Here is a 54,328-nt window from a genome sequence, read left to right on the forward strand (position 1 = left end):
GAATCCGGTCCACGGGCCCCCCTTCTCGCTCCGTACGGGTCGGTCAGGGCTTGCGGGCCACGGCGGCCCACCCCGGGATGGGGTCGTCGCCCTGGACCGGGACGGGCTCGCCCAGCTCCGGGTGCCACTCGGCGGTGAGCGAGACTCCGGGCTCGACGAACTCCAGGCCCTCGAAGAAGGCGGCCAGCTCGTCGCGCGAGCGGGGCCGCAGGGTCAGCCCGCGCGCCTTGTACATGGCGCTCGCCTTCGCCGCGCCCTCGGGGTCGAAGTCCCCGGTGACGTGCGAGAGGACGAGGTAGCTGCCCGGCGCGAGCTTCTCGACGATCTTGGAGACCAGCTCGTAGGCACCGTCCTCGTCCCCGACGAAGTGCAGCAGGGCAAGCATCGACAGTGCGATGGGCTGATCGAAATCAAGGACCTTTCCGGCCCTTTCGAGGATGACCTCGGGCTCGCGGGCGTCCGCCTGGATGTACTCGGTGGCCCCTTCCGGGGTCGAGCGCAGCAGGGCGGCCGCGTGCGCGAGCACGATCGGGTCGTTGTCGCAGTAGACGATGCGGGACTCCGGCGCGGCCTCCTGCGCGATCTGGTGCAGGTTGGGCTCGGTCGGGATGCCCGTGCCGACGTCCAGGTACTGCCGGACGCCGTGGGCGCTGAGCCAGCGGATGGCGCGGTGCATGAAGGCCCGGTTGACGCGGGCCATGTCCCGGCCCCGGGCGTCGACGGTGAGCAGCTGGCGTGCCATCGCCTCGTCGACCGGGTAGTTGTCCTTGCCGCCCAGGAACCAGTCGTACATCCGCGCCGGGTGGGGCTTGCTGGTGTCGATCCGGACGGATGCGGGGTCCTGGGTCATCGGCTCTCTCCTGGTCGGGATGAACGGCTGGCACTACAGCAAGAGTTACGCGATGGTAGCGGTGGGACGGAAGGGTTCAGGTGAGCAGAAAGTCAGCCTGACCGGATTTGGCGCCCTGGATGAAAGCGGCGATCTCCCCGTGGGTGTAGATGAGCGCTGGTCCTTCAGGGTCTGCGGACTGTCGCACGGCGACTCTGCCGTCGGCCAGCTTCATGGCCTCCACGCAGTTGCCCCCGTTCCCACCGCTCCAGGGCTTGTGCCATCCTTCGGCACCGAGCTCGGCGGCGGGCATGCCGTTGTATATGCGATCCATTCACAGCTCCTTGCGGAGGTTCCGGAGAACCTCCTTCGTGCGTTGTGCAGTCGCGGCCTGCGCCGCCATGCGGTCCATGACCTCCAGGTGGGATGCCACCTCGGGGCGCGCGTCGAGGTAGACGGCGCCGGTCAGGTACTCGCTGTAGACCATGTCCGGCAGTTCGGGCATGGCGAAGCGGAAGAGGACGAACGGTCCGTAGGTGCCGGGATGGTGGCCGGACGCGAACTCCGCGATCTGCAGGGTGATGTTCGGCGACTCGGACGCTTCGAGCAGCCGGTCGAGCTGGTCGCGCATCACCTCGGGCCCGTCGCCGACCGGTCGGCGGAACACCGTCTCGTCCATGATCACCCAGAACTTCGGGGCGTCCTCCCTGGTCAGCAGGGACTGGCGCTCCATCCGTAGGGCTACATGACGCTCGGCGTCCTCGTCCTTGGCGGCGTCGCTGCCGCCACCGACCGCCCCGCTGCGCAGAATGGCACGGGCGTACGCCTCGGTCTGCAGGAGACCGGGGATGAACTGGGGTTCGTACGCCCGGATGAGGCTCGCGGCCCCCTCCAGGCTCACGTACATGGAGAACCAGCCGGGCAGCACGTCGTGGAACCGCTGCCACCAGCCGGGGAGGTTGGCCTCCTCCGCGAGGGCGATGAAACCCTCGGCCTCGGAGTCCGTGATCCCGTACTCCTTCAACAGGAGTTGGACGTACGGGATCTTCAGCGCGACCTCGGCGGTCTCCATGCGCCGGACGGTGGCCGGGGCCACCCGGAGGATCTTCGCGGCCTCTTCCCTCTTCAGGCCGGCCCGCTCCCGCAGATCCTGCAGGCGCCTGCCGAGAACGACCTGTCCCACCGTGGGGGCGGACCGCGGCTCGCTCACTCTCAGACCTCCCCGACGCACTGTTTCGACGAGTGTGCCACGAAGCCGGGCCAGTGAGAACAAGGCACTCTGCAATTTTCAGAGTGCCACTTGCCAAGTGTCCGACTCAGGAGGACAGTGTTCCGGTGAACCAGTACACGCTGCCGCCGTGCGCCACCAGGCCACGGCGACAGCGCCGTACGGCAGTCCTGCCCACTGTTGTGAGGAACCGGTCGTGGCTTCTGGTAACGCGCAGCCCTCAGGTCTCTTGAGCCCGCGAGCTCCCCTGGTCATGGCCCAGCGCCCACAGCAGCACACCGATACCGTCCGCCGCTTCGCCTTCGAGCTCCCGGCCCTCACCTCGTCCGTCGCACGCGCCCGCCGGCTCTCCGAGGAGCGGCTCATCCTCTGGGGCTGCGGCCCCGAGATACGCGACACGGTCGCCCTCGTCGTCTCCGAACTCGTCACGAACGCCGTCGTGCACACCGCGAGCGACCGGGTGATCTGCGAACTCCGCGAGGGCGAGGACACCCTGCGGATAGCCGTGCGCGACGAGGGCGGCCCGGCGGACCCCCGGATACGCGACTGCGGCGAGGACGAACGCGGCCGCGGACTCCTCATCGTCGACGCGCTCTGCACCGCCTGGGGCGCCGACCGCACCGGCCACGGCACGGCACAGATCGTCTGGGCGGAGCTCGCCCACGGCACGGGGGAACCATGCTGAGGTCGATGGCCACCCTGCTGACCCCCCGGTCGGTCCGCAAGCCGCCGGAGACCCCCGCCGTCCCGCGCCAGCGCGGCGCCGCCGACTCCCGCGCCCCGCAGCCCAGGCGCCTCGGCTCGACCTCGCCCGGCTCCCGGACGCTCGACTCCGCGGAACTCGACGCCACCCGCCTCGCCGTCCCCGTCGGCCTCCACACCGGCCTCGGCTGCGACGCCGTCGGCGTCCCCGCCCGCTTCGGCTTCAAGATCCTCTCGCGCCTCCCCGCCAAGGGCTGCGTCTACGCGGACGCGGAATGGTGGTGGTGGCTGGTCCCCGCCGGCTCCGACCACGACCTCACCTGGCCGCTGCCCGCCTGCTACGCCCCCGGCGCCGAGATCCCCGACCGCGGACCGCGCCTCATCCACCACCCCGACGGCACCTCCCCCTACACCCCGCCGATCCCGCTCTACCTCCTCGTCTGCCAGCTGACGGGCATCGCCCCGGCATGGCCGGCACCCCCGGTCGGCAGCGCGCTCTGACGCGCGGGGCCGGTCACGGCATAGGGTCGGGGACATGTTCACCCCGCAGGGCCCCAGCCTCCGCGAGCTGACCGTCCAGGCCCTCTCCTCCGTCGAGCACGGCTACGACCTGCTCGCGGGCAAGTTCGACGCGACCCCGTTCCGCACCTCCGACCGCCTCCTCGGCGCGGTGGCCCGCACCCTGGAGGCCCTGGGCCCGTTCGACTCGGGACTCGACGTCTGCTGCGGCACCGGCGCCGGGCTCGACGTGCTCCGCTCGGTCTGCGCGGGCCGCGTCACGGGCGTCGACTTCAGTACGGGCATGCTGGCCCGGGCCAGGGCCGCGCACCCCGCCACCGACCTGGTCCGCGCCGACGCGCTGGCCCTCCCCTTCGCCCCGGTCTTCGACCTGGCCGTCAGCTTCGGCGCCTTCGGCCACTTCCTCCCCGCCGAGCAGCGCACCCTGTTCGCCCAGGTCCACGCGTCCCTCCGACCCGGCGGCACCTTCGCCTTCCCGGTCGCGGCCCCGCCGCCCGTCGGCTCCCGCCTCTACTGGGTCCTGTGGGGCTTCGACGCCGTCATGCGCGTCAGGAACGCCATCTGGCGTCCCCCCTTCGTCATGTACTACCGGACCTTCCGCCTCGCCGACGTCCACTCCCGTCTCCGGGACGCGGGCTTCGAGGTCTCCCTCGTTCCGGTCGAGAGCCTCGGCCGCCGGGACGACGGCAGTCCGGTCTGCCGCCTCGTGGTGGCGCGCAAACCCGCCGCGTGACGGCGCGGGCATACGCGAAAGTGCCAGTCGATTCGAGATCGACCGGCACTTTCGTGTGGTGTCCGAGGGGGGACTTGAACCCCCACGCCCGATAAAGGGCACTAGCACCTCAAGCTAGCGCGTCTGCCATTCCGCCACCCGGACTAGGTGTTTGTCGCTTTGTGGTTTCCCTCGCGGCGACAGATGTAACTCTACCAGGGGTTTGAGGTGCCTTTCACCAGCGTTTTCCGTGGTCAGTGCGGTGCGGGGGGCACTTCGCTCGCGATTGAGATGATTTGCCCGATCGTGTGCGCGTTCTGTGGTCGATCACGAGCGCGCCGTACGGAAGGGAGGGCGGGAGCCCGGCGCCCCCCGACGCCGGCTCCGTGGGGGTCACAGTGGCGAGCGCGGGGCGGTCCGGGCCACGGAGGCGACGGGAGTCCGTCAGGTCGGGGAGGTCAGCGGACCTCGACGAGGCGGGCCGAGACGACCACGTTGCCGGTGTAGCCGCTCTCCTCCGTGAACGCGCCGCCGCAGGTGATGAGGCGCAGCTCGGGGCGGCCCGAGTCGCCGTAGACGCGTGCGGCGGGGAAGGCGTCCTTGGGGACGACCTCGACGCCGTACACGGAGAAGACGGCGGTCCGGCCGTCGCGGCGGGCGATCTCGACGCGGTGTCCCTTGGCGACGGCGCCGAGGTCGTAGAAGACGGCGCGGCCGTTCGGGGTGTCGACGTGGCCGACGACGACGGCGGTGCCGCGCTCACCGGGGGTGACCGCGCCGGTGAACCAGCCGGCGACCCGGTCGTCCTCGGGCGGCGGGGCCTCGATCCAGCCGTCGTCGTCCAGTCCGACGTCCGTGACGGGGGCGTCGATGCGGACGGCCGGGACGCGGACCCGGACGGGGGTCGAAGGGGGCAGCGGATCGGGTACGGAGACGAGGGCGGACGCGGAGGCGTCGGCGCGGGCGCCGTCGGGGGCAGCCGCGGAGGCGCGGGCGCCGTCGGGGGCGGCCGCGGAGGCGCGGGCGCCGTCGGGGGCGGCCGCGGCGAGGGGCTGGGGCGGGCCGTCGGCGCCGCCCATGCCGCCGCGCACCAGGTGCACCCCGACGAGGAGGACGACGGCGACGACGCCCCAGGCGCCGCGCCGCCCGTGGCCGTCGAGCGCCCGGGCACCGCCCGGCCTCGCTGCGCCTTCCGACCGCCCCCGTCCCGAGGCGCGGTCCCGTCCGGCGCCGTCCGGCCGTGCCGTGGCCTGCGCGTGCACGGCGCTGTCCGCCACTCCTCCGGTACCGCGCGACCACCCCACGTCCGCCCTCCTCGGCAGCGTCCCCACACCGTTTGGCGCCCCTCCGTCCCGGACCTCGTCACACCGGGGCGGAGGGGCCGTTTCTCAGGCCCTGCCGGGCCGGGCCGTCAGGCGCCGCCGCCGACGTCGCGGCGGCGGGTCAGGACGACGGCGGCGCCGAGGGCGCCGACGATGAGCAGGACGCCCGTGACGGCTTCGATGGTGCCGAGGCCGTCGGCGTCGGAGCTCGCGGCGCCGGTGCCGAAGCCGGCCTTCACGCCCTTGTGGGCTGCGGGGGTCAGGCCGTTGTCGTCGCCGTCGTCGGGGGTCGGGCGGGGCTCGCCCTGGGCGATGGTCAGGGTGGTGGTGCCGCGCTCGCCCTTGCAGTCGAAGGTGATCTCGTACTGGGTGCCGGCCTTGGCGTCGAAGTCCACGGTCGCGCTGCCCGCGCGGCCCTCGGTGAGGGTCACGGTGTCGAACACGCCGGAGGTGACGGTCACGGACGGCACTTCGCAGCCGTCGGAGGTGAGGGTGACGGTGCCGCCGGGGGCGACCGTCGCGGGGGTGACGGAGAAGCCGAACGACGTGACGTTCCGGTCGCCCTCGTCCGCCAGGGCGATCGGCGCGGCCGCGACCACGGCGACGGCGCTGAGCAGGGCGGCGGAAGCGGCACGTATCGCGCGCATGGGCGGTCCTCCGGTTCACGCGAGGGGTCGGACACGGAGCGATTCCGTACCCGGGACGAAACGACCCTCACCGCGATCGAAGCTAGGTCCGCCCCCGTCGCGCCGCCACCGGGCTCCGCCGAACGGAGCACGGCGGGAACGGGCGGGCGCCGGGGGCGCCGGAGGAAGGACAGGCCCTAGGGAACGCGGACGACCTGGCCCGCGTACGAGAGGTTGCCGCCGAAGCCGAAGAGCAGGACCGGGGCGCCGGAGGGCAGTTCGCCGCGCTCGACCAGCTTGGCGAGGGCGAGCGGGATGGAGGCGGCCGACGTGTTGCCGGAGTCGACGACGTCGCGGGCGACGATCGCGTTGACGGCGCCGATCTTCGCGGCGAGCGGTTCGATGATCCGCAGGTTGGCCTGGTGCAGGACGACACCGGCGAGGTCCTCCGGGGCGATGCCGGAGCGCTCGCAGGTCTTCCGGGCGAGCGCCGGCAGCGACTGGGTGGCCCAGCGGTAGACCGACTGGCCCTCCTGCGCGAAGACGGGCGGGGTGCCCTCGATGCGGACGGCGTGGCCCATCTCGGGGACCGATCCCCACAGCACCGGTCCGATGCCGGGCTCGTCGCCGGCGTCGGCGTCCTCGACGGCCTCGACGATCGCGGCGCCCGCGCCGTCGCCGGTGAGGACGCAGGTGGTGCGGTCGGTCCAGTCCGTCACCGCGGTCATCTTGTCGGCGCCGATCACCAGGACCCGGCGGGCCCCGCCGGCCCGCACGGCGTGGTCGGCGGTGGCGAGGGCGTGCGTGAAGCCGGCGCAGACCACGTTCAGGTCCATGGTGGCGGGCGACGTCATGCCGAGACGGGCAGCGACGCGGGCGGCCGTGTTCGGCGAGCGGTCGATCGCGGTGGAGGTGGCGACGAGGACGAGGTCGATGTCGTCGGCGGTGAGGCCGGCCGTGGCGAGGGCCTTGCCCGCGGCGTGCGCGGCGAGCTCGTCGACCGGCTCGTCGGGCCCGGCGACGTGCCGCGTGCGGATGCCGACCCGGCTGGTGATCCACGCGTCGTCGGTGTCGACGAGTTCGGCGAGGTCGTGGTTGGTCAGCACCTTGGCGGGCTGGTAGTGCCCGAGCGCGGCGATGCGAGTGCCCGTCATACCAGGGACCCCCTAGGTGGTTCGTTCGTCCGGCAGGATCCCCCAGTCTTGCCAGCGACTGATGGGTAACAGGTGACGTAAACCACCAAGATTCACCCGTACCGCTTGGCCGACCGTGACAAGGGCCGTGGCGGGGCAGGGCTTCCGCGCCGCCCCGGACCCGGATGTCGTCCCCGTACCCGTGGAGGAGAATGGCCCGGGCCGGGGCCTCCCGGTCTTCCCCGCGCAGAGAAACGAGAACGGTCACGATGGGTCGGGTCACCGAGCGACGACGTGTCCTGCGGATCCGTGGCGGTGCCGTCAACACACGGCCCGACACCCTGGTGGCCGAGGAGCCGCTGGAGATCCGGCTGAACGGGCGCCCGATCGCGATCACCATGCGCACCCCGGGTGACGACTTCGCGCTCGCTGCCGGCTTCCTGGTGAGCGAGGGGGTCCTCGCGGCCGCCTCCGACGTGCGCAACATCGTGTACTGCGCGGGCGCCACGGACGACGGCTCCAACACGTACAACGTGGTGGACGTGCAGCTCGCGCCCGGAGTCGCGGTACCGGACATCAGTCTGGAACGGAACGTCTACACGACGTCGTCCTGCGGTCTGTGCGGCAAGGCCAGCCTCGACGCCGTCCGCACCACGGCGCGCTTCCCGATCGCCGACACCCCCCCGGTCCGGCTCGCGCCCGCCCTGTTGTCCGCCCTGCCCGACCGGCTGCGGGCGGCCCAGCGGGTCTTCGACAGCACCGGCGGGCTGCACGCGGCGGCCCTCTTCACCGAGGACGGCGAGCTGCTCGACGTCAAGGAGGACGTCGGCCGGCACAACGCCGTGGACAAACTCGTCGGGCGGGCCCTCAGGGAGGGGCTGCTGCCGCTGGAGCGAGCCGTGCTGCTCGTGTCGGGGCGCGCCTCGTTCGAGCTCGCGCAGAAGGCCGTCATGGCCGGCATCCCGGTCCTCGCGGCCGTCTCCGCCCCGTCCTCGCTCGCCGTCGACCTGGCCGCCGAGACGGGCCTGACGCTGGTGGGCTTCCTGCGCGGACCGGACATGAACGTGTACGCGGGAGAGCACCGGATCGCGGTCTGATCCGAGCCCGGACGGGTCGGGGTGGGCCGAGGGCGGGCCGGGCAGGGCCGGGCAGGGCCGGGGGCGGACCCTGCCGAGCCGGATCTGCCCCCGCCGGACCTCGCCGGGCCGGGCCTGGTCGAGCCAGGTCTGCCCCGGCAGACCTCGCCGGGCCGGGCCTGGCCGGACCCGGTCGACCGCCGTCCGACGCGGCCCGGATCCGGCCGGGGGTCAGTTCTTCGGCGGGTCGATCATCTGGAGGGCGAGGGTGGCCGGGGGCGGGGCGATGCCGGGGCCGCCGGCCGCCGTCCAGGCGAGGATGTCGTCGAGGCAGTCCTCGTCCAGGGTGAAGCCGACCCAGGCGGCCCGGCCGCCGCGCCGCCGGCCCTCGGTGGAGGGCTGGACGACGACTATGTTGGCCTGGGCGCAGGGGCCGAGGCAGTCGCTGGTGCGGACGGCGAGCCGGCCGCCGGAGGCCGCGGCGGCCTCGCGGAGCCGGGCGAGCTGGCCCGCGTGGTCGGTGCCGGGGTTCTTGCGGCCGTCGCCGCAGCAGCAGCCGCGGCAGACGACGAGCGAGCAGGGGCGGGCCCCGTAACGTATCGGTACGGGGGTCACCGCGGTCCGTCCAGCGTGATGGCGGCGACCGGTGCGACCGTGCCGAGGCGGGGGAAGTCGAGGTCGACGGAGGCGCGGTGCTCGTCGGCGGTGAGGGCCGACATGGCGTCCTCCGCGAAGACGAGGTCGTAGCCGAGGTCGCCGGCGGCGCGGGCGGTGGACTCGACGCCCAGGTTGGTGGCGATGCCGCCGAAGACCAGGGTGGTAGCGCCGAACCCCGAGAGCAGCTCGTGCAGTCCGGTGTCCTGGAAGCCTCCGATGGTCCGCTTGACGACGACGGGCTCGCCGTCCCTGACCAGGTCGGGGACGAGCTCGCTGCCGGGAGGCTGGTTCTCGACGTTCGGCCGCTCGACGCGGAGGTGGACGACGGGCGCGCCGGCGTCCCGGAAGGTGTCGGCGAGCCGGGCGGACGCGGCGAGGACGTCGGTGCCGGGGCGGGGGGCGAGGGGCAGCGCGACGATGCGTTCCATCAGGTCGACGAGGACGAGCGCGGTGCGGCCGGGATCGAGTGCGGGCATGGGAGCACCGTAGCGGCCCGGATGATCATCCCGGCGCCGCCGGGGGTGTGATCCGGCCGCCGGAGGGGGTGCACGGGGTCACGTACGCGCCGTGACCCCGGGTACGGGCTCGGCGGTCCCGGAGGTCCCGGCGGCGGGTGTCTGCGTGCCGTCCGTCTCCGCGTCGTGCGAGCGGCGCTTGGCGATGACCGCGCAGACCATGAGCTGCATCTGGTGGAAGAGCATCAGCGGGAGCACGGCGAGGGAGGCGTGCGGGCCGAAGAGGACGCTGGCCATGGGCAGCCCGGCGGCCAGGCTCTTCTTCGAGCCGGCGAACTGGACGGCGATCCGGTCGGCCCGGTCGAAGCCGAGGCGGCCGGCCCCGTACCAGGTCAGGGCCAGCATCGCGGCGAGGAGGACGGCTTCGACGGCGAGCAGCAGGCCGAGCCGGGCCGGGGTCACGAGGTGCCAGACGCCGGCGACCATGCCCTGGCTGAAGGCGGTGTAGACGACGAGGAGGATCGAGCCCCGGTCGACGTACCCGAGGACCTTCTTGCGGCGGACGAGGAATCCACCGACCCAGCGGCGCAGGAACTGGCCGGCGAGGAACGGCACGAGGAGCTGGAGCACGATCCTCAGGAGCCCGTCGGCGGAGAGGCCGCCCGTGCTGCCGCCGAGGAGCAGGGCCGCGAGGAGCGGGGTGAGGACGATGCCGGCGAGCGACGAGAACGAGCCGGCGCAGATCGCGGCGGGCACGTTGCCGCGGGCGATCGAGGTGAAGGCGATGGAGGACTGGATGGTGGACGGCACCAGGCAGAGGAAGAGGAGCCCGCCGTAGAGCTGGGGGGTGAGGACGGTCGGCACCAGGCCCCGCGCGGCGAGCCCGAGGAGCGGGAAGAGCAGGAAGGTGCAGCCGAGGACGGTGAGGTGGAGCCGCCAGTGCTTGAGGCCGTCGAGGGCCTCGCGGGTGGAGAGCCGGGCGCCGTAGAGGAAGAAGAGCAGGGCCACGGCCCCCGTCGAAGCGCCCTCGGCGACGTCCGCGGCCGCCCCGGAGGCGGGCAGGAGCGCGGCGAGGCCGACCGTGCCGAGCAGCGCGAGGACGTACGCGTCGACGGGCGGCCGGGACGGCAGGCGAAGGGCACGGCGGGGGGTGTGGCGGGTCATGGGCTCCACTGCTCTGTCCTGCGGGGGCCGCGCGTACCGCGCGGGCTCGGGGCGCGCCCGTACGGCGACGGGGTGGCGCGCGGGTCCATCGTGCGCCACCGGCCGGTGATCGGGAATCCCGTACAGCGCTCTGACTGTCATCGCCTCTCGTGATGACGGCCGCCGCGGTAACGTCGTGCCGTGTACGAGCCCTCCCAGCTGCGCACCTTCCTCGCCGTGGCCCAGACGCTGAGCTTCACACGGGCGGCCGACCGGCTCGGGCTGCGCCAGTCGACCGTCAGCCAGCACGTGCGGCGCCTGGAGGAGGCGACGGGCAGGCCGCTGTTCACCCGGGACACCCACCGGGTGGAGCTGACGGAGGACGGCGAGGCGATGCTCGGCTTCGCCCGCACGATCCTCCAGGCCCACGAGCGGGCGGCGGCGTTCTTCGGCGGGACCCGGTTGCGGGGGCGGCTGCGGTTCGGCGCGTCGGAGGACTTCGTGACGACGCGGCTGCCGGAGATCCTTGAGTCGTTCCGGCGCGAGCATCCGGAGGTCGACCTGGAGCTGACGGTCGAGCTGTCCGGGACGCTCCAGGCCCGGCTGGCGGCCGGTCGGCTCGATCTGATCCTGGCCAAGCGGCGCGGGGCCGAGAGTGGTGGCCGGCTCGTCTGGGAGGACTCCCTGATCTGGATCGGGGCACCGGGGCTGCGGCTCGACCCGGACCGGCCCGTGCCGCTGATCCTCTACCCGCCGCCGGGGATCACCCGGGCGCGCGCCCTGGAGGCGCTGGAGGCGCAGGGCAGGGCCTGGCGGATCGCGTGTACGAGTTCCAGCCTCAGCGCGAACGTCGCGGCGGCCCGCGCCGGTCTCGGCGTGATGGCGCACACCCGGGGCCTGGTGCCGCCGGGTCTCGTGCCCGTGCCGGCCCGCGCCGGGCTCCCGGAGCTCGGCGAGGTGGGCTTCGTCCTGCGGTCGGGGCGCCGGGGAGGGGCGGTGCAGGAGGCGGCCGACGCGCTGGCGGACGCGATCCTCGCGGGCGGCGACCGGCTGCACCGGCCCCGCTGAGGCGGTCGGCGCGCGGCCGTGCGGCGACCCCCCGGGGGTCGCCGCGTGAGCGGTCGGTACAGATTCGGTGGAGATTCACGTCCGGTGGACGTACCGTCCGGTCGGTAACAGCCCGGGAGCCGTCGCGACTTGGTCACCTCACCAGCCCTGACCTGTGGGAACACGGAATGTCCCGGCTTGGTGAAGGCCCTCCCGCCGGGCAGGCGGGTGGGGTACCGTCACCCGCGCCGAACGGAGTGCGACAAGAGGCTTTCCAGCCATCGAGCCGTCGAGGAGCAGGTCAGTGCGCGAGTTCACCGTGCCGCCCGTCGAGGCGGCGCCTCAGGTCGGCGGTCTGGCGGACGCCGTGTTCGAACGTGCCGCGACCGAGCCCGAGCGGATCGTGCTGGGCCGCAAGGGCGCCGACGGCGCGTGGCGGGACGTGACCGCCGCCGGCTTCCGGGACGAGGTGCTCGGCCTCGCCAAGGGGCTGATCGCGGAGGGGGTGCGGTTCGGCGACCGGGTCGCGATCATGGCCCGCACCCGCTACGAGTGGACGCTGTTCGACTTCGCGCTGTGGGCGGTGGGCGCGCAGCCCGTGCCGGTCTATCCGACCTCCTCCAACGAGCAGGTCTTCTGGATGCTGTACGACTCCGAGGTCACGGCGTGCGTGGTGGAGCACGAGGACCACGCGATGACGATCGGCTCGGTGATCGACCGGCTGCCCCGGCTCCAGCGGCTCTGGCAGCTCGACGCGGGCGCGGTGGCGGAGCTGACGGCGGCGGGCACGGACATCGACGAGGAGGTCGTGCACCGGCACCGGCGGGCCGTGACCCCGGAGACGGTGGCGACGGTCGTCTACACGTCGGGGACGACCGGCCGCCCGAAGGGCTGCGTGATCACCCACGCGAACCTCATGTTCGAGACGGACATGCTGATGGGCCGCTGGGAGCCGGTGTTCCGGTCCCGGCCGGGGGAACAGGCGTCGACGCTGCTGTTCCTGCCGCTCGCGCACGTCTTCGGGCGGATGGTGGAGGTCGCGGCGGTCCGAGGCGGGGTGAAGCTGGGGCACCAGCCGGTGATGGCCGCCTCCGAGCTGCTTCCCGACCTGGCGGCGTTCCGGCCGAGTTTCGTACTGGCCGTTCCGTACGTGTTCGAGAAGGTCTTCCACGCGGCCCGGCGCAAGGCGGAGAGCGAGGGGAAGGCCGGCCCGTTCGACAAGGCCGTGGAGGTGGCCGTCGGGTACGCGGAGGCCCTGGAGCAGAAGGCGTTCGGGACCGGCCCCGGCCCGTCGGCGGCGCTGCGGGTGCAGCACCAGTTCTTCGAGAAGACGGTGTACGGGAAGGTCCGGGCCGCCCTCGGCGGGCGGGTCCGGTACGCGATGTCGGGCGGTTCCGCGATGGACCGCCGGCAGGGCCTGTTCTTCGCGGGCGCCGGAATCACGGTCTTCGAGGGGTACGGGCTGACCGAGTCGTCGGCGGCCGCCACCGCGAACCCACCCGAGCGGACCAAGTACGGCACGGTCGGACAGCCCGTGCCCGGCACGACGGTGCACATCGCGGAGGACGGCGAGGTGTGGCTGCACGGCGGCCAGGTCTTCTCGGGCTACCTCAACAACCCGGAGGCGACCGCCGCCGTCCTCAACGACGGCTGGCTGGCCACCGGGGACCTCGGCGCACTCGACGACGACGGCTATCTGACCATCACCGGGCGGAAGAAGGAGATCCTGGTGACGTCGGGCGGCAAGAGCGTCGCGCCCGCCGGACTGGAGGAGCGGGTGCGCGCGCATCCGCTGATCGCCCAGTGCATCGTCGTCGGCAACGACCGGCCGTACGTCGCCGCCCTGGTCACCGTCGACCAGGAGGCGGTGGAGCACTGGCTCGCGATGCAGGGCCGGGCGCCGCTCGCCCCGTCCGAGCTGGTGCGCGATCCCGCGCTGGAGACGGAGATCCGGCGGGGCGTGGTGGCGGCGAACACGCTGGTCTCGCAGGCCGAGTCGATCCGCACCTTCCGGATCCTGGCCCATCCCTTCAGCGAGGAGCACGGGCTGCTCACCCCGTCGCTGAAGCTGAAGCGGAAGGCGATCGAGCGGGCCTACGCGGCGGAGGTCGAGGCGCTGTACGGCTGACCGGCGGGCCGGAATGCGGAACGTTCCGCGGTCGTTGACGCTGGGAGTACCTCCGTACAGCCAGCGACGACGACGTAAGGATCCTTCCCACGTGAGCACGGACAACAGCGTTCCCTCGGTCACCCTCAACAACGGCGTCCTGATGCCGCAGCTGGGCTACGGCGTCTGGCAGGTGCCGGACGACGAGGCGGCGACGGCCGTGGCGACCGCCCTGGAGGCCGGCTACCGCTCGATCGACACCGCCGCGATCTACCAGAACGAGGAGGGCACGGGCCGTGCCGTCGCCGCCTCGGGGATCCCCCGCGAGGAACTGTTCGTCACCACCAAGCTGTGGAACAGCGAGCAGGGCTACGACACGACGCTGAAGGCCTTCGACGCCTCGCTCGACAAGCTGGGCCTCGACTACGTCGACCTGTACCTGATCCACTGGCCGGTGCCGGTGAAGGACGCGTACGTGGACACGTACCGCGCGTTCGAGAAGATCCTCGCGGACGGGCGCGCCAAGGCGATCGGCGTCTCCAACTTCCTTCCGGAGCACCTGGAGCGGCTGATCGGCGAGACCTCGGTCGTGCCCGCCGTCAACCAGATCGAGCTCCACCCGCAGCTCCCGCAGGAGGCGTCCCGCGAGGTGCACGCCCGGCTCGGCATCGCCACCGAGGCCTGGTCGCCGCTCGGCCAGGGCCGCGGCCTCCTGGAGGTCCCGGCGATCGTCGCCATCGCCCGCAAGCACGGGCGGACGCCGGCCCAGGTGGTGCTGCGCTGGCACCTCCAGCTGGGGAACGTGGTGATCCCGAAGTCGGTCACCCCGTCGCGCATCCGCGAGAACATCGACGTCTTCGGCTTCGAGCTGGACGCCGAGGACCTGGCCGCCGTCGCCGCCCTCGACGAGAACCGCCGACTCGGCCCGAACCCGGCCGAGTTCAACATCGGCGCCTGAAGGACACGGAGGAGCCTGCCGCACCGCGCCGCCTCGGCGGTGCGGTGGCGCCTCGGGCACGGACGACGGGCCCGGTGACCGTGGGCGGCGAGCCCGGTGACCGTGGCCACCGGGCCGGGTGACCCTGGGCGCCGGGCCCGGCACCGGCCTACGGCGGGCCCGGTGGTCCGTCCCCGGGCTCAGTAGCCGTCGACGCCCAACTCGGTGATCGAGGCGAAGAGGTGCTCCCACACCTCCGCGCCGGGCGCGTCCTCGGCCAGCGCCCCGGCGTCCACCTCCGCCATGGCGCGGAGGAACGCCTTCACGCCGTCCTCCCCTTCGTACGGATCCCAGCACGCGCCCATGTACCGGCGGACGCCCTCCAGGAACCGGACGAAGGAGTCCAGGTCGCGGACGAGCGGGAAGACGGCGTCGCCGCCGGGGCCGTGGCTGCCGTCCGGCTGCCGCATGCCGACCGCGCCGGTGACCGGGTCCAGGAACACCTCCCCGTCGTCGCAGTAGCCGAGGTCGAACGAGCCGACGCTCAGCAGGCCCTCCGGGCCGGGTTCCAGGAAGGCGGCCGCCGTCGCGAACGACGTGACGCCCGCCGCCCAGTGGCGCGGCAGGCCGACCTCGGCCAGCAGGACGCGGGTGGGCCCGTGGACGAGTGCCGCGGGCAGGTCGTCCGCCGCGACACGGACGACCCCGGCGGCTCCGAGCACCGCGTCGAGCCGGGCCGCGGTGAGGGGGCCCGCGGTGTCCCGCGTGCCGGGACGGAACCACGGTCCGCCGTCCGGCGGTGTCCGCTCCGAGGCGTCGGCGCCGCCCGTCGGCCAGTCGGCGAGGGCCACGGCGTTCCGCTCGACGACGACCACCCCGCGCGCGTCCAGGAAGACGTAGCGGCCGTCCTCCAGCGGGATCGGCTCCTCCCAGCCGTCGGGGGCGTGCAGGGCCCAGGACTCCTCGTCGGTGTCGAACAGCCAGGGCCCGTCCGGCTCCACGTCGTCCCGGGGCTCGGCGCCGCCGGCGGGGGCGGGGAGGACCCGTCCGGTCGCCGGGTCGAACCAGGTGTCCGGGCACCACAGCGCCCAGACCTTGAGCAGCGGCCGCCCGTCGGCCTCGTACATCTCGGCGGAGCGGTCGCCGCTGAGGTTCGGCTCGGCCTCGTAAGCGCCCACCGGCCGCCACCACGCCCACACCGTGCGCCACGGCAGACCCGGTGCGGCGGCGGCGATCCGGTCGGCGTACGCGTGGTGGCCGAGGACGGTCGCCGCGAAGTGCAGCCACGAGGCGAACTCGGCGGCGGTCACGGGAGCGGCGCCGAAGACGGCCTCTGCCTGGGTGAACACCTCGCGGCCCACCCCGCCGTCGCCCTCCGGCAGGGCGTCGAGGCGGGTACGGAGCTCGGCGCGGTCGTGGCGCAGGACCCGCGCGGGGTCGTCGAGCAGGGAACGGAGATCGGGATCGGTCACCGGCCCCATGGTGTCAGGCCCGGCCCGTTGTCGTACCCGCGACGTAGAGTCGGTGACGGCCCGGCGGGGGCCGCCCCGCGGCCCGCGCGCCGCGCGTCCAACAGCCTGGCGAAGTGAAGGAGTCGGTACGGTGAGCGGTGCTCCGGAGCCCGTGGAGGAGGGCCTCTACCGGGTGCGGAACGTGGCGAGCGGGCTGCTCCTGGAGGTGTACCAGGGGTCGAAGCGCAGCGGCGCCAACGTGCAGCAGGGCACCGGGAACGGAACTCCCGGGCAGCACTGGCACATCGCGCCCGTGCCGAACGGCGGCGGACTGCACCACCTGGTGAACGCGGCGAGCGGGAAGCGCCTCGACGTCGCGAACGCGTCCACGGAGAACGGCGCGAACATCCAGCAGTGGACGGCGAACAACTTCGGCGCTCAGGAGTGGATCATCGAGCAGGACCTCCAGTCGCCGGGGACGGTGGCCCTGGTGAGCTTCGTCAGCGGGCTGTTCCTGGAGGTCGCCGACGGGTCGATGGAGGACGGCGGCGACGTCCGGCAGTGGGAGGACACCGACTCCCCGTTCCAGTGGTGGCGGCTGGAGCCGGTGTCCTGACCCGTCGCGTCAGGACCGTCAGCCCTTGCGGGCGGTGTGGACCGTGCGGGCCGTGAGGTGGAACAGGTCGCCGCGGTGGTGCAGCGACGCCTGGTCGGCCGGGTCCAGGAGCCGGTCGAGCGTGGCCTTGTCGTCCGCGTCGAGCCGGGCGCCGAAGCCGTCCCGCAGACGCGTGTAGTGGGAGACCGCCAGCTCCCGTACGACCGGGGACACCGGCGCGGGGATGTCGGTGAGGAAGGTGCGGGTGCCGGCCGGGGTGAGCCCGGCGCCGGCGAGGAGGGCCCGCCAGTCGTCCGGCTCGTCCTTCGCCCCGGGAAGATCGGCGCGCATCTCGCCGAACCAGTCCGCGTTGGCGGCGTCGAGCCGGGCCTCCAGGCCCGGCCGGCCGATCCCGATGTGCCAGGGCAGGTGGCGCAGGGGCAGACCGCCCTCGACGAGGACCATCAGGCCGCCCGGGTTGAGCAGTTCGGCGAACGCCGCGAGCGCGGCCCCCTGATCTCCCATGTGGTGCATGGAGTTGCCCGCCCAGATGATGTCGGCGCTCCCCAAAGAGCCGATGCCCTCCGGGAGTTCGGCGTGCAGGGTCGAGACCCGGGCGCCGAGCCCGCGGGCCTCGGCGTAGGAGCGGGCGCGGGCGAGGAGTTCGGGGCTGCCGTCGACGGCCACCGCCTCGGCGCCCGGGAACGCCTGCGCGAGCAGGCTCGTGACGACGCCCGGGCCGCTGCCGACGTCGAGGATCCGGCGGACGCCCGGTGCCGGGGCGAGCGTGCCGAGCCATGCGGCCGCGTCCGCGTACGCGGGGCCCGCGACCTCGGCCTGCCGCTCCAGGAGCGGGGCCAGCTCGGCCCAGTCGAGGTGGGTGCTGTCGTGGTGGTGGCCGCCGTGGCCGTGCCGGTGGCCGCCGGAGTGCCCGGCGCCGTGCGGGTCGGCGGCGTCGGTGTGCGCCTCGGTGCCGTCGACGTGCGTCTCGGTGTGCTGGGTGCCGTGGCCCTCGCCGTGCGAGTGGCCGGAGTGGGATCCGCGATGCTGGCTCATGCGCCCAGGGTGCGTCGGGGCCGCGCGGAGCGCGAGAAATGTTGCCGGTCCGGCAAACGGCACCCGGCGGTGTCCGTCACTCCCTGGCGGTCCGGTGCTCCTGCGGGCTGATCCCCCGCACCCGCTTGAAGGCGGCGCTCAGGGCGAACGCGCCGCTGTAGCCCACCCGCCGGGCGACGGACTCGACCGTGGCGTCCGGCTCGCGCAGCAGGTCGGCGGCGAGCGCGATCCGCCAGCCGGTGAGGTACGCCATCGGGGGCTCGCCGACGAGGGTCGTGAAGCGGCGGGCGAGCGCGGCCCGGGACACGCCCGCCTTCGCGGCGAGCGAGGCGACGGTCCACGGATGGGCGGGGTCGTTCTGGAGGAGCCGGAGCGCCCGGCCGACGACCGGGTCGCCCATGGCGCGGTACCAGGCGGGCGCCTCCGCGCCGGGCCGGGCGAACCAGGCGCGGACGGCGGCGATGAGCAGCAGGTCGAGGACCCGGTCGAGGACGACGGACTGACCGGGCTCGTCGCGGGAGATCTCCTCGTCGAGGAACGGCATGAGGGGGCAGTTCCACACGTCGGCGGGCAGGTGCACGAGGCCCGGCAGGGCGTCGAGCAGCCGGCGGCCGACCTCGCCGTCCATCAGGTACGTGCCGACGAGGACCGTCGTGCTGCCGTCCGGCGCGTTGCCCCACGTGCGGACACCGAGCCGCATGCTCTGGGAGAGCGGCTCGCCGCTGAGGGTGGTGCAGGTGCCGTCGGGTCCGATCCGGGCGCGCGGCGGCGCGTCGGGGGTGTCGGCGACCGTGTACGGCTCCGGGCCGCGGGCGATGGCGATGTCCCCGGGGCGCAGGAGGACGGGAGCGCCGGCGTCGGGGACGATCCAGGCCTCGCCGTCGGTGACGCACATGAGGCAGATCGGGGCCTCGTCCTCGATGCGCACGGACCACGGCGGTTCCATGATCATGCGCAGCAGGAAGGCGCCCTTGGCGCGTGGACCGTCGAGGAGTCCGGCGAGTGCGTCCATGGTGGGCAAGGGTAGAGCGTGCGCGCGGGTGAGACGCAGGCGTAGGCCCGTGAGACGGCGGAGCATGGGCTGCGGGGGCCGCGGGCGGGAGTCTTGAGCCATGACGACGAACACGCAGCAGACGCAGCCCGCATCGACCACCCGCGCCACGACGGTCCTGGTGACCAGCGCCACCGGCAAGACCGGGCGGCGCGTGGCCGAACGCCTCGCGGCACGCGGCGCCACGGTCCGCGCCGGGTCCCGCACCGGGGCGACGCCCTTCGACTGGGAGGCCCCGGACACCTGGGCCGCCGCGCTCCGGGGCGCGGACGCCGCCTACGTGGCCTACTACCCCGACCTGGCCGCCCCCGGCGCGGTCGAGGCGATGGAGACCTTCGGCCGGCTGGCCGTGGAGAACGGCGTACGGCGGCTCACGCTCCTGTCCGGGCGCGGGGAGCCGGAGGCGGTCCTGGCGGAGGAGTCCCTCCGCGCGGCGGCCTCCGGCGCCGAACTGACCGTCGTACGGGCCTCGTTCTTCGCGCAGAACTTCTCGGAGGGGCTGCTCGCGGAGGGCGTCGCCGAAGGCGCGGTCGTCTTCCCCGCCGGGGACACCGCCGAGCCCTTCATCGACGCGGACGACCTCGCGGACGTCGTCGTCGAGACCCTGACGGCGGACGGCCACGCCGGGCGCGTGCACGAGGTGACCGGCCCCCGGCCCGTGCCCTTCGCCGAGGTCGCCGCGGAGATCTCCCGCGCCTCCGGCCGCCCGGTGGTCTACGCGCCGGCGTCCGAGGCCGACTACGCCGGGATGCTCGCCGGGTTCGGCCTCCCGGCCCCCGAGGCGGAGTGGCTCGCGGCCCTGTTCGCCACCCTCCTCGACGGCCACAACGCCCACGCGACGGACGGCGTCAAGCGGATCCTGGGCCGCGAGCCGCGCTCCTTCGCCGACTTCGCGACGGAGGCGTGGGGCGGGCCGACCGCCTGAGACGACGGGCCGGGGGCGGGGACGGGGCAGGCCGGGGGCGGGGGCCGGGCGGGCGGGGCGGAGCTCCCCTCAGCCGTATCGCTCCGCCAGCGTCCGTACGGTCGCGGCGATGCTGTCGCGGAGGTCCTCCGGAGCGAGGACCTCCACGTCCGCGCCGAGCCCCAGGAAGGTGTCGTGCGCGTGCCGCGGCGACTCCACGGGGAGGGTGGCGCGGGTCCAACCGTCCGGTTCGGGGGTGCCGGTGGCGGCGAGGGCACGGGCGGCGGCGCCGGTGAGCCGGGCGGCGCCGCGCGCGGAGATCCGTACGACGGCCTCGCCCTGGTGGAGCCGCCGGTGGAAGTCGGTCCGGCTCGCCCGCCAGTGCGCGGCGAGGTCGAAGTCCGCCGGGATCACGGCCTCGTCGTCGGTGACGGTGAGCGCGAGGACCTGGTCGACGCGGTAGGTGCGCGGCCCGGGTCCGGCGATCAGGTACCAGCGGCCGGCCTTCAGCACGAGACCGTACGGTTCCAGGCGCCGGTCGACGTCGGTCGGCTCCTTCCAGCGCCGGTAGCGGACCTCGAGGACGCGGCCGGCGCGGACGGCGTCGGCGACCTCCGGCAGGAACGGGGTCTCGTCCCCCTCGTCGTACCAGCCGGGGGCGTCGATGAGGAAGCGGGCCCGCAGCCGGTCGACGTGCTCGCGCAGCGCCGCCGGGAGGGCCGCGCGCAGCTTCAACTGGGCGTCGGCGAAGTGCGGTCCGAGCCCGAGCCCCTCGGCGGCCCCTGGCATGCCGGCCAGGACCAGCGCCTCCGCCTCGGGCGCGAAGAGGCCGGTGAGACGGGTGCGGTGTCCCGGCAGGAGCCGGTAGCCGCCGCGGTGCCCGGCGTCCCCGTACAGCGGGACGCCGGCGGCGTGCAGCGCCTCGACGTCCCGGTAGACGGTGCGGACGGACACCCCGAGCTCCTCGGCGAGCCGGGCGGCGGTCATCGGGCCGCCGGTCTGGAGCAGCAGGAGGATCGAGAGGAGACGGCTGGACTTCACTGACACAAGGTGTCAGTGAAGGGCTCGTACGGTCCAGCCATGGCTTTCGCAGAGAAGAACCTCCTCACCCTGCCGCCGGTCGAGATCGCCGGGCGCCGGCTCAAGCGCTACCACGTCACCTCCGATCCCGCGGGCATCGAACCCGAGGTGGAGCGGGCCGCGTACGCCCTCCTGCCGGAGCTGCTCCCGGAGCCGGACGGCACTCCGGCCGCGGGCTTCGTCGTGCTGCACCGCGGCGGCGACACCGGCGCCTACCTCAACACGTACAGCTGGGTCTGGGACAACGTGCTCCACTTCCGCGGCGCGGCCGCCGGCCAGCCCGCCCTCGACTGCCCCGACACCGACCCCGCGCACTTCGTCCCGACCGAACGCCCCTGGATCGGCTGCGTCTGGGAACTGGCACCGCTCGGCCACGAACGGGACGCCTGGATACGGCACATGCTCGCGCCGGACACCCCCGACCTCGCCGCCTACCTCGGGGACGCGCTCCCCTCCGGCACGACGGACACGGGAGCGGGCTCGTGACGCACGGCGGCTTCGACTTCCTCGACGGGGCGTGGACGGTCCGCAACCGGCGCCTCGCCGACTTCCTCGACCCGGACAGCGGCTGGGAGGAGTTCGACGGGCACACCACGGGCCGGCTGTTCTGGGACGGGCGCGCCCATGTCGACGAGATCGCCTTCCCGTCGAAGGGGTTCAGCGGCCTGACGCTGCGTCTGTACGAGCCGGAGACCGGCGAGTGGACTCTGAACTGGTCCGACACCCGTACGGGAACGCTCTACCCGCCGGTCAGGGGTCGGTTCGCCGAGGACGGGACGGGTGTCTTCGAGGGGACGGACAGCTACGCGGGACGTCCGGTCCGGGTGCGGTTCCGCTGGTCCGGGATCGGCCCGGACACGGCCCGCTGGGAGCAGGCGTTCGCGCCGGACGGCCCCGGGGACGGGGCCCGGTGGGTGACGAACTGGGTGATGGAGTTCGACCGCGCCGACGGATGAGGGCTCGGCCGCGCCGACGGGTGACGGCTCGGCCCCGCCGGCGCGTGACGGCTCAGCCGCGCCTGACGAAGGACGCCAGGCGGTAGCGGGGGGCGGGGCGGCGGCGGTCCTGGTCCGGGAGGGCGCCGAGGGCGGCGGCGAGGTTCTCGGTGGTCGCGGGGTCTCCGCCGAACCAGGAGGCGAAGTAGCCGGCGCGCAGCTTCCGCACGGTGTCGCGCGGGGTGGCGCCCTGGCCGTGACCGGTGAAGTGGGCACCCGACGCGGGGGCGAGACCGTGGGCGGCGGCGTGCGCGGTGACGAGGTCGGTGCGGTCGGAGGCCGGTGCGGCCGAGCGGAGCGGGCGGAGGACCTCGTCGATGTCGCTGCCGACGTCGTGGGCGGCGTCCTTGTCGACGGTGGCGACGAGGACGCCGCCGGGCCTCAGCACGCGGGCCGCCTCGGCGACGATGTCCGGTGCGAAGGGGACGAGGTGCAGCAGCCAGACGGCGGAGACCGCGTCCACCGAGGCGTCGGGCAGCGGCAGCCGCCGGGCGTCGGCCCGCACGGTCCGGCCGGGGACCCGTCCGGCGGCGGCCCGCAGCATCGCCTGGGCGGCGTCCGCCCCGTACACGCTCAGGCCGGGCCTGGCGAGCCGCTCGGTGACGAGGCCGGTGCCGCAGGCCAGGTCGAGCAGGGTGCGGGCACCGGCCGGCACCAGGGACAGGACGGCCCGCGCCGCGGCCTCGGCCCGGGGCACGCCGCCCCGGGTCCGGTCGTAGTGCGCTGCCTCTGCCTCGTAGTCGAGCACGGTCTCAGCCATGCGGATGATCTTACGAGCGCCGGGGCGCGGGAGGGTCAGTTCGCGCCGTGGCCCGGGGCGATCCCCTCGACGCGCTCGGCGAGTTCGAAGTCCTTCTCGGTGACGGCACCGCCCGCGGAATGCGTGTTCACGGAGAGGGCGACCGTGTTGTAGCCGAGCGTGAGGTCGGAGTGGTGGTCCAGCTCCTGCTGGATCTGCGCCACGTGCACGACGAGGGCCGTCGCGGCGAAGTGGTCCCCGAGCCGGTAGGTCCGGGTGAGCCGGTCGTCGGCGACGGACCAGCCGGGGAGCTCCCGCAGTCGGTCCTCGATCTCCTTCTGCGACAGCGGCTGTGTGGCCACGGCGGTGCTCCCTCCGGTCGGGCGGTGCGGGTGACGGGGTGACGGACAGGGGCCCCGGAAGAAACCTACCCGGGTCCCCCTCTGAGATACCGTCTGACCATGACAACCGTCGTGAGCGACACGGGCGTAGGGCCACTGCTGCGCGGGTGGCGCGAGCAGCGCAGACTCAGCCAGCTGGAGCTGGCGCTGCGCGCGGACTCCTCGGCTCGGCACATCTCCTTCGTCGAGACCGGCCGCTCCCGGCCGAGCGAGGAGATGGTCCTCAAGCTCGCCGAGCACCTGGACGTGCCGATGCGGGAGCGCAACGCCCTGCTGCTCGCCGCCGGATACGCCCCCCGCTACGCGGAGTCGCCGCTCGACGCCCCGCGCCTGGAGGCACTGCGGGAGGGCATCGAGCGGCTGCTCCAGGGCTACGACCCGTATCCGGCGCTCGTGGTGGACGGCTCGTACACGGTCGTGGCGGCCAACCAGGGCATCGGCCTGCTCCTCGCCGGGCTCCCCGAGCACCTGCTCGCTCCCCCGCTGAACGCCATGCGGATCACCCTCCACCCGGAGGGCCTGGCCCCCCGGATCCTCAACCTGCGCGAATGGCGGCACCACCTGCTCGCCCAGATGGAGCGTCAGATCGGCCTGGCGCGATCCGAGTCGCTGCGCGCGCTGTACGAGGAGGTGGCCGCTTACCCGCTGCCGCCCGGCGCCGAGGCCGACGACTCCCCGGAGGAGGAGCCGTACCCCTACTTCGCGCTGCCGATGCGGATCGCGCACGACGGGCGGGTGCTGTCCTTCGTGTCGTCGATCTCCACGTTCAACACCCCGATGGACGTGACCGTCGCCGAGCTGGCCATCGAGACCTTCCTCCCGGCCGACGCGGAAACGGTCGCGTACCTCCAGTCGCTCAGCGACTAGCCGCCCGCAGCGCCGCCCACTGCAGCCCGGCGAACCCGGCGACGGTGGCCGCCTGCATCGGCGTCCACAGCAGCCCCGCCGTCGTCGGCTCCAGCCAGGCCACCAGGGCGACGACGCTCAGCAGCGCCCACACCACGTTGGCGTCCACGACCGCCTTCACCGCGAGCGCCGCCGGCCGCCGCCTGCTCGCCAGCCACGCCACCCCCGCGGCGAACGCCGTCAGGAACAACCCGAGTTTGAACAGCAGCCCCGCGTCGACCCCCAGGAGCTCCCCCAGCGGACCGGACGCGGCCACGTACGCGATCCCGTTCGCCCCCGTCACCACCGCGTCGAGCGCCAGGAAGCGGCGCACCGCCACCTCGGGTCGGGTCGTGCGAGCGAGACCGGCGAGCAGAGCCTGGGACATGGCGGATCACCCTCCATGGGGGACGTTCGTGCTGGTAGTGGTCCCGAAGCCCGAGCGGAGTGCGCCGCCCGGGTTCCGGTGACCACGAGCATGCCGCCCGGCACGGAGGGCGTCGATTACGTCGGAGGTAATGCCGGAGGCAATACGGGACGCGATGCGGGATGCAAAGCGGGATGCCATGCGGGGGGTAATGCCTTCAGCGGTGCCGGAGTTCGGACGGCGCGCCGGCGGGGCGGGGGCGTGGGTATTGTTCGCGCCGGGGTGGCCGAGAGAGGTCGCTTCGGAGGGGGATGAAGAGATGGCGTGGAACAGGGAACGGGCCCGGATGGTGGCCACCGCTGACGATCACAAGGTGACGCCGGCGGAGCTCTTCTTCGACCTGGTGTTCGTGTACGCGATCACCCAGGTCACGGCGCTGATGGCGGCGGCGCCGTCGCCGGTGCGGGTGGTCGGCGGGATGGTGGTGCTCGCGCTGCTGTGGTGGTGCTGGTGCTGCTTCGCGTGGCTGGGGAACGTCGTACGGGCCGACTCCGGGGCGCTGTTCGCGGTGGTCGTGACCGTGATGGCCGTCGTGCTGATCGTCTCGCTCGCCGTGCCCGAGGTCTTCACGCACGCGCCCGGCGGATTGCCGGCGCCGCTGCTGTTCGTGCTCTGCTACGGGTCCGTGCGGTTGCTGCACCTCGCGTCGTACTGGGTCTCCAGCCCCGGCGACCGCGCGCTGCGCGCCACCCTGCGCCGTACGGCGCTGGTGTCGGTCGCTCCCCCGCTGGTGCTGCTGCTGATCGGGAGCGCGTACAGCGGCCGGGTCCAACTCCTGCTGTGGCTGGGCGCGGTGGTCGTCGACTACGGCGGCATCTACGTCACCGGCTCGTCCGGCTGGCGGGTCAACTCACCCGGGCACTTCGCCGAGCGCCACGGCCTGATCGTCATCATCGCCCTCGGCGAGTCCATCGTCGCGATGGGCGTCGGCGTCGGCGACTTCCCCCTCACCTACGCCGTGCTCGGCGCCTCGGCCGCCGGGCTGCTCCTCTCCGCCGGGCTGTGGCGGCTGTACTTCCGGCAGCTCGGCGAGGCCGCCGAGCACCGCCTCACGTCCCTCGACGGCGACGACCGCACCCGCTTCGCCCGTGACGTGTACACCTTCCTGCACCTGCCGCTCGTCGCCGGTGTCGTCCTCTGCGCCCTCGGCATGAAGAAGGTCCTGCAGCAGGTCGCCGACACCGGCCACTACGGTCTCGCCGAGCCCCTCCACGGCGTCGTCGCCTGGTCCCTCACCGGCGGCGTCGGCGTCTTCCTCCTCGGCTCGGCCGCCATCGTCCTCCGCACCTCGGGCCGCCGCCCCACCGCCCTCGCCACCGGCGGCGTCTGCTGCCTCGCCGCCGGACCCCTCGTCGGTCTCGTCCCCGCCCTCCTCGCCCTCACCCTCCTCGCCGTCGCCGCCGCCGGCCTCGTCGGCCTGCACGGCCGCCGCACCCCGACGCCGGTCGGCGCGGCGGAACCCGCCTGAGACACGAGCAAGGCCGGGCGACGACGGATGACGGCCGCCCGGCCGGGCACTGAGCCGCAGGATCAGCGGCCGGGCTCTTCCCGCGACGGGCGCGGATCGGGCCCCGGGGCGGGCGTCCGGGTGGCGGCTGACCGCGTGGCGGTCGACCGGGGGGCGGTCGACCGGGGGGCGGCCGTCCCCGTGGCGGGTTCGGGTGCCGAGCTGTCGGCGCGCTGTGCGCGGGACGCCTCGGCGCGCAGCAAGGCCTGGAGGACGGCGTACGGGTCGACGGGCATGACGAAGCTCCTCGTGGTGCGGGGGTGATGTCAGGACGAACTGCCGGGAGGTCCTCCGGGCCTCTCAGCAGCGCATCACCACGCACCGAAGGGCGTCACCGCGCGGGGCGGGTACGGGAGTCGGGGCGGAAGCGCGGAAGGGCCTACGGGCTCCGCGAGGGCGCCGCCTGCCGGAAGCCGGCCGGACTCCCCTGCGGTGCCGTCGCGCCCGACCGGGCAGCCAGACCCCACCGGCCGCCGGTTCGTGCGTCTCCCCGCCGACGTCGGACGCCGGGGCCGCCGCGGCGGGCCGGAGTTCACCCCCGCCGCCGAGCGCCCCCGCCGCACCGGCGCCGAACAGCGCGCCGAGGACGATGAGCAGCACGATCCACCGGTGCCGAGCCGATCCCGGACGCACCGGCCGACCCGCCGCACGGGCGGGCCCACGGGTCGTCCGTCGCACGGGGCTCACGGTGAACCGTCCTGCCCCGCGAGCACCTCAAGGAGGCGCGCCGAACGCCAGATCCGCCCGAGCGGCGTAAGGACTTTCCCTCGGCTCCACGGGAGGCACACCCGCGGAAGACAGGTCCGCGGGAGAGCCGTCTCGGCGTGCCCTCAGGCGATGGTCACCGTGTGGTGGGACTGGAAGAGCCCGTCGGGGAAGGGCTCCGTGTAGACCGTGCCGGGGTTCATCGTGGCCAGGTTGGTGATGAGCTGTCCCGCCGCGTCCGTCCTGCGCGCCGCGTTGCCCGCATACTTGTGCGACCAGTGCCCCTCGGCGTGCCAGCGGTAGAAGTGGAAGTCCCGCATGCCCTGCGGAAAGGCGGGCGTGGGTGCGAAGCGGCCCGTGTACAGGGCCACGATGAGCCGCATGCTCCCGGTGCGGCAGGGGTAGCCGTACAGCGAAAGCCCGTCTTTGTAGAGCCCGACGGCGACCTGGTAGCCGTACACGGTCGCCAGGGGAATCTCGTATCCGTGCGCACGGCCCGGCCGTGCGAACCTGTTGACCGGAAGGCCGACCGCGTACGCGTAGCAGTTGTTGTACGGCTCGACCGTCGGCTGGTTCCAGAACGCCGGGTCGAAGGGCGCGCTGTCATAGGGACAGGACACCGCTCTCTCACGGAGGACGCTCAGCTGCTCCAGCAGCTTCTCGCTCAGGCCCGTGCTCGCCGTCTCTCCGGGCGGCGCGTGCTGCGTCGCCGTGTCCGGCCCGTTGCCGATGGCTCGCGCGATCTCCGCCTGCGCGGTCTCCCGGACCCCGTCCGCGTACTCCGTCGATCCCACCGCGACCCCGCCTCCCTCCCCGAGGTCGTACGGGATCGTCCCGAGGAGCCGGTCGGCCAGTTCCGCTCCGCCGAGCGCGTCCTTGGCCCCGCCTCCTCCGAGTTTGAAGCTCCGGGGAAGGTCCCCGAGTGCGACGCCCTCGGTGCCGAGGCCGTCGACCAGGTCCACCCGCAGACCGCGGAAGCCGAGGCCGGTGTGGCCGCTGTCCAGCTCGGCGAGGGCGTCGCGCTCTGCACCCAGGAGGGCCACCAGCTCGCGCACCCGGTCGGGATCGGTGACCTCCCAGGTGGGATTCGGCCGCCCCGAGAACATGTCCACTGTCAACCGCAGACCCATGATGTCGACTCCTTCGTCCCTGCTATCCCGTAGCGGGGGTCAGACAGAGGTCCTGCGTCGTGCCCTCCATGGTCGACCTGACCAGCACGACGTACAGGTTGAGGTATCCCTCGCGCATGATGCGGACGCCGTACCCCTCCCATCCGCCGGGGACGACGGCGTGGAACTGGGCGTCCCAGCCGAACAGGTAGGTGTTGATCCCGTCGGTGATCCAGGACCACGGCAGCGGCGCACCGGTCACGCAGTCCCCCAGCCGGAGCGTGACGAGCCAGTCCGAGAACCCGCCCTCTTCCGTGACCTGCGCGGACTCGCCGCCGAGGATCGTGCCGTCGCCGAAGTACCCGGCGCTGCTCTCGGCACCGGCGATCCTGGCGGCCGTGCGGGCGAGCTCCGTGCGGACCGGGTCGGCGCGGAGCGCGTTCCCCCGGCCGGGCGTCCCGGCCTCCCGCAGCGCGGTGTGGACGGCCGCGGTGAGCTTGACGGCGAGATCGCCCTCATCGGTCACCGGGAACAGCTGCTCCGGTACGTAGGGCCTGAGGGAGCTCACATCCAGGTGTTCCCCGCCGATGGTCAGACGCCCGCCGTCCACCTTCTTCTCCAGGTCGTCGAGGCTGGCGAGAGGCAGCAACTCCTTGAGCTGGAGGCCGATTTCATGCGTCAGAGCGGCCTCGGGACTGGCTTGCAGCAGCAGCGTCTCGAAGGACGCGTAAGGGTCACGGGCATTCTGGTTCACCGTCATCAGCTCCTGGCTCCGGTCACCCCGGGTGATGAATGCGACCGTGGCGCGAACGCAGAGTGCCTACGGGAGGGGAGCTGGGACCGAGAGGCCCGGAGGCGTGTCCTGGGCTCGGTACCAGACGGCGCGCCGCGCCTACCTCATCAGTCTGTTCCCGGCAAAAGCGGGTCGCAAGTCGGCGCTTCGGCCCGTGCGTCGGGGCGTGAGAGCGTGTCCGGTGTCGTGGACGAGGCGGGGGCGACCGGCGAACGGGCTCTGGAATCAAGGGGTTTTGTCCGGCGTGACCGACTCGTCGACCGGCAGAGCCCCTTCCCCTTCCCGCGCGGAGGAGGAAATCTCCAGCGGCACCTGCGGACCCGACGACTCGCGCAGCCAGCGCCGCAGGACACGGTGCACACGTTCCGCGCCGACCAGCTCCTCCCCCGCGCCGACGGGTGGCGAGAGGTCGGGAGGGGAGAGGAGGAAGGGGTGGGACTGCTCGCCGCCGAGGCCGCCGTGGGAGCCGATCTGTTCCTCGAAGGCGTGGACAGCGCCGGTCGCGGGGTCGTACATCGAGTTGACCATGATGTCGGCGACGTGGGGGAAACCGTCGGTGCGCCGGACGGCGTCGGCCGCGCCGCGGCCGAACACGGCGAGGGGGCCCGTGTCGGTCAGCTCCGCGACGGGCACTTCGGCGCCGTCGCGGGAGAGCACGACCGAACCGTGCTCGGCGCTCGCGACGAGGAGGAAGCCGACGCCGGGGTGGTGGGCGAGGGTGCGGAGGAGCGCGGGGTGGCGCCGGTCGATCTCCTCGCGGGTCATGCGGTGGGGCACGTCGGGGAAGGAGACGAGGCCGAGGTTGCCGGAGGCGAGGACGAGCGGCTCCGAGAGCTTGGCGGGCAGTTCGCGGGCCTCCTCGCCCGAGTCGTCGACCGGCCGGTGGAGCGCGCTGCGCAGCGCGTCCCTGGCGGCGTCCCGCGCCTCCGAACCGCTGCGGGTGCGGCGCACCCGGCGCGACACCGGAAGCCCGCACCCGGCCCGTACGAGGTCCTTGAGGGTCAGCCCGTACGCCCCTTCGAAGGTCTCGCCGGGGCTCTGGCCGTGGTCGGAGAGGAGGACGATGCGGTACGGCCGCGGGGCGTGCTCGGCGACGGTGGCGATGAGCCCGATGGCGCGGTCGAGGCGGCGCAGGACCTGGTCGGTGTCGCGGCCGTGCGGGCCCGAGTGGTGCGCCACCTCGTCGTAGGCGACGAGGTCGGCGTAGACGGCGGTCCGCCCGGCCAGCATGTCGCCCATCACGGCGGAGACGACGACGTCCCGCTCGACGACCGTCGCGAAGGCGCGGACGAAGGGGTACGTGCCGCCGCGCGAGACGCGCGGGGTCTCGCGGCGCAGCCGGGCCCGGGTCGACTGGAACATCTCGCGGACGCACTCGGTGACGAGCGATCCGGCGGTGCGGACGGCGTTGGCCGGGTCGGCGAAGTAGGCGAAGTAGCCGGCCCGGGAGCGGTTGCGCCGACCGCGCCGGGCGGCCATCGAGAGGACGAGCGCGAGCTGGTCGGCGCCGCCGCTGAAGAGGTTGCCGCGGGACGCGCCGTCGACGGTGAGCAGCCCGCCGTCGCCGGTGCGGCGCACGGCCCGGCGCTGGAGCTCCACGGCACTGGCCGGCCGGTTCGACACCATGACGCGGCCGGTGTCCTTCTCGTACCAGCGGAAGGCGGGCACGTCCTCGTTGCTGCCGTGCAGGATGCCGAGCTGGCTGGCACCGGTCTGGCTCGACCAGTCGGTGCGCCAGGGGGTGAGCCGGTGGCCGGTGTCCAACCAGCCCGCGACGGTCGGCATGAGGCCGTCGGCGACGGCGCCGCGCAGCACGTGGTGGCCGACGCCGTCGAGCTGGAGGAAGACCGTCCCGGGGACGGCCTCCGGGGCGTCGCCGGGGTCGCGGGGCCGGGTGCGGCCGGTGAGCCGGTACAGGCGGCGGCTGTAGGCGTCGTCGTCGCGCACGGCCAGGGCCGTGGCCGTGGCGGAGGCGACGGCGGACATGACGGCGGCGACCACGACGGCGGTCTCGGGGTCGGCGGCGCCGCGCCCGTCGGGGATCAGCCACAGCGCGACGATCAGCAGCGAGCCGTTGAGGAAGAAGACGAGCAGGCCGAGGACGAGGGCCGGGACGAGCAGCAGGGCCCGGACGAGCAGCGGCCAGACCAGCGCCCCGAGCAGACCGAACGCGCCCGCGGCGGTGGCGGCGGTGAGGGCCGTCCTCGTGAAGCTGTCGCCGTCGGCGGACTGCAGCTGGAAGTCGGGCAGCAGCCCGGCCAGGACGAGCATGGTGAGTGTGGACACCGCCCACACCGCGACCACCCGCGTCACCGTCCTGCCCGCGGACCGCCAGCGGTCGGCGCCACCCCATCGCCCGTCACCCACGCCCGCTTCACCTTTCGCCCGTTTCCTGCCCCAAGCGTGGCACAACGCCCACGTCCGGGTCGGCGAACGGGTGACGGCCGGCACCCCGGGTGTGTCAGGTCGGCCGCGCCGAGGCGCCGTGCCGGACCGGACCACGTCGGGTGGCGCCGTGCCGGACCGGATCGGACCCGCCGGATGCCGAGGCGCCCTGCCGGACCGGATCGGACCCGTCAGGTGCCGTCGTAGCCCGCGGTCGGCATGGAGAGGCGGCGGTGGACGCCGGCCTTGGCGGCGGCGTCGTAGGCCGGTTCGTCGGGGCGGACGGTCTCGACGCGGACCCCGCGGCGCTCGCACTCGGCGCGGAAGCCGGGGACGGAGGTGAGCGCGCGGGCGAGGACGCGCTCGTTGGCGGCGACGAAGAGGTCGACCGCACCCGCCTCCACGTCCACCCACAGTGCCTCGTGGTCGGGCCTGATGCCGTAGAACAGCAGCTGGCGGGCGATCACGTACCCCCTGTCGTCGGCCCAGCGGGCGCAGATCGCGTGCTGGGAGCGCGTGTCGACAAGGAAGGGGTCGCTGTCCAGCTCTTCGAGCGGGGTGAGGCTGGCGATCGCCGCCACCCGAACGTCGTCCATGGACCGACCCTACTGGGGAACGGCACGGCCGAACATCCTCCGGAGCACGCTCCGGACATTTACCCTCGTTACGGAGTTACGGAACGGCCGCGGACATCGGGCGCCGCGGCCGGGGCACCCGAGGACGGAAGGCGGCATGCCGGTGGAGGTCACCTGGTGGGGTCACGCGACCTGCACGGTCGAGGACTCCGGGGTCCGCTTCCTCACCGACCCGCTGTTCACCCGCCGCCTCGCCCATCTGCGGCGGCGGCGCGGCGCCCTGCCGCCGCCGGAGGCCGCCCGCGCCGAGGCCGTCCTCGTCTCGCACCTGCACGCCGACCACCTCCATCTGCCCTCGCTCGCCCTGCTCCCGCCCGGGACGCGGATCATCGTGCCGCGCGGCGCGCCCGCCGCGGTGCCGGGCCTGCGCAGGCTCGACGGCAACGGGCTGCGGCTGACGGAGGTGGAGCCGGGCGACACGGTGACGGTGGAGGGCGTGACCGTACGGGCCGTGCCGGCGCTCCACGACGGGCGGCGCCTGCCGGTCGGGCCGCACCGGGCCCCTGCGCTCGGGTACGTCGTCGAGGGCGAGGCGCGGACGTACTTCGCCGGGGACACCGGGCTGTTCGACGGCATGGCGGAGGCGGTCGGGCCGGTGGACGTGGCCCTGCTGCCGGTCGGCGGCTGGGGTCCGTACCTGGGGCACGGCCACCTCGACGCGGGCCGGGCGGCCGAGGCGCTCGCCGCGCTCTCCCCCGCGGCGGCGGTGCCGGTGCACTACGGCACGTACTGGCCGATCGGGCTCGACGGCGTCCGGCCGCACGAGTTCCACGCCCCGGGGGACGAGTTCGTCCGGCACGCGGCGCGGCTCGCCCCGAAGGTGGTGGTGCACCTGCTGGGCCACGGCGAGCGGGTGCGGCCGGAGGTAGCCCGGTGATCGGTGGGTTCACCGGTGTGGTCACGGCGGTACGGGAGCTGCCGCCGGAGTCGACGCAGCAGGCCGTCGGCTACCCGTCGCTGTTCCTGCTCGTGGCGCTGGGCGCGCTGGTGCCGATCGTGCCGACGGGTGCGATCGTCAGCTCGGCGGCGGTGGTCGCCTTCCACCAGAGCTCGCCGACGGCGCTGCTCATCGTCTTCCTGGTGGCGGCCTTCGCGGCGTGGCTCGGCGACACGGCGCTGTACTGGCTGGGGCAGCGCGGGGTCCGTTCCCGCAACGGTTCGCGGTGGCTCGCCGCGCTGCGCGGCCGGGTCACCCCCGAGCGGCTCTCCCAGGCGCAGGAGCGGCTGGAGACTCATCAGGTGTCGGTGCTCGTGCTGTCCCGTCTGGTGCCCGCGGGCCGGATCCCGGTGATGCTGGCCTGCCTGCTCGCCGAGATGCCGCTGCGCCGGTTCGCCCGGGGTGACCTGGCGGCCTGTCTGGCGTGGGCGGCGACGTACCAGCTGATCGGCGTCCTGGGCGGCTCGCTCTTCCCCGAGCCCTGGCAGGGTGTCGTCGCGGCGGTGGGCCTCACGGTGCTGGTCAGCGCGGTCCCCGGCCTGTGGCGGCGGCTCCGCGGAGGACGGCGGACGGGAGGGGTACGGGCCCCGGGGACCGGGTCCGGGGAGAGCGGCGGCGCGCCCGGGAACGGTGCGTCCGGAAGCGGCGGCGTGTCAGCCGACGGCGGCGCCTCAGAGAACGGTGCCTCAGAGAACGGCGTCTCCGGGAATGGCGTCTCCGGGAATGGCCTTTCAGGGCACGAGCACCCGTGAGCCGCCGACCGGCAGGTCCCAGAGCTCCTCGCGGGGCAGCCCGGCCTTCTCCCAGGCGGCCCTGACGCGGGTGAGGGGTTCGAGGACGGGTTCGGAGGAGAGGACGAAGGTCGCCCAGTGCATGGGGGCCATCCGGCGTGCGCCGAGGTCCTGGTGGGCGCGGACCGCCTCCTCGGGGTCGGTGTGGACGTCGCTGAGCCACCAGCGCGGGTCGTACGCGCCGATGGGGAGCAGGGCCAGGTCGATCCCGGGGTAGCGGCGGCCGATCTCGGCGAACCAGTGTCCGTATCCGGTGTCGCCGGCGAAGTGGACGCGGCGCCCGGAGCGGTCGGTGAGCACCCAGCCGCCCCACAGGGAGCGGCAGGTGTCCAGGAGGGTGCGCTTGGACCAGTGGTGGGCCGGGACGAAGTCGAAGCGGACGCCGTCGAGTTCGGCCGCTTCCCACCAGTCGAGCTCGGTGACGCGGTGGAACCCCCGGCGGGCGAACCAGCGGCCGAGTCCGGCGGGGACGAAGACCGGGGTGTGGCGGGGCAGCCGTCTGAGGGTGGGAGCGTCGAGGTGGTCGAAGTGGTTGTGGCTGATGACGACCGCGTCGACGGCCGGCAGGTCCTCCCAGCGGACGCCGACGGGGGTGAGCCGGGCCGGGGTGCCGAAGATGCGCCGGGACCAGACCGGGTCGGTGAGGACGGTGAGCCCGCCGATGCGCAGGACCCAGCTGGCGTGCCCCGCCCAGGTGACGGCGAGCGTGTCGGGGCCCGCGGGCGGCAGCGGGCCGGGTTCGAACGGCAGCAGGGGGATGTCGCGGAGCCCTTCGGGGCGGGGGCGTACGGCGCCTTCGCGGGCGAGGCGGGCGAGGGCGCGGACGCCGGGGAGGGGCGCGGTGAGCCGGTCGACGAAGGTGCGGGGCCAGTCGTGGCGCAGCCGGCCGACGGGCTGGAGCACCGGGGTGGGGGCCGGAGCGGGTGCGGTGGCGGGAGCCTTGCCGGGATCGGGGTGGGGCGCGGACTGTGCGGCCCGGGCGGGATGTGCCGTCCGTTCGGTCATCTGCGGGCTCCGTTCTGCGCGGCTCGGGCGGGGCGCCGCCGGTGCGGCGGGCGGTGGGCGGGGTTCCGGCGGTGCGGGGTGCGGGGTGCCACGTACCAGTGCGGGGTGCGGGGTTCGAGGTCCGGTCGGGCGCCGCTCGGGCACGCGGTCACCGGAGTTCCTCCAGGGCTCCCTCGAACTCGGCCATTTTCCGGGCCACATGGGGAAGGTCGAGGGGGTCGCGCGCGTCGAGGGCCTCGGCGCGTTCGGTCTCGGTGGTGCCCAGGAACATGGCGGTGCCGAACCTGACGCGGAGGGCGCCGGGTTCGTCGCCGAAGCGGTGGCCGCCGGGGGCGGGGGCGCCGAGCCGTGCGGTGAGGTGGCTCTCCAGGTCCAGGGAGTCGGTGACGCCGCGGGCGGCGAGGCCGGAGCGGAGCGGCCCGAGGTCGGCGTAGAGGTGGCGGCCGGCCTGCGGGGGCCTGGCGAGGGCCCCGGCGGCGAGGACGGCGCGGTGCGCGGCCGCGGCGAGCCGCCCGTGGACGGCGGCGGCGTGCCGGGCGCGCACGGTGACGTCCTCGGGTTCGTCGAGGGCGTGCGCGGCGGCGGGGGCCACCGGGCCGGGAACGACGGCCCCGAGGACGGTGAGGACGTCGAGGACACGGGCCCTGGGGTCGGTCCATCGGTCGGCGCGCGAGGGGTCCGTGGGCGGGAAGCGGGCGACGGCGCAGGGCCAGGCGACGGGGGTGAGGGCGCCGCCGAGGTCACTGAGGACGGTCACGTCGTCGGGGCACATCTCGGCGGGGCCGAGGAGCACGGTGTCGTGGGGGTGGTGGAGGGTGTCGCGCCAGGTCTCGTCGCTGATGACGTGCAGTCCCTCGGCGACGGCGGCCTCGCAGGCCTCGCGGACGATCTCGGGCGGGGCGACGGTGGCGGTGGGGTCGTCGGCGACCGAGAGCAGCAGGACCCGGGGGTCGCCGCCTTCGGCGCGGACGCGCCGGACGGTCTCCAGGAGGGCGTACGGGTCGGGGACGCCGCCGCACTCGGCGGGGGTGGGCACGTGGTACGCCGGGCGGCCGAGGAGCCGGGCCTGCGGGGTCCACCAGGCGGGGCAGGGCCGGGGCAGCAGGAGGTCGCCGCCGTGGGCGGCGAGCAGGGCGAGCAGGAGGGCGGGGGCGCCGGGGGCGGCGACCACGTCCTCGGGGTGGGTGCGCAGGCCGCGGCGCCACCAGTAGCCGGCGGCGGCCTCCCGGAGGACGGGTCCGCCGCCGGGCGGCTCGGCGACCGTCCGCGCGGCGGCCGCGGCAAGGAGGGCGGCGAGTCCGGGCAGGACGGGCAGGCCGGTGTCGGGCGCGGGAGGGCCGTAGCGCACCGGGCCGCGGCCTTCGGGAGCCGTCTGCCGCATGTCCCGTACCTCCTGAGCGCACGGGGGCGCCGGGCAGGCACCCCCGTGCCCTTTATACGAAGGTTCGGGCGGTTCCGCCGCTTCAGACGACGGTGATCGGGTGACGTACGACCGCGTTGAAGAGGTACCCCTGGGTGTTGTGGACGGCCCGCTCGGGCTGGGTGTTGCCGGCGGCGTCGGTGGTACGGGAGAGCAGGGTGCCGGGTCCGGTGGTGTGCGGGCGCCACGGCACGGTCCAGCGGACCCAGCCGTCCTTGCGGGGGGTGTCGAGGAGCCGGGCGTGGCGCCAGTGGGCGCCGCCGTCGGTGGAGACCTCGACGGTCCGCACGGGCGCGAGGGCGGACCAGGCGCGTCCGGTGAGCCGGTGGACGCGGTCGGACTCCAGGGTGGCGCCGAAGGGCAGCTGGTAGGCGGACTTGAGGGTCTGGCGGCTGATCGGGGCGCTGCCGCCGGCCGGGTGCGCGGGGCCGAAGAGGCGGTACCAGTCGGTGGACCAGGGCGAGCTGAGCGGACGGGTGGAGACCTCGATGTCGCCGAGCCACTTGACGGACGCGATGCCCACCCAGCCGGGGACGACGAGCCGGACCGGGTAGCCGTGGTCGTACGGGAGCGGTTCGCCGTTCATCTCGTACGCGAGGATCACGTCGTCGAAGGCCTTGGCGACCGGCAGCGGGCGCCGCACCCGGCCGTAGTCGACGCCGCCGGAGACGTACGGGTCGTCGAGGCCGCGCGGCTGGAGGTCGACGGCGTCGCGGGCGATCCCGGCGCGCCGCAGCACGTCGGAGAGGCGGACGCCGCGCCAGCGGGCCGCGCCGACGGCGCCGAGGGTCCAGGAGGTGCCGGTGACCGGCTCGCCCTGCTGGCTGGTGTAGAGGCTGCGGCCGTTTCCGGCGCACTCGATCAGGGCCGTACGGGTGACGGAGGGCAGGTCGCGCAGCTGGCCGTAGGTGAAGTGGACGGGGCTCCGGCCGTGGAGGCCGTCGCCCCAGAGGGTCAGCCGCCAGTCGTCGGCGTCGAGCACGGGGGTGCTGGTGTGGTTGCGGACGAAGAACCGGTCGGCGGGGGTGAGGAGGCCGGTGTCGCCGAGGGCGTCGTACCGCGCCTCGGCGTTGGTGCCCCGGACGGTGAAGTGCTCGGCCGGGAGGGCCTTGACGATCCCGGGCGCGGCGGCGGCCGTCGCGACGGGTGCGGCGGCCACCGTCGCGGGCGCGGCCGGTGCGGGCACCGTCACGGCGTGCGCGGGTGCGGCGGCGGCGAGCCCGCCGACGGCGGAGACCGCCGGGCCCGCTGCGATCAGCTTCAGCAGGGAGCGGCGGGCGGGCGCGGGCGAGTACGGCACGGGACTCCTCGGCACGTGGGAGGGGCGGACCGCCGGGCGGCGGCGCGCCGATCCTAGGGGCGCGGGCCGGGCCCGCACGGCCCGTTCATATTCCTGTCATACACGGATTCGTCAGGTCGGGCAGCCGCCCGTCGGCCTGCCGGTCGGGCGTGCGGGAAATCGTGAGCGGACGGCCGTCCCCCGGACCGACAATGTCGCATGCCGATACGCGAAGCACTTCCCGAGGACGCGGCCGCGCTCGCCGCCGTGCACGTCCGGTCCTGGCGGGCCGCCTACCGCGACCTGCTCCCCGCCGCGTACCTGGACGCCCTCGACGTCGAGGAGCGTTCCGCCGTGTGGCGGGCCCGGCTGACGGCGCCGGACCGGCCCACGGTGCTGCTGAGCACGGGCGCCGACGGCCGGCCGGTCGCCTTCTCGTGCTTCCGGGCCTGGCCGGACGAGGCCCTGCCCGCCGGGACGACGGCGGAGCTCGCGGCGCTGTACGCCCTGCCGGAGGTGTGGGGCACCGGCGTCGGACGGGCGCTGCTCTCGGCCTCGGTCGGGGCGCTCGCGGCGGACGGGTTCCGCGAGGCGGCCCTGTGGGTGTTCGCGGGGAACGCGCGGGGGCGGAGGTTCTACGAGGCGGCGGGCTGGCGGCCGGACGGCGAGGTCGTGCGCGAGGAGACCGGCGGCGTGGAGCTCGACGAACTCCGTTACCGGAGAGCCCTGTTCAGTTGAGGTGCTGTCCACATTCCAAGACGCCTATCTCAATATTCGGCGGTCGCGCTTACGGTGGTGACACGCACCCACACCGAGGGAGTCGCTTCCATGACGCACGCCTCCGCACCGTCCGCGGCCCACGAGACCGCCGTCTACACCCACGGCCACCACGAGTCCGTCCTGCGCTCGCACACCTGGCGCACCGCCGCCAACTCGGCCGCCTACCTGCTGCCGGAACTGCGCGCGGGCCTGGACGTCCTGGACGTGGGCTGCGGCCCCGGCACCATCACCGCCGACCTGGCCGCGCTGGTGGCGCCCGGCCGCGTGACGGCGGTCGACGCGGCCGACGACGTCCTGGACAAGGCCCGCGCCGTGGCCGCCGAACGCGGCCTGGAGAACGTCGAGTTCGCCGTGGCCGACGTCCACGCGCTGGACTTCCCCGACGACTCCTTCGACGTCGTCCACGCCCATCAGGTGCTGCAGCACGTCGGCGACCCGGTCCAGGCGCTGCGCGAGATGCGGCGGGTGTGCCGGCCCGGCGGCGTCGTCGCCGCCCGCGACAGCGACTACGGGGCCTTCGCCTGGTACCCCGAACGGCCCGCCCTGGACGGGTGGCTGGACCTGTACCACCGCGTCGCGCGCGCCAACGGCGGCGAACCGGACGCCGGGCGGCGGCTGTTCTCCTGGGCCCGGCAGGCCGGCTTCACCGACGTCACGACGACGGCCGGCACCTGGTGCTTCGCCACCCCGGAGGAGCGGGCCTGGTGGAGCGGCCTGTGGGCGGACCGTACGACCGCGTCCGTCTACGCCGAACTGGCCGTGTCCGGCGGCCACGCGACCGCCGCCGAACTGACGGCGATCGGCGAGGCCTGGCGTGAGTGGGGCGAGCAGGAGGACGCCTGGTTCATGGTCCCGCACGGCGAGATCCTGTGCCGGGTCTCCTGACGCACCTACGAGGGGGCCGGACCGCGAACGGACCACCTTGGTCACGGACCGCGAACGGACCGCCTCAGTCCCGGAAGAAGTCGTGGAATCCGAGGCAGTCCGGGTCCTGGAGGGGGCAGTTCGGATGCGGGGTGCGGTCCGGCTCCGGCCGGGCGGGCGCGGGGTCCGCCGAGCCGGCCGCCGCCGGCGGCAGCTCGAACCCGCCGCACAGGCACACGGCGCAGGCACCGGAGAACCGGGGCGCGTCATGGCGGAAGCGCGGGTGGCCGCACCGGCACTCGACCGTCGCCCAGGACGTCATCTGCGGCCCCCGTCCCCCGCGGCGCTCGCCGCGCGGCCCCACGGTACCGCCACCCGCGGCTCCTGCGTCAGTGCGGACGCATCCTGAACTCGTAGGCGTCCGGCAGGGGTTCGTCCGTGAGCTGCGCCCACAGCTCGCCCAGGACCTCGGCGCCCTCGCGCAGGTCGGCGACCTCGAAGCCCGCGTCGAAGACTGCGCGGGCCTCGCCCGTCCTGCCCTCCGCGAGCAGGATCCGCGCCTCCAGGAGCCGGAACGCGCCCCGGCCCCGGACCTCCTCCGGGAGCCTCGCCCACACCTCCCCCGCCGTGCCGGGCCGTCCGGCGGCGAGCAGGGCGCCGATCGCCTCGCGCCCGAGCGCCGCGGCCACCGCGATCCCGTCGCCGGTCCGCGAAACGAGGCCTGCGCCCGAGTGCCGGGCGTCCACGTACCCGTCGTCCAAGTGCCCGGCACCCGAAGGCCCGACACCGGACGGCCCCGCACCCAGGGGCCGTGCGCCCGCGGGCCGGTCGTACGGGGTCCGGTCGTCATGGGTCCGGGCGTACGGCGTCCGGGGGCTGTACGCGGCCCTGGTGTCCGCGAGCCACATCTCCACGTGGCCCGTCTCCTGCGGCCCGACGCCGGCGCGGCCGGCGGCCTCGACCTCGGCCCCGGTCTCGGTGCCGAAGGCCTCGGCGTGCTCGGCGAAGGCCTCCGTGAACCGGTCGGCGGCGCGCGCGGGGTGGCCGTCCTCGCGGTCGGCGACGGCCAGGCAGTACAGCAGGGGCCAGCGGACCTCGGCGTCCCGCAGGCCGCGCTCCCAGCTCCGTACCGCCTGGGCGCGGTCACCGGCGTGCCACTGGGCGATGCCGAGGTGGTACTCGGTGGACGGGTCGGCGGGGGCGGTCTCCAGCATGTCCCGCCACGGGGCGGCCACCAGCGGCGGGCCCGGCGCGGCGCCCTTCGCCGGGGCCGGCAGGACACCGGTGCGCAGCAGCACGCGCCAGGGCTCCTGGTCCGGCCCGATCGTCGACTCGGGGAACGGGGTGCCCGGCAGGTCGTGGCGTCCGCGCAGCACTTCGAGCGCGCCCCAGCCGGAACCGGTCGCGAGGGGCGTCCCCGGCGCGGTGTCGGCGGCGCCCTCCCGCCAGGCCGTGTAGGCCGCGTCGACCGAGGCGCGGGGCAGCGCCGCGGCGAGGGCGCCCTCGACCTCGGTGCGGGCCGCCGTCCAGTCGTCGCCGAGGGCCGTGGCGGGATCGGCGGCCAGCGGCCCGTACGCCTCCAGCCAGCTGAACTCGGCGCCGCCCGCGAGCTCCAGGTGCTCCAGCTGGGTGCGGGCGAGTCCGGCCTGGATCTCGGCGTAGCCGGGGGTGCCGGGCTCGGTCAGCCACTCCTGCCAGCGGCGGCCGCCGCGATCCGCTCCCCAGAGGAAGAGCTTGCGGCCGCGCAGCGGGTCGGTGGAGGTGTGGACGAGGCCGGTGCCGTCGCCGTCGAGGGCCGCGATCCAGCGGCGCTGCCCGTCGGGCAGGTCGTAGAACCAGTCGGCGGCGTGCGTGCCGTTCAGCGGGTACGAACGGTCGGTGCCGTCCTCGGTGACGGGGACGGGGACCCGTCGCAGGCCGCGGTCGTAGCCGTGGTGCCAGGCCGCGTCGGCGGGGGCGAGGATCCGGCGGTCCTCGGGCACGGCGGTGTTCGACCACCAGTAGACGGGTGCGGTGTGCTCGTGGGGGTTGCGGACGCGGATCCCGGCGTAGAGGAAGTCGGAGCCCTCCGGGAGCCAGAGGTCGACCTGGAAGGGGAGGTCGCGCAGTCGTTCCCACTCCCAGAGGCGGAGCATCGGGCCGCCGTCGGGGGCGGGGACGGTCGCGGCGTGGAGGGGCGAGCACGACAGCGCGGTGTGGCCGGTCGCGCCGATGTTCCACTCGATGCCGCCGGAGTACCAGGCGCCGTTGAGCGCGAACGCCGCGGGCTGGAACACCGGGTTGCGGTAGAGGAGTTCGCGCCCGGTGGGCTTGTGGTGCAGGGAGTGGACGCGGCCGCCGAGGCCGGGCAGCACGGTCACCCGGAGCCGGTCGTTCTCGATCACGATCGCGTCGAGGTCCGTGGGGGTGCGCTCGCGCCCGTAGCCGTCGCGCACCGGCGCGGGCAGCAGGCTGCGCAGGGGGTCTCGCCCGATGCCTCGGGCCATGTCGCGCGGCAGGGACGCGAGGGTGTGCGCGTCGACCGCGTGCGTCCCGTCGTGGGGGCGCAGCGCGGGCAGCGGGTTGTCCGGGCCCAACGGGGCCGCGGGCAGCGTCAGTACGGCACGTCGTACGGTCGTCATGGCCCCATGGAACACGCCGGGGTCGGCCGTGACCAGGGGTTCTCCACGTCAGGCTTCGGTAAAGGAGCGGCGGCGCCGGCGGCCCGGATATTCCCGGCGGCCCGGGCGCCCGCCGCCGTACTGTGGTGGGTCGGCGCCGCCCCGGCGGCCGAGGGAACCATGGCACAGGGAGTACGAGGAATGGGCACGCAGCACACCTACCGGGTCATCGTGCGCGGCACGTTCGACGGTCTGTCGGAGGAGAGCCGCACCCGGCTGCTCGCCGAGGTGGACGCGCACGGGCTGACCGCGATGCAGTTCACGGAGGAGGGCTCGCTCGCCTACGACCGGACCCTGAAGCACTTCTCGTACCGTCTGGTCGTCGTCTCCGACGCGGCGGACGGCGACGAGATGGCGGGGGCCCTCGCCGAGGACCGGGTGGAGACCGCGCTCAAGGAGCTCGGCCACGCGCACGGGCCGCTGCGCTCCACCGTGACGGACCTCGACACGATGAAGATCAACTACAAGCGCTGAGCCGCGCCCCGGGGTTCCGGGGCCGTGATCGCCCAGCGTTCGTGGTCCCGCCAGGCGCCGTCGATGAACAGCATCGCCGGCGAGAACCCCTCCAGACGGAAGCCCGCGCGGCGGACGAGCGCGCGGGAGGCCGTGTTGCCCGGCTGGATGTTCGCCTCCAGACGGTGCAGGTCCAGCGGCCCGAAGGCGTACGCCAGGAGCACCCCGAGCGCCTCGGTGAGCAGTCCGCGCCCGGCGGCGTGCGCGAAGGCGCCGTAGCCGAGCGCCCCGCTCCGGAAAGCGCCTCGGACGATGTTGTTGATGTTGACGAACCCGGCGATCCGTCCTCCGTCCTCCCGCGCGCACACCAGGAACCCGGCGCGCGCCGGGTCCCCCAGGAGTGCGCCCGCGTACGCGGCGTACGCCTCCGCCGTGCACGGCGGGAACAGCCAGGGGCGGTGCAGCTCCCGGCTCTCCCGGGCCCGCGCGGTGAACTCCCCCGCGTCGTCGGGCGAGAAGGCACGCAGGCCCACGCGGGGCCCTGCCGCGAGGTACCGGCCGGGATCGTCGGACATGGGGCCAGGCTAGGGGGTGTACGGCGGATCAGGAGCGCATCGAGGCCGGAACAGGGCGCGGCGCGCGGGTGTGGCGTGCGGGTGCGGCGTCCCGGGGTGGCGTGCGCGCGACGTCCGGGCTCAGCGGTCCGAACGGGGTGCGGCGTCCGGGCGCGGCGTCCGGGCTCAGCGGCGGGCGCTCTGGACGCGCGGGGGGCAGCTCTCGCCCTTGCGGACGACGCCGATCATGACCGTGGTGCGGCGGTCGAGACCCGTGCCGGCCGACGGGTACTGGGTGCAGACCTGCCAGCTCGGCGGCCAGAGCACCCGCCGGTCGCGCCCGCTCACGTCGTGGACGTCCAGCCGGGTCCGGCGCGGAAGGCGGGTGAAGACCCGCCAGAGCCCGCGGCCCAGGAAGTTCGGCATCGGCCGCGTCCCGGCGTCGTCGTCGGGAGCGGCGGCCTCCCCGGCCGAGCTGACGGCGACGGCCGCGAGCGCGAGGACCGCTCCCGCGCCCACGACGGCGGCCCGCCTCACTTCCGCCTCCGGGCGGCGACGTAGTAGCCGCAGGCGGCGCCGAGGAGGGCGGTCGCGAGCAGGGCCACGTACAGCGGCATGGTCACTTCGGGGATCAGCAGTCGGATCTTGACCTCACCGGTGTTCTCGAAGATGAAGACGAGGGTGAGGACCGCGACCGCGATCATCGCGATCCGGCCCGGAGTGAAGGCTCCGCTGAACCGGGACGCACTCCCGTGCGCCGCCCGTGGCGTCTCCTTGCGACTCATGCCCGGCCCCTCTCCTCCGTCGTGCCGTCGGTCGTACGAGCCGACCCGCCGTGGGTCCAGAATGGGCCGAGCGGAGCCCCACTGGGCCGGTGGGGAGAGCCGTACGGGTGACTTGTCAGACAACGCGGGCCGCTACCGTGGGTGCCGGACACCGGCGGGGACCAGGCGGCCGGGACGAGACGAGGAGGGGCCGTGGCGGTCAGCGGACAGCGGCGGCGACCGGTCGTGGCGCTCTACGAGCGGATCGCGGACGCCGTCCACGACGGCACCTACCCGCCGGGCTCGACGCTCCCCTCCGAACCGAAGCTCGCCGCCGAACTGGGCGTGAGCCGACCGGCCCTGCGCGAGGCGCTCCTGCTGCTCCAGGAGGACGGCGTCCTGACCGTGCGCCGAGGGGTCGGCCGCACGGTCAACGACCGGCCGCCCCGGCGCGGCTTCGAGCACGTCCAGCCGCTGGAGGAACTCATCGGCGCCGGCACGCCGCTGCGCGTCCGGGCGCTGCTGCGCACCGTCGAGGAGCCGACCGACTTCACCACCCAGCACCTGCTCGCCCCGGCCCGCGCCGAGCTGCGCTTCTGGGAGTCGGTGCTGACCGGAGAGGGCACGGCGGCGGCCCTCAGCCACGAGTGGGCGGCGCCGGACGACCTGCTCGACCGGGTCCACCCCGACTTCGCCCGCGCGCTGCGGGCGGCGGACCCCGAACCCCCCGCGGAGGCCGGGCCCGGCCCCGCCGTCTCCATGCTCTCGGTCCTCGTCGGCGCCTCCCGCGAGACGGCCCTGAGCGCGCACAGCGGCATCACGGCCACCCTGCTCGGGCGCCGGCGCGGCGAGCAGCTCGGCCGCCCCGCGGACACGCCCGCGGTCCTGGTCACCCAGGTCGTGCGGGTCGGCGAGACTCCCGTCCTGGCCGCCAAGCACATGCTCCCCACGGGCGCGCCCGCGCTGCCGGTGCTGCAGTCCCACTGACCACCGGCCGACGGGGCGAAGGCGAGCCGCGCCGAACGGCCCCCGGGCCCCCGCGGGGCCCCTGGACGTCGCGCCCCGGTCGCCTGTCGCGGCCGCCACAGCACCCGTCCCGGGCGTGGCGTACACTTCCCGGCCATGCACTTGTCTGACAACTCTGCCACGCCTGCCGCCCCCGCCGTTTCCGAGTGGATCCGCCGGGCCCCCAAGGCCGTCCTGCACGACCACCTCGACGGCGGGCTGCGCCCCGCGACCATCGTCGAGCTGGCACGCGAGTGCGGCTACACCGCGCTGCCGACCGAGGACCCGGCCGCGCTCGCGGTGTGGTTCCGGGACGCCGCCGACTCCGGTTCGCTGGAGCGGTACCTGGAGACGTTCGCCCACACCTGCGCGGTGATGCAGACCCGCGAGGCGCTGGCGCGCATCGCGGCCGAGTGCGCCGAGGACCTGGCGGCGGACGGCGTCGTCTACGCCGAGATCCGCTACGCCCCCGAACAGCACCTGGAGGGCGGGCTGACCCTCGACGAGGTCGTCGAGGCGGTCAACGACGGCTTCCGCGAGGGCGAGCGCCGCTCCGGCGGCCGGATCACCGTCCGTACGCTGCTCACCGGCATGCGCCACACGGACCGGTCCCTGGAGATCGCGCGCCTCACGGTCGCGCACCGCGACAACGGCGTGGCCGGCTTCGACATCGCCGGCGGCGAGATCGGCAACCCGCCGGCCCGCCACCTCCCCGCCTTCCAGCACCTGAAGCGGGAGAACTGCCACTTCACGATCCACGCGGGCGAGGCCGTCGGCGCGGAGTCGATCCACGAGGCCGTGCAGGTCTGCGGCACCGAGCGGATCGGCCACGGCGTCCGGATCACGGACGACATCGCCGAGGACGGCACCCTGGGCCGACTGGCCTCGTACGTCCGCGACAACCGCATAGCCCTGGAGGTCTGCCCGACCTCCAACCTCCAGACGGGCGCGGCGAAGGACTACGCCTCGCACCCGATCGACGAGCTCCGCCGCCTCGGCTTCCGCATCACCCTGAACACCGACAACCGCCTGGTCTCCGGCACCACCATGAGCGAGGAGTTCCAGCACATGGTGGACGCCTTCGGGTACGGCCCCGAGGTCTTCGAGGAGTTCACCGTCGCCGCCCTCGACGCCGCGTTCCTCCCGCTGCCGGACCGCCGACGGCTGATCGACGAGGTCGTCCGCCCGGGGTACGCGGCCCTCTGAGCACGCCGCGCCCGGCCGGTCCCGCTCGGGTCGGCCGGGTCGCCGGAGACGGCGGCGGGCCGGCGCCCGACCTGACCGCCCGCCCGGACCGCCCGACCTGACCGCCCGACCGGGCGTCGGCCCGCCGCTCAGCGCAGCGCCGGTACGTCCAGGGTCAGGGTGCCCGCCTCCGCGTCGAGGACCGCGGGCACGCCGAGCGGCACGGTGAGTGCCGTGGCGCTGTGGCCGAAGCCCAGCTCCTCGACGACCGGGACGCCTAGGCCGCCGAGGCGGTCGGCGAGGACGGCGCGCACGTCCTCGTAGGGGCCGCAGTCCACCCAGGAGCCGAGGGCGACGCCCGCGACGCCGTCGAGCCAGCCGGAGCGGATGAGCTGGGTGAGGACGCGGTCGAGTCGGTACGGCTCCTCGCCCACGTCCTCCAGGAGCAGCAGCCCGCCGCCCGCCGAGGGGCGGGCGTGCGGGGTGGCGAGGTCGGCGGCGAGGAGGCTGGCGCAGCCGCCGAGGGTGACGCCGTGGGCGCGGCCGGGCACCAGGGCCCGCGCCGTCTCCAGGCCGAGCGTCCGGACGGACTCCGGCTCGAACAGGGTGGCGCGCAGGGACTCCTGGGTGCGCGGGTCCGTGAGGAACGTGGCGGCGGCGACCATCGGGCCGTGCAGGGTGGCGAGGCCCGCGCGGACGGCGAAGGCCTCGTGGAGGGTGGTGACGTCGCTGTAGCCGACGAACGCCTTGGGCCCGGCCGCCCTGATCGCCGGCCAGTCGACGAGGTCGACCATGCGCTGGGCGCCGTAGCCGCCGCGCGCGCAGATCACGGCGGAGACGGAGGGGTCGCACCAGGCCTCGGTGAGGTCGCGGGCCCGTGCCCGGTCCTGTCCGGCGAGGTGCCCGAGGGTGGGGTGGGCGTCCAGGACGTGCGGGGCGACGACGGGGTCGAGGCCCCAGCCGCGCAGGATGTCGAGCCCCGCGTCGAGTCGTTCTTCGGGGATGGGCCCGCTGGGGGCGACGACGGCGACCCGGGCCCCGGGGCGGAGCCGCTCGGCCCGGACCGGTCCTTCGGCGGCGGGGTGCGGGGTCGCGGTGCTCATGAGCGGTACTCCAGGGCCGGCACGTCCGTGCGATCGATGCCGAAGGTCCGTACGTACAGGTCGAGTTCGGCCTCCAGGGACCGGGTGATCGTGTCGGCCCTGCGGAAGCCGTGCCCCTCCCCCTCGAAGGCGAGGTACGCGTGCGGGACGCCCCGGCCGGCCGCGCGGGCGAGGAAGCGCTCGGCCTGGGCGGGCGGGCAGATGACGTCGTCGAGCCCCTGGAGCAGCAGGAAGGGGGCGGTGACCCGGTCGACGTGCTCGACGGGTGAGCGTTCCTTGTAGCGGGCCGGTACCCGGTCGAGCGGTCCGACCAGGCCGTGGAGGTACTGGGACTCGAAGTCGTGGGTCTCGTCGGTCGCCCAGGCGCGCAGGTCGAGGACGGGGTAGATGATCGTTCCGCAGGCGTAGACGTCCGTGCCGACGAGGGAGGCCGCCGCCGTCCAGCCGCCGGCGCTGCCGCCCCGCACGGCGAGCCGGGCCGGGTCGGCCGTGCCCTCCGCGGCGAGCGCCGCCGCCACGGCGGCGCAGTCCTCGACGTCCACGACGCCCCACTGCTCGCGCAGCCGCTCCCGGTACTCCCGTCCGTAGCCGGTCGAGCCGCCGTAGTTGACCTCGGCGACGCCGATGCCCCGCGAGGTGAAGTAGGCGATCTCCAGGTCGAGGACGAGCGGGGCGTGGCCGGTGGGCCCGCCGTGCGCCCAGATCACGTAGGGCGGCCGTTCCCCCGGGGGTCCGGTGAAGTCGGGGTGGCGGGGCGGGTGGACCTGGGCGTGGATCTCCCGCCCGCCGGGGCCGGTGAAGGTGCGGAGGCGGGGCTCCGGGTAGTAGGCGGGGTCGACGGCGTCCGTGTGCGCGGCGCCGACCACCCGGGTGCGGCCGGTGCGGGTGTCCAGCTCGACGAGTTCGTAGGAGGTGTGCGGTCCGGCGGCGGCGCCGACGACCCGGCTGCCGTGCGCGGCGAGGGTCGAGGCCCACTCGGTCCAGGGTCCGGGGGCGTCGGCGAGGGTGCCGCTGACGGGGTCGAGGATGCCGAGGGCGGTGGTGCCCCTGCCGTGGACGACGGCGATCAGCCCGTTGTCCAGGGGCGTGAACCAGCGGAGTCCGATCTTCCAGAGCGGGCCGCCGAACTCCTCGGCGCGGGGGCAGAGGGCGGCGGGTGCGCCGAGGCCGCCGTCGGCGCCGAACTCCGCCCGGTAGAGGTTCCACCAGCCGGTGCGGTCGCTGACGAGGAGCAGTCGTCCTCCGGCGTCCCAGTCGACCTGCGGGATCGACTCGGTGGGCCCGCCCGCGACGGTCCTGGCGTCCCGGAGGGTGCCGTCGGGGGCGATCTCGGCGAGTCGGACCTCGGTGCCGTCCCACGGCATCCGGGGGTGGTCCCAGGCGATCCAGGCGACCCGGCGCCCGTCCGGCGAGACCCTGGGCCCGGTGACGAACCGGTGGCGCGCGTCGGTGAGCTCGCGTACGGCGGTGCGGTCCTCGGCGGCCGATCCGTCCAGCGGCACGGCGGCGAGGACCCTGCGCACGTCGGTGGGGGCGGGTCCGGTGAACTCCTCCAGGACGCACCACACCTCGCCGAGCTCCGGCCGGACGACCGGATCCACCCAGCGCAGTCCGTCGCCGACGGCCGAGACGGGCGTGAGGGGCCGCGGCTCCGCGCCGGTCGCGGCGTCGGGCTCGTACGCGTACAGCCGCTGGTCGGGGAAGTGGGCGAAGACGACGAGCGGTCCGTCCGCGGGGCGCGCGACCGCGGCCCAGGGCTGGCCGCCGTACTCGATCACCCGACTGCGGACGTTCCACGGGGCGGGCAGCACGCCGTCCTCGGTGCCGTCGGCGCGCCGTCGGACGAGGGCGCGCCGGCCGCCCTCGGCGGGGCGGGGCGCCGTCCACCACAGTTCGTCGCCGACGGCGCCGAGGTACTCGGGCCGGCCGTCGTGCGCGGCGGTGAGCGCCGCGTCGACGGGTGACGGCCAGCTGCCGTGGGCGGCCTCGGTCGGTTCCATGTCGACTCCCCCTGTCACAGGTCCTGCCCCTGTCCTACGCGGACTTCAGATAGTGGTCGAGCACCCGGACGCCGAAGTGCAGGGCGTCCACCGGCACGCGTTCGTCGACGCCGTGGAAGAGCGCGCCGTAGTCGAGGTCCGGGGGCAGCCTGAGCGGCGAGAAGCCGTAGCCGGTGATCCCGAGCCGGGAGAACTGCTTGGCGTCGGTGCCGCCGGACATCGTGTACGGCACGACGTGTCCGGCCGGGTCGAAGCGCTCGACGGCGGCCCTCAGCTTGGCGAAGGTCGGCGAGTCGAAGGGGGCCTCCAGGGGCACTTCGCGGTGGTGGAACTCCCACTCCACGTCGGGCCCGGTGAGGAGGTCCATCGTCGCGGCGAACTCCTCCTCCGCGCCCGGCAGCATCCGCCCGTCGATGTACGCGACGGCCTGGCCGGGGATGACGTTGACCTTGTAACCGGCTTCGAGCATCGTCGGGTTGGCGCTGTTGCGGACGGTCGACTGGACGAGCGCGGCGGCGGGTCCGAGCTTGTCGAGGAGGAGGTCGACGTCGAGGTCGGGCGCGGCCGTGTCGATCTCGATGCCGTACAGCGCGGCCAGTTCGGTGAGGGCGGCGCGGACCGTCGCGGTGAGGCGGACGGGCCAGGTGTGCGCGCCGATGCGGGCGACGGCGGAGGCGAGGCGGGTGACGGCGTTGGCCGTGTTCACCTTGGAGCCGTGGCCGGCCCGGCCGTGGGCGGTCAGCTTGAGCCAGGCGGTGCCCCGCTCCCCCGCGGCGATCGGGTAGAGGGTGGTGCCGGGCGTGGGGTGGAAGCTGAAGGCCCCCGATTCGCTGATGCCCTCCGTGCAGCCCTCGAAGAGTCCGGCGTGCCGGTCGGCGAGGAACCCGGAGCCGTCCTCGGCGCTGGCCTCCTCGTCCGCGGTGTAGGCGAGGACGATGTCGCGGCGCGGCCGCACGCCCTGGCGGGCCCAGGAGCGGACGACGGCCAGGACCATCGCGTCCATGTTCTTCATGTCGACGGCGCCGCGCCCCCAGACGACGCCGTCGCGGACCTCTCCGGAGAAGGGGTGCACGGACCATTCGGCGGGGTCGGCGGGGACGACGTCCAGGTGGCCGTGGACGAGGAGCGCGTCGGCCGAGGGGTCGGTGCCGGGGATGCGGGCCACGACGTTGGTGCGGCCGGGGGTGCGCTCCAGGAGCGCGGGTTCGATGCCTGCGGCGGCGAGCCGCTCGGCGACGTACTCGGCGGCGGGCCGCTCGCGGCAGTCGCCGCCGCCGCGGTTGGTGGTGTCGATGCGGATGAGCTCGGAGGTGAAGGTGACCACCTCGTCGAGCGCTGTCGTGTCCGGGCCCCGGACCTCCTCAGCCATACTGCTCCTCCACCGCGGCCGAGACGATGGTCGTGACCGCCTTGAACGTACGGATTGCCTCGTACATGGTCCCGCTGGTGTACGCGACGCGCCGCTCGCCGCTCCGCGCCACGCCGGGAACCACCGTGGCGGCGGCGCCCAGGTGCTCGGCGTCGAACTCCAGCTCCATGGTGAAGGGTCCGCCCCTGACCGGTTCGTGCCGGACGGCGAGCGCGGCGCCGGACTTCGCCGCGGCCCGGATGTCGGCGGCGGTCCTGGCCGGGGTGCGGCACACCGCCGCGTACCGGGAGACGTAGTCCTTGACGGCGACCTTGGGCGCCTCGGGCGCGTACCCGAGGGCGTCGTCGCAGGTGAGGTCGTCCCCGGTGACGAGGACGACCGGGACTCCGTACTCCGCGACCACGTGGGCGTTGAGCAGGCCCTCGCTGGCCCGCTCGCCGTCGAGCCAGACGCCCGTGATCGAGTTGGCGAGGTAGGTGTGGGCGAGGACGCCCTCGGTGCCGGCGCCCGTGTGGTAGCCGACGAAGGCGATGCCGTCGACGTCCCCGTGCTGTACGCCCTCGACCATCGAGAGGGACTTGTGACGGCCGGTGAGCATCTCGGCCCGCTCGTCGAGCCCCTCCAGGAGCAGGTTCCGCATGGACCAGTGCGCCTCGTTGATCAGGACCTCGTCGGCGCCGCCGTCGAAGAAGCCGAGCACGGCCGCGTTCACGTCGGACGTGAACATCGAGCGGCACCGCTCCCACTGGGGCGTGCCGGGCAGCACGTCGGCGGGCCAGGTCACACCGGTCGCGCCCTCCATGTCGGCGCTGATGAGGATCTTCATGCCTGGCACCGTACGCGCCGCCCGGCGGCCCTACCACCCCTGTGGATAACCGCCGTTGGAGTGGACCAATGACGCCCGCCGAACGGCGGTACGGTTCGATCCGGCGCTTCCGTACGCGCCCCGGGGCCCTCCGGCGTCGGGTGCCTCCGAATGGGGCGAAACATCGCCAACGGGTGCGTATAGGCTGTCGGCCGCAGTTGTCGCACCCGACCTTCCGGAGAGCTCTCGGTGACCATCGCCTTCACCCCGTCCGAAACCGTGCCCGTCGAGTCCGCCGCGGCCTCCGGGCCCGCCGCGTCCGAGCCGTTCGCGCCCGCCGGGCACGCCGGTTCCGCCGGGCACGCCGAGCCCACCGAGTCCGACGTGCCCGTCATGGCGGCGGAGCCGGAGTTCTGGGAGCCCTCGGCGCCCGAGCCGCAGGCCGCCCAGGTCGCCGGCGGCACCGGGAGCGGGCCGGAGCAGGGCGAGGACCAGGGCCAGGGCGATGAGCAGGACGCGGAGGCGGACGCGGACGGCGGCGACGCCGGTGGCGACGGGGAGCACGACCCCGTCGTGGTCCGCGACGCGCACGATTTCGGCGTGTACGCGCGGACGGGCGGCTGGGCGTTCGCGCTGAAGGTGGCCCGGAGCGTGCGGCCCGGCGGCCAGGCCGCCGAGGGGACGGCGCGGACGAAGGTCTCGGCGAAGGCGTTCGCCCGGCTCGCGGGGTGCTCGCCGGAGCGGGTCATGCGGTACTACAAGGCCTGGGACATGGCGGCCGACGACGGCCTGGTCCCGCAGTTCGAGGTCCTGGTCCCCGGCGCGGACATCGAGCTGCCCGACGCGGACGTCTGGCTGTCGTACTACACCTCCCGCAACAGCGCGTCCTCGGTGCGCGGCCAGGCGATCACCGCCGCGGCCGAGGCGGAGGGCATCCGGCCGACGAAGGCCCTGGAGGTCGCGGAGAACCCGACGGCGCTGCGGGCCGCGATCCTCGCCGACCCGGGCACGGCCGAGGCCGCGCGCGGCGCGCTGCTCGACCGGATGAAGGAGGACCCGGCGCTCCAGACGGAGATGGCCCGGGCCATCGCGCGCACGGACGACCTGAAGAAGGCGGTGGCGAGCGAGGCGAAGGCGGCCGACCGCATCGGGTACGTGCGCCAGATCGTCGAGAACGGCCAGATCAGGACGCCCGCCGGGCAGACCGTCGACGCGCCGGCCGAGCTGCGCGCCGAGGCCGAGCGGCACCTGTCGCTCCTCGACGAGCTCGACGACTCGGAGGAGGCGGGCGAGTGGGCCGGTGAGGCGTACGACACGGTGAAGGGCCTGGTCGCCAAGGCGGTCGAGGAGGATCCGGAGCTGCGCGTCCAGGAGCGCCGGACGAAGTTCTACAACAGCCTGCAGAAGGCGACGAAGGTCTTCGAGGAGCTGACCCTGGACGAGGTGATGGAGGAGGACATCTACGAGGCCGACATGCTCCAGCGCCTCGAAGCCCTCCAGGAGGCGATCGGCACCTGCATCAGCGCACTGCGCAAGGCGACGACCACCTCCTGAGGCCGGTCGGTCAGTCCTGGTGGCCGAGCTGGAGGTCGCGCTCGGTGCGGCCCCCGCCGGCCATCTGCAGGACGGTCGCGACGGGCGGGTAGCCGGCGGCGATGACCGTGTACTCGCCGGAGGACAGGTCCACGAAGCGGAACGTGCCGTCGGCGCCGGTGGTGAGGGTGTCGACGACGTTCCCCGCGGCGTCGAGCAGGGTGACCCGGGCGTCCTCGACGGGTCGCCCGCCGCCGGCCCGTACGGTGCCGCGGAGCACCGCGCCGCCGGCCAGTTCGATGTCCTGGCGGGTCTCGCGGGAGGCCTGGACGCTCACCGGGAGCGCGGCGGGGCGGAAGGCGGGGGCGCTGGCGGCCAGCGTGTACTCGCCCGCGACGAGCTCGCTGATGACGTATCCGCCCTCGCGCCCGCTGCGGGTGGAGGCGACGACCTCGCCGCGTACGTCGGTGAGGGTGACGGCGGCGTCCCGCACCGGGGTGCCGTCGGCGGTGACGACGCTGCCCGCGAGGCGCCCCGCGCCGCCGAGGACGACGTCGAGCTCGACCGGCCGGTCGCCGACGGTGACGGACACGGCCTGGGGCTGGTGTCCGCCGGCCGCCGCGATCAGGACGTACGCGCCGCCGCCGGGGACGCTCAGCGCGTACCTGCCGTCCTCGCCGCTCGCGCCGCGGCCCACCTGCCGCCCCTGGACGTCGATGAGGGTGAGGGCGGCCCGGGGCACCCTGCTGCCGTCGTGGTGCTGGACGGTGCCGCAGACCGGCACCCCCGAGTGCGGCGCCGCGGCGGCCCTGGCGGGGGTGGCGGGAGCGGGAGCGGCGTGGCGGGCGTGCGGGACCGCCTGGGCTCCGCCGAAGTCGTCGGCGCGCGTGGCCTCGGTGGCCTCGGTGAGGGGGCTGTGGTGGGACACCAGCGGTTTCTCCTTGAGGAAGAAGGCGAGGACGAGGCCGAGCACGAGGACCGGCACGAGGTAGAGGAAGATCCGCGGCATCGCGTCCGCGTACGCCTGGACGTACGCGTCCCGGAGGGCCGGCGGCAGGGTGTGGACGCTCTGCGGGGTGATCGACTCGGCGGGCGGCGGTGACACGGGGCCGCCCCGCGACAGGACGCCGGCGAGCCGGTCGCCGAGCGCGTCGTCGAGCCGGGAGGCGAAGAGGGTGCCGAAGACCGCGGCGCCGACGCTGCCGCCGATCTGGCGGAAGTAGTTGTGGGCGCTGGTGGCCGTGCCGAGGTCGGCCGGGCGCACGGAGTTCTGCACGGCGAGCACGAGGACCGGCATGACCAGGCCGATGCCGGTGCCGAGGACGGCCTGCCAGAGGCTGTACTGGAGGCGCGGGGTGTCGGTGTCCATGCGGGAGAGCAGCCACATGCCGAGGACGGAGACGGCACCGCCGATCACCGGATAGATCTTGTAGTGGCCGGTGCGGCTGATGAGCTGGCCGGAGACGACGGAGGCGATGACGATGCCGCCCATCAGGGGCAGCATCAGGAGGCCGGACTCGGTGGCGCTGGCACCCTCGACCATCTGCAGGAAGCTGGGGAGGTAGCTGGCGGCGCCGAAGAGCGCGATGCCGACGACCGCACCGACGAGGGCGGTGACGGTGAAGACGGAGTCGCGGAACAGCCGGAGCGGGATGAGGGGTTCGGGCGCGAAGTGCTCGACGACCAGGAACAGCACGGTGGTCACGGCGGCCCCGCAGGCGAGGGCGAGGACGACCCGGGAGTCCCAGGCGTACTCGGTGCCGCCCCAACTGGTCAGCAGGACCAGGCAGGTGGAGGCGGCGGCGAGGAGCAGGGCGCCGAGGACGTCGAAGCGCGCGCGTGCCGTGGGCTTGGGGAGCTTGAGGACGGCGGCGACGACGGCGAGGGTGACGAGCCCGAAGGGCACGTTGAAGTAGAAGCACCAGCGCCAGGAGACGTGGTCGGTGAAGAAGCCGCCGAGGAGGGGTCCGGCGACGGAGGCGAGGCCGAAGGCGGCGCCGATCAGGCCCATGTACCGGCCGCGTTCGCGGGCGGGGACGATGTCGGCGATGATCGCCTGGACGCCGATCATGAGGCCGCCGGCGCCGGCGCCCTGGAGGGCGCGGAAGGCGATGAGCTCGTCCATGGACCGCGACCAGCCGGCCAGGCCCGAGCCGATGACGAAGACGACGATGGCGAAGACGAAGACGCCCTTGCGGCCGAGGAGGTCGCCCAGCTTTCCGTACACCGGCAGGCCGATGGTGGAGGTCAGCAGGTAGGCGGTGATCGCCCAGGACATCCGGTCCAGGCCCTGGAGTTCGCCGACGATCTTCGGCAGGGCGGTGGCGACGATCATCTGCTCGAGGGCCGCGAGGAGCAGCGCGAGCATCAGGCCGCAGAAGACGAGCCGGACGCGGCGGGGGTCGAGGGCGGCGGCCGGGCCGGGGCCGGGCGGCGGCGCGAGGCCGTCGGGCGGGCCGTCCGCGGCGAGCGGTTCCGCGCCTTCCCGGACGTCCTCCACTGCGGTGATCGCACCCACGTACCTGCTCCCCTCGTCACGGCGTCTGCGCCGCGCCATTCTTCGCATTGCGCGCGAAGGGGGAGCAAGTCGGGCGGTACGGGAGGTCAGTG

The 54,328-nt window shown here is 74.4% G+C and carries 54 protein-coding genes, 1 tRNA gene and 1 pseudogene; 21 read left to right on the forward strand and 35 right to left on the reverse strand.

What is annotated here, in order from left to right:
* Window positions 1-43: 43 nt before the first annotated feature.
* The 3 genes from ACFCY7_RS00825 to ACFCY7_RS00835 form a co-directional block, all read right to left on the reverse strand.
* Window positions 44-850: an SAM-dependent methyltransferase gene (locus ACFCY7_RS00825; RefSeq protein WP_376480286.1), complete on the reverse strand. Its 807-nt coding sequence runs from the start codon at window positions 848-850 to the stop codon at window positions 44-46.
* 76 nt (window positions 851-926) lie between these two features.
* Window positions 927-1,163 carry a DUF397 domain-containing protein gene (locus ACFCY7_RS00830; RefSeq protein WP_015037566.1) on the reverse strand — a complete coding sequence of 79 codons (237 nt, stop codon included), beginning with the start codon at window positions 1,161-1,163 and terminating at the stop codon, window positions 927-929.
* Window positions 1,164-2,039, reverse strand: a complete 876-nt coding sequence (locus tag ACFCY7_RS00835) for a helix-turn-helix transcriptional regulator (protein WP_376480287.1) — start codon at window positions 2,037-2,039, stop codon at window positions 1,164-1,166.
* 271 nt (window positions 2,040-2,310) lie between these two features.
* Between ACFCY7_RS00835 and ACFCY7_RS00840 the strand changes: the two genes are divergently transcribed.
* Genes ACFCY7_RS00840 through ACFCY7_RS00850 form a run of 3 tightly spaced genes read left to right on the forward strand, consistent with a single transcriptional unit; the run spans window position 2,311 to window position 4,011 of the window.
* Window positions 2,311-2,742, forward strand: coding sequence for an ATP-binding protein (locus ACFCY7_RS00840; protein WP_376480288.1), 432 nt, complete (start codon window positions 2,311-2,313; stop codon window positions 2,740-2,742).
* A gap of 5 nt (window positions 2,743-2,747) precedes the next feature.
* Window positions 2,748-3,260, forward strand: coding sequence for a hypothetical protein (locus tag ACFCY7_RS00845; protein WP_376480289.1), 513 nt, complete (start codon window positions 2,748-2,750; stop codon window positions 3,258-3,260).
* Between the two features lie 34 nt (window positions 3,261-3,294).
* Window positions 3,295-4,011, forward strand: coding sequence for a class I SAM-dependent methyltransferase (locus ACFCY7_RS00850; RefSeq protein WP_376480290.1), 717 nt, complete (start codon window positions 3,295-3,297; stop codon window positions 4,009-4,011).
* A 56-nt stretch (window positions 4,012-4,067) separates the two neighbouring features.
* Here ACFCY7_RS00850 and ACFCY7_RS00855 read toward each other — a convergent pair.
* The 4 genes from ACFCY7_RS00855 to ACFCY7_RS00870 form a co-directional block, all read right to left on the reverse strand.
* A tRNA-Leu gene (locus ACFCY7_RS00855) sits at window positions 4,068-4,155 on the reverse strand.
* A 293-nt stretch (window positions 4,156-4,448) separates the two neighbouring features.
* Window positions 4,449-5,294 (reverse strand): class F sortase, encoded by an 846-nt coding sequence (locus tag ACFCY7_RS00860; RefSeq protein WP_376480291.1) that lies wholly within the window; start codon window positions 5,292-5,294, stop codon window positions 4,449-4,451.
* A gap of 107 nt (window positions 5,295-5,401) precedes the next feature.
* Window positions 5,402-5,959, reverse strand: coding sequence for a hypothetical protein (locus tag ACFCY7_RS00865; RefSeq protein ID WP_376480292.1), 558 nt, complete (start codon window positions 5,957-5,959; stop codon window positions 5,402-5,404).
* A gap of 176 nt (window positions 5,960-6,135) precedes the next feature.
* Complete coding sequence (locus ACFCY7_RS00870; RefSeq protein WP_376480293.1) at window positions 6,136-7,092, reverse strand: beta-ketoacyl-ACP synthase III; 957 nt, start codon at window positions 7,090-7,092, stop codon at window positions 6,136-6,138.
* Between the two features lie 248 nt (window positions 7,093-7,340).
* Here ACFCY7_RS00870 and fdhD point away from each other — a divergent pair, with 248 nt between their 5' ends.
* A complete protein-coding gene (fdhD, locus tag ACFCY7_RS00875) occupies window positions 7,341-8,168 on the forward strand; it encodes a formate dehydrogenase accessory sulfurtransferase FdhD (RefSeq protein ID WP_376480294.1) in 828 nt (275 codons plus the stop codon).
* 210 nt (window positions 8,169-8,378) lie between these two features.
* Here the strand turns inward: fdhD and ACFCY7_RS00880 are convergent, their stop codons facing one another.
* The 3 genes from ACFCY7_RS00880 to ACFCY7_RS00890 all read right to left on the reverse strand — a co-directional run bounded on the left by ACFCY7_RS00880 (window position 8,379) and on the right by ACFCY7_RS00890 (window position 10,423).
* Complete coding sequence (locus tag ACFCY7_RS00880; RefSeq protein WP_376480295.1) at window positions 8,379-8,762, reverse strand: (2Fe-2S) ferredoxin domain-containing protein; 384 nt, start codon at window positions 8,760-8,762, stop codon at window positions 8,379-8,381.
* Entirely contained in the window at window positions 8,759-9,280 is a 522-nt protein-coding gene (locus ACFCY7_RS00885; RefSeq protein ID WP_376480296.1) for an isochorismatase family protein, read from the reverse strand. The genes ACFCY7_RS00880 and ACFCY7_RS00885 overlap by 4 nt, the downstream gene beginning before the upstream one ends.
* Window positions 9,281-9,358: 78 nt before the next feature.
* On the reverse strand, window positions 9,359-10,423 hold the full coding sequence (locus ACFCY7_RS00890) for a bile acid:sodium symporter family protein (RefSeq protein ID WP_376480297.1): 1,065 nt from the start codon (window positions 10,421-10,423) through the stop codon (window positions 9,359-9,361).
* A gap of 180 nt (window positions 10,424-10,603) precedes the next feature.
* On the opposite strand from ACFCY7_RS00890, the gene ACFCY7_RS00895 reads away from it, so the two are divergent.
* The 3 genes from ACFCY7_RS00895 to ACFCY7_RS00905 all read left to right on the forward strand — a co-directional run bounded on the left by ACFCY7_RS00895 (window position 10,604) and on the right by ACFCY7_RS00905 (window position 14,514).
* Window positions 10,604-11,470 carry a LysR substrate-binding domain-containing protein gene (locus ACFCY7_RS00895; protein ID WP_376480298.1) on the forward strand — a complete coding sequence of 289 codons (867 nt, stop codon included), beginning with the start codon at window positions 10,604-10,606 and terminating at the stop codon, window positions 11,468-11,470.
* Between the two features lie 283 nt (window positions 11,471-11,753).
* Window positions 11,754-13,577, forward strand: a complete 1,824-nt coding sequence (locus ACFCY7_RS00900) for an AMP-dependent synthetase/ligase (protein ID WP_376480299.1) — start codon at window positions 11,754-11,756, stop codon at window positions 13,575-13,577.
* Window positions 13,578-13,719: 142 nt separating this feature from the next.
* Window positions 13,720-14,514, forward strand: a complete 795-nt coding sequence (locus ACFCY7_RS00905; protein WP_376480403.1) for an aldo/keto reductase — start codon at window positions 13,720-13,722, stop codon at window positions 14,512-14,514.
* Between the two features lie 179 nt (window positions 14,515-14,693).
* Here the strand turns inward: ACFCY7_RS00905 and ACFCY7_RS00910 are convergent, their stop codons facing one another.
* Complete coding sequence (locus tag ACFCY7_RS00910) at window positions 14,694-15,965, reverse strand: SUKH-4 family immunity protein (RefSeq protein WP_376480300.1); 1,272 nt, start codon at window positions 15,963-15,965, stop codon at window positions 14,694-14,696.
* Between the two features lie 130 nt (window positions 15,966-16,095).
* Here ACFCY7_RS00910 and ACFCY7_RS00915 point away from each other — a divergent pair, with 130 nt between their 5' ends.
* The gene (locus ACFCY7_RS00915) at window positions 16,096-16,560 is read left to right on the forward strand and encodes an RICIN domain-containing protein (protein WP_376480301.1); all 465 of its coding nucleotides are present in this window, start codon (window positions 16,096-16,098) and stop codon (window positions 16,558-16,560) included.
* Between the two features lie 18 nt (window positions 16,561-16,578).
* Here the strand turns inward: ACFCY7_RS00915 and ACFCY7_RS00920 are convergent, their stop codons facing one another.
* Window positions 16,579-17,595 (reverse strand): class I SAM-dependent methyltransferase, encoded by a 1,017-nt coding sequence (locus ACFCY7_RS00920; RefSeq protein WP_376480302.1) that lies wholly within the window; start codon window positions 17,593-17,595, stop codon window positions 16,579-16,581.
* Between the two features lie 76 nt (window positions 17,596-17,671).
* Window positions 17,672-18,607 (reverse strand): AraC family transcriptional regulator, encoded by a 936-nt coding sequence (locus ACFCY7_RS00925; RefSeq protein WP_376480303.1) that lies wholly within the window; start codon window positions 18,605-18,607, stop codon window positions 17,672-17,674.
* A gap of 100 nt (window positions 18,608-18,707) precedes the next feature.
* Between ACFCY7_RS00925 and ACFCY7_RS00930 the strand changes: the two genes are divergently transcribed.
* Window positions 18,708-19,571 (forward strand): NmrA family transcriptional regulator, encoded by an 864-nt coding sequence (locus ACFCY7_RS00930; RefSeq protein ID WP_376480304.1) that lies wholly within the window; start codon window positions 18,708-18,710, stop codon window positions 19,569-19,571.
* A gap of 69 nt (window positions 19,572-19,640) precedes the next feature.
* Here the strand turns inward: ACFCY7_RS00930 and ACFCY7_RS00935 are convergent, their stop codons facing one another.
* Window positions 19,641-20,591: a helix-turn-helix transcriptional regulator gene (locus ACFCY7_RS00935; protein WP_376480305.1), complete on the reverse strand. Its 951-nt coding sequence runs from the start codon at window positions 20,589-20,591 to the stop codon at window positions 19,641-19,643.
* A gap of 39 nt (window positions 20,592-20,630) precedes the next feature.
* Between ACFCY7_RS00935 and ACFCY7_RS00940 the strand changes: the two genes are divergently transcribed.
* Together ACFCY7_RS00940 and ACFCY7_RS00945 are read left to right on the forward strand one after the other, a co-directional pair.
* Window positions 20,631-21,116 carry a hypothetical protein gene (locus ACFCY7_RS00940; RefSeq protein ID WP_376480306.1) on the forward strand — a complete coding sequence of 162 codons (486 nt, stop codon included), beginning with the start codon at window positions 20,631-20,633 and terminating at the stop codon, window positions 21,114-21,116.
* Window positions 21,113-21,586, forward strand: a complete 474-nt coding sequence (locus tag ACFCY7_RS00945) for a hypothetical protein (protein WP_376480307.1) — start codon at window positions 21,113-21,115, stop codon at window positions 21,584-21,586. The genes ACFCY7_RS00940 and ACFCY7_RS00945 overlap by 4 nt, the downstream gene beginning before the upstream one ends.
* Before the next feature lie 52 nt (window positions 21,587-21,638).
* On the opposite strand, the gene ACFCY7_RS00950 is transcribed toward ACFCY7_RS00945, so the two are convergent.
* Both ACFCY7_RS00950 and ACFCY7_RS00955 read right to left on the reverse strand, forming a co-directional pair.
* The gene (locus ACFCY7_RS00950; RefSeq protein WP_376480308.1) at window positions 21,639-22,385 is read right to left on the reverse strand and encodes a methyltransferase domain-containing protein; all 747 of its coding nucleotides are present in this window, start codon (window positions 22,383-22,385) and stop codon (window positions 21,639-21,641) included.
* 35 nt (window positions 22,386-22,420) lie between these two features.
* On the reverse strand, window positions 22,421-22,726 hold the full coding sequence (locus ACFCY7_RS00955; RefSeq protein ID WP_376480309.1) for a 4a-hydroxytetrahydrobiopterin dehydratase: 306 nt from the start codon (window positions 22,724-22,726) through the stop codon (window positions 22,421-22,423).
* Window positions 22,727-22,825: 99 nt separating this feature from the next.
* Here ACFCY7_RS00955 and ACFCY7_RS00960 point away from each other — a divergent pair, with 99 nt between their 5' ends.
* Window positions 22,826-23,632 carry a helix-turn-helix domain-containing protein gene (locus tag ACFCY7_RS00960; RefSeq protein ID WP_376480310.1) on the forward strand — a complete coding sequence of 269 codons (807 nt, stop codon included), beginning with the start codon at window positions 22,826-22,828 and terminating at the stop codon, window positions 23,630-23,632.
* Here the strand turns inward: ACFCY7_RS00960 and ACFCY7_RS00965 are convergent.
* Entirely contained in the window at window positions 23,622-24,038 is a 417-nt protein-coding gene (locus ACFCY7_RS00965) for a hypothetical protein (RefSeq protein WP_376480311.1), read from the reverse strand. The two genes, ACFCY7_RS00960 and ACFCY7_RS00965, sit on opposite strands and share 11 nt — an antisense overlap.
* A 298-nt stretch (window positions 24,039-24,336) precedes the next feature.
* Here ACFCY7_RS00965 and ACFCY7_RS00970 point away from each other — a divergent pair, with 298 nt between their 5' ends.
* Complete coding sequence (locus tag ACFCY7_RS00970; protein ID WP_376480312.1) at window positions 24,337-25,545, forward strand: low temperature requirement protein A; 1,209 nt, start codon at window positions 24,337-24,339, stop codon at window positions 25,543-25,545.
* Window positions 25,546-25,607: 62 nt separating this feature from the next.
* On the opposite strand, the gene ACFCY7_RS00975 is transcribed toward ACFCY7_RS00970, so the two are convergent.
* The 5 genes from ACFCY7_RS00975 to ACFCY7_RS00995 all read right to left on the reverse strand — a co-directional run bounded on the left by ACFCY7_RS00975 (window position 25,608) and on the right by ACFCY7_RS00995 (window position 31,172).
* Entirely contained in the window at window positions 25,608-25,820 is a 213-nt protein-coding gene (locus ACFCY7_RS00975) for a hypothetical protein (protein WP_376480313.1), read from the reverse strand.
* A gap of 594 nt (window positions 25,821-26,414) precedes the next feature.
* Window positions 26,415-27,419 (reverse strand): hypothetical protein, encoded by a 1,005-nt coding sequence (locus tag ACFCY7_RS00980; RefSeq protein WP_376480314.1) that lies wholly within the window; start codon window positions 27,417-27,419, stop codon window positions 26,415-26,417.
* Between the two features lie 22 nt (window positions 27,420-27,441).
* The gene (locus ACFCY7_RS00985) at window positions 27,442-28,152 is read right to left on the reverse strand and encodes a hypothetical protein (RefSeq protein WP_376480315.1); all 711 of its coding nucleotides are present in this window, start codon (window positions 28,150-28,152) and stop codon (window positions 27,442-27,444) included.
* A 264-nt stretch (window positions 28,153-28,416) separates the two neighbouring features.
* Entirely contained in the window at window positions 28,417-30,558 is a 2,142-nt protein-coding gene (locus ACFCY7_RS00990; protein ID WP_376480316.1) for a phage holin family protein, read from the reverse strand.
* A gap of 209 nt (window positions 30,559-30,767) precedes the next feature.
* Window positions 30,768-31,172 carry a hypothetical protein gene (locus tag ACFCY7_RS00995; protein ID WP_376480317.1) on the reverse strand — a complete coding sequence of 135 codons (405 nt, stop codon included), beginning with the start codon at window positions 31,170-31,172 and terminating at the stop codon, window positions 30,768-30,770.
* Window positions 31,173-31,308: 136 nt separating this feature from the next.
* Between ACFCY7_RS00995 and ACFCY7_RS01000 the strand changes: the two genes are divergently transcribed.
* Both ACFCY7_RS01000 and ACFCY7_RS01005 read left to right on the forward strand, forming a co-directional pair.
* Window positions 31,309-32,088 (forward strand): MBL fold metallo-hydrolase, encoded by a 780-nt coding sequence (locus ACFCY7_RS01000; RefSeq protein WP_376480318.1) that lies wholly within the window; start codon window positions 31,309-31,311, stop codon window positions 32,086-32,088.
* Between the two features lie 17 nt (window positions 32,089-32,105).
* Window positions 32,106-32,705: pseudogene (locus tag ACFCY7_RS01005) on the forward strand (DedA family protein); the annotation flags it as partial.
* A gap of 174 nt (window positions 32,706-32,879) precedes the next feature.
* Here ACFCY7_RS01005 and ACFCY7_RS01010 read toward each other — a convergent pair.
* The 3 genes from ACFCY7_RS01010 to ACFCY7_RS01020 all read right to left on the reverse strand — a co-directional run bounded on the left by ACFCY7_RS01010 (window position 32,880) and on the right by ACFCY7_RS01020 (window position 36,664).
* A complete protein-coding gene (locus tag ACFCY7_RS01010; RefSeq protein WP_376480319.1) occupies window positions 32,880-33,944 on the reverse strand; it encodes an MBL fold metallo-hydrolase in 1,065 nt (354 codons plus the stop codon).
* A 148-nt stretch (window positions 33,945-34,092) separates the two neighbouring features.
* Window positions 34,093-35,325 (reverse strand): aminotransferase class I/II-fold pyridoxal phosphate-dependent enzyme, encoded by a 1,233-nt coding sequence (locus ACFCY7_RS01015; protein ID WP_376480320.1) that lies wholly within the window; start codon window positions 35,323-35,325, stop codon window positions 34,093-34,095.
* 82 nt (window positions 35,326-35,407) lie between these two features.
* Complete coding sequence (locus ACFCY7_RS01020) at window positions 35,408-36,664, reverse strand: sulfite oxidase (RefSeq protein WP_376480321.1); 1,257 nt, start codon at window positions 36,662-36,664, stop codon at window positions 35,408-35,410.
* A gap of 198 nt (window positions 36,665-36,862) precedes the next feature.
* Between ACFCY7_RS01020 and ACFCY7_RS01025 the strand changes: the two genes are divergently transcribed.
* Window positions 36,863-37,381: a GNAT family N-acetyltransferase gene (locus tag ACFCY7_RS01025; protein ID WP_376480322.1), complete on the forward strand. Its 519-nt coding sequence runs from the start codon at window positions 36,863-36,865 to the stop codon at window positions 37,379-37,381.
* 90 nt (window positions 37,382-37,471) lie between these two features.
* Window positions 37,472-38,308, forward strand: coding sequence for a methyltransferase domain-containing protein (locus ACFCY7_RS01030; RefSeq protein WP_376480323.1), 837 nt, complete (start codon window positions 37,472-37,474; stop codon window positions 38,306-38,308).
* A 64-nt stretch (window positions 38,309-38,372) separates the two neighbouring features.
* Here ACFCY7_RS01030 and ACFCY7_RS01035 read toward each other — a convergent pair whose 3' ends face one another.
* Together ACFCY7_RS01035 and ACFCY7_RS01040 are read right to left on the reverse strand one after the other, a co-directional pair.
* Window positions 38,373-38,609, reverse strand: a complete 237-nt coding sequence (locus ACFCY7_RS01035) for a hypothetical protein (protein WP_376480324.1) — start codon at window positions 38,607-38,609, stop codon at window positions 38,373-38,375.
* Window positions 38,610-38,676: 67 nt separating this feature from the next.
* On the reverse strand, window positions 38,677-40,908 hold the full coding sequence (locus ACFCY7_RS01040; protein ID WP_376480325.1) for a DUF5107 domain-containing protein: 2,232 nt from the start codon (window positions 40,906-40,908) through the stop codon (window positions 38,677-38,679).
* A gap of 180 nt (window positions 40,909-41,088) precedes the next feature.
* Between ACFCY7_RS01040 and ACFCY7_RS01045 the strand changes: the two genes are divergently transcribed.
* Window positions 41,089-41,421, forward strand: coding sequence for a DUF6204 family protein (locus ACFCY7_RS01045; RefSeq protein ID WP_376480326.1), 333 nt, complete (start codon window positions 41,089-41,091; stop codon window positions 41,419-41,421).
* Here the strand turns inward: ACFCY7_RS01045 and ACFCY7_RS01050 are convergent.
* From ACFCY7_RS01050 to ACFCY7_RS01060, 3 genes are all read right to left on the reverse strand, one after another.
* Window positions 41,409-41,975: a GNAT family N-acetyltransferase gene (locus ACFCY7_RS01050; protein WP_376480327.1), complete on the reverse strand. Its 567-nt coding sequence runs from the start codon at window positions 41,973-41,975 to the stop codon at window positions 41,409-41,411. The two genes, ACFCY7_RS01045 and ACFCY7_RS01050, sit on opposite strands and share 13 nt — an antisense overlap.
* A gap of 165 nt (window positions 41,976-42,140) precedes the next feature.
* Entirely contained in the window at window positions 42,141-42,491 is a 351-nt protein-coding gene (locus ACFCY7_RS01055; protein WP_376480328.1) for a hypothetical protein, read from the reverse strand.
* Window positions 42,488-42,739 carry a lipopolysaccharide assembly protein LapA domain-containing protein gene (locus ACFCY7_RS01060; RefSeq protein ID WP_376480329.1) on the reverse strand — a complete coding sequence of 84 codons (252 nt, stop codon included), beginning with the start codon at window positions 42,737-42,739 and terminating at the stop codon, window positions 42,488-42,490. The genes ACFCY7_RS01055 and ACFCY7_RS01060 overlap by 4 nt, the downstream gene beginning before the upstream one ends.
* A gap of 192 nt (window positions 42,740-42,931) precedes the next feature.
* Between ACFCY7_RS01060 and ACFCY7_RS01065 the strand changes: the two genes are divergently transcribed.
* Both ACFCY7_RS01065 and ACFCY7_RS01070 read left to right on the forward strand, forming a co-directional pair.
* Window positions 42,932-43,705, forward strand: coding sequence for a GntR family transcriptional regulator (locus ACFCY7_RS01065; protein ID WP_376480330.1), 774 nt, complete (start codon window positions 42,932-42,934; stop codon window positions 43,703-43,705).
* A 135-nt stretch (window positions 43,706-43,840) separates the two neighbouring features.
* Window positions 43,841-44,929 carry an adenosine deaminase gene (locus tag ACFCY7_RS01070; protein WP_376480331.1) on the forward strand — a complete coding sequence of 363 codons (1,089 nt, stop codon included), beginning with the start codon at window positions 43,841-43,843 and terminating at the stop codon, window positions 44,927-44,929.
* Between the two features lie 128 nt (window positions 44,930-45,057).
* Here the strand turns inward: ACFCY7_RS01070 and ACFCY7_RS01075 are convergent, their stop codons facing one another.
* From ACFCY7_RS01075 to ACFCY7_RS01090, 4 genes are read right to left on the reverse strand one after another with little or no spacing between them, the layout of a single operon-like run.
* Complete coding sequence (locus ACFCY7_RS01075; protein ID WP_376480332.1) at window positions 45,058-46,011, reverse strand: LD-carboxypeptidase; 954 nt, start codon at window positions 46,009-46,011, stop codon at window positions 45,058-45,060.
* A complete protein-coding gene (locus ACFCY7_RS01080; RefSeq protein WP_376480333.1) occupies window positions 46,008-48,011 on the reverse strand; it encodes a prolyl oligopeptidase family serine peptidase in 2,004 nt (667 codons plus the stop codon). Before ACFCY7_RS01080 ends, ACFCY7_RS01075 begins: the two co-directional genes overlap by 4 nt.
* Window positions 48,012-48,045: 34 nt before the next feature.
* Entirely contained in the window at window positions 48,046-49,380 is a 1,335-nt protein-coding gene (locus tag ACFCY7_RS01085) for a M20/M25/M40 family metallo-hydrolase (protein ID WP_376480334.1), read from the reverse strand.
* Window positions 49,373-50,206: a M55 family metallopeptidase gene (locus ACFCY7_RS01090; RefSeq protein ID WP_376480335.1), complete on the reverse strand. Its 834-nt coding sequence runs from the start codon at window positions 50,204-50,206 to the stop codon at window positions 49,373-49,375. Before ACFCY7_RS01090 ends, ACFCY7_RS01085 begins: the two co-directional genes overlap by 8 nt.
* Window positions 50,207-50,578: 372 nt before the next feature.
* On the opposite strand from ACFCY7_RS01090, the gene ACFCY7_RS01095 reads away from it, so the two are divergent.
* Window positions 50,579-51,739, forward strand: coding sequence for a hypothetical protein (locus ACFCY7_RS01095; RefSeq protein WP_376480404.1), 1,161 nt, complete (start codon window positions 50,579-50,581; stop codon window positions 51,737-51,739).
* 10 nt (window positions 51,740-51,749) lie between these two features.
* Here ACFCY7_RS01095 and ACFCY7_RS01100 read toward each other — a convergent pair whose 3' ends face one another.
* Window positions 51,750-54,236, reverse strand: a complete 2,487-nt coding sequence (locus ACFCY7_RS01100; RefSeq protein WP_376480336.1) for an MFS transporter — start codon at window positions 54,234-54,236, stop codon at window positions 51,750-51,752.
* Window positions 54,237-54,328: the final 92 nt, after the last annotated feature.

Source organism: Streptomyces sp. NPDC056361 (assembly GCF_042262805.1).
GTDB lineage: Bacteria > Actinomycetota > Actinomycetes > Streptomycetales > Streptomycetaceae > Streptomyces.

Coding starts and splice junctions, on each gene's coding strand:
- ACFCY7_RS01050 (WP_376480327.1), bottom strand. CDS start 41,975: ATGTCCGACGATCCCGGCCGGTACCTCGCGGCAGGGCCCCGCGTGGGC.
- ACFCY7_RS01080 (WP_376480333.1), bottom strand. CDS start 48,011: ATGGAACCGACCGAGGCCGCCCACGGCAGCTGGCCGTCACCCGTCGAC.
- ACFCY7_RS00920 (WP_376480302.1), bottom strand. CDS start 17,595: ATGAGCCAGCATCGCGGATCCCACTCCGGCCACTCGCACGGCGAGGGC.
- ACFCY7_RS01030 (WP_376480323.1), top strand. CDS start 37,472: ATGACGCACGCCTCCGCACCGTCCGCGGCCCACGAGACCGCCGTCTAC.
- ACFCY7_RS00885 (WP_376480296.1), bottom strand. CDS start 9,280: ATGCCCGCACTCGATCCCGGCCGCACCGCGCTCGTCCTCGTCGACCTG.
- ACFCY7_RS00970 (WP_376480312.1), top strand. CDS start 24,337: ATGGCGTGGAACAGGGAACGGGCCCGGATGGTGGCCACCGCTGACGAT.
- ACFCY7_RS00865 (WP_376480292.1), bottom strand. CDS start 5,959: ATGCGCGCGATACGTGCCGCTTCCGCCGCCCTGCTCAGCGCCGTCGCC.
- ACFCY7_RS01045 (WP_376480326.1), top strand. CDS start 41,089: ATGGGCACGCAGCACACCTACCGGGTCATCGTGCGCGGCACGTTCGAC.
- ACFCY7_RS00960 (WP_376480310.1), top strand. CDS start 22,826: ATGACAACCGTCGTGAGCGACACGGGCGTAGGGCCACTGCTGCGCGGG.
- ACFCY7_RS00840 (WP_376480288.1), top strand. CDS start 2,311: ATGGCCCAGCGCCCACAGCAGCACACCGATACCGTCCGCCGCTTCGCC.
- ACFCY7_RS00870 (WP_376480293.1), bottom strand. CDS start 7,092: ATGACGGGCACTCGCATCGCCGCGCTCGGGCACTACCAGCCCGCCAAG.
- ACFCY7_RS00940 (WP_376480306.1), top strand. CDS start 20,631: ATGGCTTTCGCAGAGAAGAACCTCCTCACCCTGCCGCCGGTCGAGATC.
- ACFCY7_RS00965 (WP_376480311.1), bottom strand. CDS start 24,038: ATGTCCCAGGCTCTGCTCGCCGGTCTCGCTCGCACGACCCGACCCGAG.
- ACFCY7_RS00975 (WP_376480313.1), bottom strand. CDS start 25,820: ATGCCCGTCGACCCGTACGCCGTCCTCCAGGCCTTGCTGCGCGCCGAG.
- ACFCY7_RS01060 (WP_376480329.1), bottom strand. CDS start 42,739: ATGAGTCGCAAGGAGACGCCACGGGCGGCGCACGGGAGTGCGTCCCGG.
- ACFCY7_RS01010 (WP_376480319.1), bottom strand. CDS start 33,944: ATGACCGAACGGACGGCACATCCCGCCCGGGCCGCACAGTCCGCGCCC.
- ACFCY7_RS00845 (WP_376480289.1), top strand. CDS start 2,748: ATGGCCACCCTGCTGACCCCCCGGTCGGTCCGCAAGCCGCCGGAGACC.
- ACFCY7_RS00890 (WP_376480297.1), bottom strand. CDS start 10,423: ATGACCCGCCACACCCCCCGCCGTGCCCTTCGCCTGCCGTCCCGGCCG.
- ACFCY7_RS01040 (WP_376480325.1), bottom strand. CDS start 40,908: ATGACGACCGTACGACGTGCCGTACTGACGCTGCCCGCGGCCCCGTTG.
- ACFCY7_RS00825 (WP_376480286.1), bottom strand. CDS start 850: ATGACCCAGGACCCCGCATCCGTCCGGATCGACACCAGCAAGCCCCAC.
- ACFCY7_RS01085 (WP_376480334.1), bottom strand. CDS start 49,380: ATGGCTGAGGAGGTCCGGGGCCCGGACACGACAGCGCTCGACGAGGTG.
- ACFCY7_RS01090 (WP_376480335.1), bottom strand. CDS start 50,206: ATGAAGATCCTCATCAGCGCCGACATGGAGGGCGCGACCGGTGTGACC.
- ACFCY7_RS01025 (WP_376480322.1), top strand. CDS start 36,863: ATGCCGATACGCGAAGCACTTCCCGAGGACGCGGCCGCGCTCGCCGCC.
- fdhD (WP_376480294.1), top strand. CDS start 7,341: ATGGGTCGGGTCACCGAGCGACGACGTGTCCTGCGGATCCGTGGCGGT.
- ACFCY7_RS01095 (WP_376480404.1), top strand. CDS start 50,579: ATGGCGGCGGAGCCGGAGTTCTGGGAGCCCTCGGCGCCCGAGCCGCAG.
- ACFCY7_RS00830 (WP_015037566.1), bottom strand. CDS start 1,163: ATGGATCGCATATACAACGGCATGCCCGCCGCCGAGCTCGGTGCCGAA.
- ACFCY7_RS00905 (WP_376480403.1), top strand. CDS start 13,720: ATGCCGCAGCTGGGCTACGGCGTCTGGCAGGTGCCGGACGACGAGGCG.
- ACFCY7_RS00995 (WP_376480317.1), bottom strand. CDS start 31,172: ATGGACGACGTTCGGGTGGCGGCGATCGCCAGCCTCACCCCGCTCGAA.
- ACFCY7_RS00930 (WP_376480304.1), top strand. CDS start 18,708: ATGACGACGAACACGCAGCAGACGCAGCCCGCATCGACCACCCGCGCC.
- ACFCY7_RS00925 (WP_376480303.1), bottom strand. CDS start 18,607: ATGGACGCACTCGCCGGACTCCTCGACGGTCCACGCGCCAAGGGCGCC.
- ACFCY7_RS01070 (WP_376480331.1), top strand. CDS start 43,841: ATGCACTTGTCTGACAACTCTGCCACGCCTGCCGCCCCCGCCGTTTCC.
- ACFCY7_RS00950 (WP_376480308.1), bottom strand. CDS start 22,385: ATGGCTGAGACCGTGCTCGACTACGAGGCAGAGGCAGCGCACTACGAC.
- ACFCY7_RS01000 (WP_376480318.1), top strand. CDS start 31,309: ATGCCGGTGGAGGTCACCTGGTGGGGTCACGCGACCTGCACGGTCGAG.
- ACFCY7_RS01035 (WP_376480324.1), bottom strand. CDS start 38,609: ATGACGTCCTGGGCGACGGTCGAGTGCCGGTGCGGCCACCCGCGCTTC.
- ACFCY7_RS00980 (WP_376480314.1), bottom strand. CDS start 27,419: ATGGGTCTGCGGTTGACAGTGGACATGTTCTCGGGGCGGCCGAATCCC.
- ACFCY7_RS01015 (WP_376480320.1), bottom strand. CDS start 35,325: ATGCGGCAGACGGCTCCCGAAGGCCGCGGCCCGGTGCGCTACGGCCCT.
- ACFCY7_RS01075 (WP_376480332.1), bottom strand. CDS start 46,011: ATGAGCACCGCGACCCCGCACCCCGCCGCCGAAGGACCGGTCCGGGCC.
- ACFCY7_RS00850 (WP_376480290.1), top strand. CDS start 3,295: ATGTTCACCCCGCAGGGCCCCAGCCTCCGCGAGCTGACCGTCCAGGCC.